Origin of the sequence: Bradyrhizobium guangzhouense (assembly GCF_004114955.1) — a bacterium.
Taxonomy (GTDB): Bacteria; Pseudomonadota; Alphaproteobacteria; order Rhizobiales; family Xanthobacteraceae; genus Bradyrhizobium; species Bradyrhizobium guangzhouense.
Window position 1 is genome coordinate 5,215,774 of the sequence record NZ_CP030053.1, and the last position, 57,153, is coordinate 5,272,926.

Consider the following 57,153-nt stretch of genomic DNA (forward strand, 5'->3'; position numbering starts at 1 on the left):
GCAGGGCCGCATCGCCGGCGGCGAACACCACCTGCCGCAGCGGCGCGCGCGGCTTGCGCAGGCCCGAGGGGCCGAAGAAGTAGCAATAGATCATCAGCCCGAAGCCGATCATCAGGCCGGGCACGACACCGGCCATGAACAGCCCGGCGATCGAGACGTTGCCGACCGCGCCGTAGACCACCGCCGTGATGCTCGGCGGCACCAGCGCGGCAATGGTCGAGGCGGACGCAATGATCGCGGCGATGAAGGCGGGCTCGTAGCCCTCGCGCTTCATCGGGCCGCCGAGCGCGCGGCTCATCACGGCGACGTCGGCGGTGGTCGAGCCGGACATTTCCGAGAAGAACATGCTGAAGACGACCACGACCTGCGACAGGCCGCCCCTGATATGCCCGACCAGCGACACCGAGAGATTGGCTATTCGCACCACCACATTGGCCGAGCTCATGAGCTCGCCGACCAAGAGGAAGAACGGGATCGCCAGCAGCGCCTCGGAATCGACGCCGTCAAAGATCTTCTGGATGATGGCGGCGAGCGAGACGTCGGACAGGACAGCGCCGATGAAGACGCCCGCCATCAGCGAGAACGGCACGGGTACGCCGAGATAGCCGAACGACAGGAAGCAGATCGACATCAACGCCAGGACGACGGGTGCGCTCACGGCTGCGCCCTCACCTGCGCCTCGGTCACGACAGGTGCGGCGTCCTCATCAGGCGGCTCCGGATGGTCAAAGCCGTGGCGCAGGCCGTTGACGAGCTGCTCGATGGTGAACAGGCCGATCAGGACGCCGGAGAGCGGGATGATCGCGTAGAGCGAGGCGATCGGCGTGCCCGACGGCAGGCGGAAGCTGCCGAAGCCGCGAAGATAGTTCTGGTAGCCGTACCAGACCAGGCAGAAGGCAACGCCGAGCACGATGATGCGAATGATAACCTCGACGATGATCCTGGGCACGCCATGCATCGCCTCGGAGATCGCCGTGAGATAGAGGTGATCGTTGCGACGCGTCGCCGCCGCCGTCCCGATGAAGATCGCGTAGATGAACAGCGTCGAGGTGACTTCCTGAAGCCATAGCCAGGGATGGCCGATGGTCCGGGTGACGATGTCGGCGGTAACCGACAGCGAGAAGCCGAAACACAGCACGCCGCACAGGATCATCAGCGCGAGCTCGAGCCAGTCGAGCCAGCGCCATTTCAGATGGCGCTGACGTTGGAGTACGAGCCTGTCGGCGATGGCCATCAATGTCGTCCCGGCGAAGGCCGGGACCCATAGCCCCAGGCCGTTATGATTAAGCGCGCTGACAGCTACCGTGCCCCAAGCACCGCCGCGGAGTATGGGTCCCGGCCTTCGCCGGGACGAATCGTGGAGGCGCCGGCGCGGTCGACCTAATTGATCGACCGGATCAGATCCTTGATCTTCTCGGCATGCGGGCCGAGCTCCTTGGCGAGCTTGTCGAGATAGGGATCGGCGATCGCGGTAAAACTCTTCTTGTCGACGTTATCGACGATCTTGACGCCCATCTTCTTGAGCTTCTCGGCCGCGCTGCGCTCGAGGTCGAACGCCTTCGCCGGCTCCTTGGTGCTGATCTCGTTCGCCGCGGTCTGCACCCAGCCCTTCTGCTCGGCCGAGAGACTCTGCCAGAGCTTGTCGGAGACGAACACGAGCGCGTTGTTGGCCTCGTGCTCGGTGATGTTCAGCACCGGTGCCACCTCGTAATGCTTGTTGACGAGGTAGACGTTGATGCTGTTCTCGGCGACGTCGACGACGCCGGTTTGCAGGCTCGTATAGACGCTGCCGAACGGCATGTGCACGGTCTGGGCGCCGTAGGCCGGGAACATGGTGTCCTCGGTGGCGGTCGCCTGCACGCGGACTTTCAGGCCCTTGATGTCAGCCACATTGTGGATCTCCTTCTTGGAGTACATGTGGCGCACGCCCTGCGAACCCGTGCCGATGAGATGCAGGCCCTGCGTTGTCTCCTCGATCATGGTCTTGAGCGCTTCGAACACGCGGGGGTCGGCGAGCCCCTTGATCACGTGCTGCTCGTCGCGGAACAGATAGTGCAACGACATCACGCCGGCCTGCGGCGAGATCGTCGCGGTGTTGGCCGACGAGACGATGGAGAATTCGACGTCGCCGGCTTTCACGAGCTGGAGCACCTGCGGCTCCTGCCCGAGCTGTGCGCCCGGATACTGGTCGATGATCATGGTGCCTTTGCTCAATTCCTTGAGCTTGTCGGCAAAGAGGTCGCCGGCGATGGAATAGCCGGTGTTGCGGGGCTGGTCGTAGGCGAAGCGATAATGCTTCACCTCCTGTGCCCCAGCACTCGTGACGAACAGCATGGCGGCCGTAGCCACCAATGCACGCATGGATCGTGCAATCATCGTCTCCCCCTATGTTTTTATCGCCCGCCGCTTTCAGCGGTCTGGGCGGGTTGGTTGTCAGCCCTTACTCAGTCTTCTTCCCAGTCCTCTGCATGAAGTCGAAGTCGCAGCCCTCGTCGGCCTGCATGATGGTCTCGTTGAACAGCCAGGCATAGCCACGGCGCGCTTGATCGGTCGCAGCAGCCGGCTTCAAGGCCGCGCGCCGGCGCTCCAGCTCGGCCGCATCGACCAGCAATTCGATGCTGCGCTTGGCCACGTCGAGACTGATCATGTCGCCGTTCTTCACCAGCGCCAGCGGGCCGCCGACGGCAGATTCCGGCGTGATGTGGAGCACGATGGTGCCGAACGCAGTTCCGCTCATGCGCGCGTCCGAAATGCGCACCATGTCCTTGGTACCACCGCGCGCAAGCTTCTTCGGGATCGGCAGATAGCCGGCCTCGGGCATGCCCGGCGCGCCCTTCGGGCCGGCATTGCGCAGCACCAGCACGTCGTCAGAATTTACGTCGAGCTCGGGATCGTCGACCCGCAAGGTCATATCCTCGACGGATTCGAACACTACGGCGCGCCCGGTATGTTTCAGCAGCTTCGGGCTCGCAGCCGACTGCTTGATCACGGCGCCGCGCGGCGCGAGGTTGCCGTGCAGCACGGCAAGGCCGCCTTCCTTCTTGATCGGATTATCGCGCGAGCGGATCGCGTCCTGGCCCGGCACGTCCTCCGCATTGGCGACGACATCGCGCAGCGTCTGGCCCGAGATGGTCTTCGCATCGAGATCGACGAGATCGCCGAGCTGCGCCAGCAATTTCGGCACGCCGCCGGCGTGGTGGAAATGCTCCATGTAATGCTCGCCTGACGGCTTGAGGTCGACCAGAACAGGCACCTCGCGGCCGATCTGGTCGAACGCCGAAAGATCGAGCCGATGGGGCGAGCGATGCGCCATCGCGGTCAGATGGATCAGGCCGTTGGTCGAGCCGCCGATCGCCTGGAGCACGACCTGCGCGTTCCTGAACGAGGCCGGCGTCAGGATTTCGCTGGGCTTCGGACCCTTGGTCTTGGCCATCTCGGCGGCCACCCGGCCGCTGGCCTCGGCGAGACGGAAGCGCTCGGCATGCGGCGCCGGGATCGTCGCGCTCATCGGCAGCGACAGGCCCATCGCCTCGATCATGCAGGCCATGGTCGAGGCCGTGCCCATCACCATGCAGGTGCCGACCGACGGCGCGAGGCGGCCGTTCACCGCCTCGATCTCGGCATCGTCGATCTCGCCGGCGCGATACTTGCCCCAGAGACGGCGGCAATCGGTGCAGGCGCCCAGCACCTCGCCCTTGTGATGGCCGACCACCATCGGCCCCACGGGAATGACCACGGTCGGCAGGTCGGCGCTGATCGCCGCCATCACCTGCGCGGGCAGCGTCTTGTCGCAGCCGCCGATCACGATCACCGAATCCATCGGCTGGGCCCGGATCATCTCCTCGGTGTCCATCGCCATCAGATTGCGCAGATACATCGAGGTTGGATGCGCAAAACTCTCGGCGATCGAGATGGTCGGGAACACGAACGGCATCGCGCCCGACAGCATCACGCCGCGCTTGGCCGCTTCGATGATCTGCGGAACGTTGCCGTGGCAGGGATTGTAGTCGCTGTAGGTATTGGTGATGCCGACGATCGGGCGCTCCAGCGCGTCGTCGGAATAGCCCATGGCCTTGATGAACGCCTTGCGCAGGAACAGCGAGAAGCCGGCATCGCCATAGCTCGTCAAACCCTTGCGCAAACCACCCGTCATCCTACCGCTCCTTCTCGCCCATCATTGTGCTACAGCCTGCCCCCTGATTGTCAATAAGACAGGCGTCCATCTCGCGATTTCTGGACTGTCGCACCGCAAAACAGTCAGATTATTGACAATCTGCCCCTTCCCTGCTCCCTAGGGACGGACCGGCAGACGCCGGAGGCCGAGGGTATGTCCGACATTCGCACCGCAGATGCCATGCCCGTCAGGCGCGACGATCCTGACGACGTGGTCGCGCGGCTGGAGGAAGACATCATCTTCGGCCGCCTCGGGCCGGGCGCACGGCTGACCGAGGACGCGCTGATGTCTCGATACGGCACCTCGCGCCACTTCGTGCGGCAGGCGCTGGTCGATGCGGAGCGCCGCGGCATCGTCCGCCGGGAGAAGAATGTCGGCGCGACCGTGCGGTTCTATTCGGCCGAGGAAGTCCGGCAGATCTACGAAGTCCGGGAGATGCTGACGCGACAGGCCGCGCTGATGATTCCCCTGCCCGCGCCGCAGGCCCTGATCGACGAACTGACCGCGCTCCAACGCGACTATTGCGCGAGGGCGGATGGGCGCGACCTGCGCGGCATCCACGAAGCCAATGACGCCTTCCACGTCGCGTTGTTCACCGCCTGCGGCAATCCGTACCTGGTGCGCTCACTCCAGGACTACATGAACCTGACGCTGCCGATGCGCGCGAAAAACCTCGCCGACCGCGAGGGGCTGGCGCAGTCGCGCCGCCAGCACGAGCTGATGATCGAGCTGTTGAGGGGCCGCGACAGCTGGGCGCTGGCGCAACTGTGTGTGGATCACATGCAGTTCAGCAAGGAGGATTATCTGGCGCGGATTGCGGTTGAGGGTCGCTAGCGATCGAGCTCGCCGGGCCAGAACGTGTCCTCGCAAATCCGGTACTTGCGCGAAGCTGGCCACGGGAAAAGACCTAGCTTTTGCGCCTCGGAAAGCTATGGACACGATCAACGCCGTGAGGGACAACGCGCCCTGATGCCAATTTCAGGATGCCGCAACATGGAATTTGACGACGTCATTCTCGGCCGGCGAAGCATTCGCGGTTACAAGCCGGACCCTGTCCCGGCGGAATTGATCAAGGAAATCCTGGGGCTGGCGATGCGCGCGCCATCGTCGATGAATACCCAGCCGTGGAATTTCTATGTGATCACCGGTGCACCGCTGGATCGCATCCGGAGGGGCAATACCGAGCGCAATCTGGCGGGTGTGCCGCACTCGCGCGAGTTTCGAACCGGCCAGGCGTTCGAGGGCGTGCATCGCGAACGCCAGATTGGCGTTGCCAAGCAATTGTTCAGCGCCATGGGAATTGCGCGGGATGACAAGCAGCAGCGGCAGGACTGGGTGCTGCGCGGCTTTCGCCAGTTCGACGCGCCCGTGTGCGTGATCATCACCTACGATCGCGAATTGGCTTCCAGCGACGATACCGCCTTCGACTGCGGCGCCGTGGCAACCGCGCTCGTCAACGCGGCCTGGTCGCGGGGGCTTGGCGCCGTGATCAACAGCCAGGGCATCATGCAATCCCCCGTCGTACGCGAGCATGCCGGGATCGCGGATGATCAGGTGATCATGAAAAGCATCGCGCTCGGCTGGCCGGATCACAGCTTTCCTGCCAATGCCGTCATATCCGAACGCAAGTCGGTCGATGAAGCGACGACATTCGTGGGATTTGGAGCCTAGGAGCAGCTAGCTCATCGGAGCCCGTTCAGTAGCGCTTCAGCAGGCCACGATCCACACTGGCATCGCCATACTCGGTGCAGGCCCCTTTTGGATCCCTGTCCAAATCGGCGAGGACGCGCTTGATCGTCTTGCTGGCCGCTTCGAACACCTCGGGGCGGAACTTGCCGGGATCGTAGCTCTCACCATCGTGAGCCTTGATCGCCGCCGAGAAGGCGTCGATCATGGCCATCGCCGCCTTGGGGCTGCCGAGCAGCCGGGCGCCGAGCTGAACGCCACCCGCGCCGTCAGCCTCGAAGCCGATACATCGTTGCCCCACCACGGCGGCTGCGGTGACGAGCTGATCGAGGAATGTCGCCTCGGCATCGCTGAGTGGTGCGGTACGCGCCGGTGCTGTCGCGATCAGCGCGAGCGGTACGACGACGGACCATTTGAATTTCATTGTCATGACTCTCGAATTGCGATCGCACAAATCGAGAGCCAGACGATATCAGGGGCGGTGTTGACCTAGATCAATGGGGCGTCGCGAGTCGTCTGCCCGCTGGCGAGCCCTGCTGCATCAACGCGTCATTGCGAGCGTAGCGAAGCAATCCAGATTCTTTCCGCGGGAGGATTCTGGATTGCTTCGCTGCGCTCGCAATGACATGTGGTGAGCCGTTGAGCACGCGTTACCGCTTATTCCAGTCGATGATACGGCTCGCATCGCCGTCGAATTCGTTGCTGCAGAAGGCGCCGCCCTGGAAGTGGTCGCCGATCGGATCGGGCTTCAGCTTGGCCTGCTCGGCCATCGCGTGCGCGACGTGATCCTCGGAGCGGCCGATGGGGCGATAGCCGAATTCGTAGGCGCGGTGGTTGTCCCACCAGGCACGCTCGTTCAGCGACACGCCATAGAAGATCTCGAAATGAATGTCGGGATGCTCGAGCCCGATCCGGCAGAGCTGCACCAGGTCTTCCGGCATCAGCCACATCGCAATGCGGCGGTGGTCGAGCGGCTTCTCATCGCAATTGCCGATGCGGATGCAGGTGACCTTCAGCCCGTGCTTGTCGGCGTAGAGCGCGCCGACCGCTTCGCCGAACACCTTGCTGACGCCGTAGCGTCCGTCGGGACGAACGGTGACGTCGGTGTCGATCCGGCGATGGCGCGGGTAGAAGCCGACGGCGTGGTTGGACGAGGCGAACACCACGCGCTTGACGCCCTTGCGATAGGCGGCCTCGAACAGATTGTAGCCGCCGATGATGTTGGCCTGGAGAATGTCGTTCCAGGGACCTTCCACCGAATAGCCGCCGAAATGGATGATGCCGTCGACGCCCTCGCAGATGGCCTCGCATTGCGCGAGGTCCGACAGGTCCGCCGCCTTGAACTGCTCGTTCGGCGCGAGATCCTTGGGCGGCCGGATATCGGAGAGCAGGAGGTCCGGATAGATCGGCGGCAGCAATTTGCGCAGGCGCGTTCCGATCCCGCCCGAAGCTCCCGTCATCAAGATGCGCGACATGTCTTTCCTCGTCTTTGGCGACCGATTTGCGGTCACGTGTCTCTAATGATAGCTGGTTTGTCCAGAGGGAACGAAACGAGAGAACCGACATGAATGAGGCATCGTCCCACACCCAGGAGCGGCCAGGCTGGCGGCCGGCGAGCTATTATCCGGATCCGGCGATCCGTGCGCTCGATCCCCGCTTCGAAAAGTACTGGCTGAAATTGTCCGCCGTCGAGCGGCTGGCGACCGGCCTGCGCTGGGCCGAGGGCCCGGTCTGGTTCGGCGACGGGCGATATCTCTTGTGCAGCGACATTCCGAACCAGCGCATCATCAAGTGGGAGGAAGAGACCGGCGCAGTCTCGAACTTCCGAAAACCGTCGAATTTCGCCAATGGAAACACCAGGGATCGCCAGGGCCGTCTGGTGACCTGCGAGCACGGCGGCCGTCGCGTGACCCGCACCGAGCATGACGGCGAGATCACCGTGCTGATGGATCAATTCAACGGCAAGCGGTTGAACTCGCCGAACGATGTCGTTGTTAAATCGGACGGCTCGATCTGGTTCACCGATCCGATCTTCGGCATCCTTGGCAATTACGAGGGCTACAAGTCCGAGCCCGAGATCGACATGAACGTCTACAGGCTCGATCCCGTCACCCGCACAGCCGCCGTCGTCGCCGAGGGTGTGCTCGGGCCGAACGGGCTCGCCTTCTCGCCGGACGAGAAAATCCTCTACCTCATCGAATCCCGCGGCGTGCCGACCCGCAAAATTCTCGCCTATGACGTCTCGCCTTCCGGTGACAAGCTTTCGAACAAGCGCGTCTTCGTCGATGCCGGCCCCGGCACGCCGGACGGTTTCCGCGTCGACATCGACGGCAATCTCTGGTGCGGCTGGGGCATGGGCGATCCCGAGCTCGACGGCGTCGTGGTGTTCGCACCCGACGGCGTCATGATCGGGCGTATCGCATTGCCAGAACGATGTGCCAATCTCTGCTTCGGCGGCGTCAAGCGCAACCGCCTGTTCATGGCGGCAAGCCAGTCGATCTACGCGTTGTATGTGAATACGCAGGGGGCGGTGGGGGGATAGGCGCTCCACCGTCATTGCGAGGAGCCCTCGCGACGAAGCAATCCAGGCTGCACCCGCGGAAAGATTCTGGATTGCTTCGCTTCGCTCGCAATGACGGAGCAAAACAAAAAACGCCGGAGCAGTTTCCGCTCCGGCGTCCTGTTCGTTCAACCGCTAAAACTTACGCCGCGTTGAAGCCGGCGACGGCCTTCACTTCGAGGAAATCCTCGAGACCGTACTTGCCCCACTCGCGGCCGTTGCCGGACTGCTTGTAGCCGCCGAACGGCGCGGTGCGGTCGTTGGGCACGCCCTGCAGGTTGACGTTGCCGGCGCGGATCTGGCGGCCGACCCGCTTGGCGTCCTCCACCGAAGCACCGGTGACGTAGCCCGCGAGGCCGTAGGGCGTGTCGTTGGCGATCTGCACCGCCTCGGACTCGTCCTTGGCGCCGATGATGGTCAGCACCGGTCCGAAGATTTCTTCGCGCGCAATCGTCATGTCGGGGGTGACGTCGGCGAAGATGGTCGGGCGGACATAGAAGCCCTTGTTGACGCCTTCGGGCAGGCCCGGACCGCCGGCGACGAGCGTCGCGCCCTCGTCGATGCCCTTCTTGATCAGGCCCTGGATCTTGTCCCACTGGCCGCGGTTGACGACCGGACCGATGGTGGTGCCATCGGCGCGCGGATCGCCCGCCTTGGTCTTGTCGGCGACGGCCTTCGCGATCGCGGCGACTTCCTTCATCTTGGACAGCGGCACGATCATGCGCGAGGGCGCGTTGCAGGACTGGCCGGAGTTGTTGAACATGTGCATCACGCCGCCGGTCACCGCCTTGGTGAGGTCGGCACCTTCCAGGATGACGTTCGGCGACTTGCCGCCGAGCTCCTGGCTGACGCGCTTCACGGTGGGAGCTGCGCGCTTGGCCACGTCGATGCCGGCGCGGGTCGAGCCGGTGAAGGAGATCATGTCGATGTCGGGGTGCTCGCTCATGGCCGCGCCGACCTCGGGGCCGAGGCCGTTGACGAGGTTGAACACGCCCTTCGGCACGCCGGCTTCATGAAGGATTTCCGCAAAGATCAACGCCGAGGTCGGCGTGAACTCCGACGGCTTCAAAATCATGGTGCAGCCGGCGGCGAGCGCGGGCGCGACCTTGCAGGCGATCTGGTTGAGCGGCCAGTTCCAGGGCGTGATCATGCCGACCACGCCGATCGGCTCGCGCAGCACCATGGCGGTGCCGACGGGCTCCTCGAAATGATAGTTCTTGAGCACGTCGAGCGTGGTCATGAGATGGCCAAGGCCCGCGCCAGCCTGCAGCTTCTCGGCCATCGGCAGCGGCGCGCCCATCTCGTCGGAGACCGCGGCGCCGATCTCCTTGATGCGGGTCTTGTAGACCTCGATCACTTTGCTGAGCAGCGCGACGCGCTCCTCGCGGCTGGTCTGGGAGAAGGTCGCGAAGGCGCGCTTGGCGGCGGCGACCGCCTTGTCGACATCGGCCTTGGAGCCCAGCGCAACCTCATACATCGCCTCTTCCGTCGCGGGATTGACGACCGGAGTGGACTTCTTGACGGCGGGATCGACCCAGGCGCCGTCGATGTAGAATTGCATGCGATTGACCATCGTTAACCTCTTCTTGGGGGCTTGGGGGGCGTTTCGGCAGGCATCCTTGCACGAAAGCGCCGGCAATTGAACCCGCCATATGCGGGGCCAGCGTTGCGGCGGACGCGCGGAATATGGGACGCGACAGGGAGCGAAGCAAGCGGCTCTGGGTCCCGGCTCGGCGTCGCGACATTTCATGTCGCGCCTTGTCCGGGACACGAAATTGGAACGAGTACAAACACTCGCGTGCCCCGGACGCAGCGCAGCACTTCTTCAGTGATGCGCTGCTGAGCCGGGGCCCATGCCGCCGGTTACGTCGACTACACCGCCATCTTCCGATGCAGCACCGGCGCGCCGGTGGTGAGGCTTTCCGCCGCATCGATGATGGCGTTGGCGTCGATGCCGTAGTGGCGATAGAGGTCGGCGATGGTGCCGGTCTGGCCGAACTGCTCGACGCCGAGCGCCTCGACGCGATGGCCGCGGACACTGCCGAGCCAGCCCAGCGCGGCAGGATGGCCGTCGATCACGGTCACGATGCCGCAGTTGCGCGGCAGCGGCGCCAGCAATTGTTCGATATGGCTGAGATGCTGCACGCCGCGCCGGTCGCGGCGCAATTTCCGCGCGGCGGTCCAGCCTGCGTGGAGGCGGTCGGCCGAAGTGATCGCGAGCAGGCCGATGTCGCGCCTGTCCTCACCGATGAAGCCGGTGGCTTCGATCGCTTCCGGCGCGACCGCGCCGGTATAGGCGATCACGAGCTCGGCATTGGGTCCCGGCTTGCGCAGCCAATAGGCGCCGTCGGTGATGCCTTGCTGCAACTCCGGCGTCATGATGCGCTGGGCCTGCTCGATGCTGCGCGTCGACAGGCGCAAATACACCGAACCGCCCTCACCCGGATCGCGCTGCATGTGCTGGAAACCCCAGCCCATGATGACCGCGAGTTCGTCGACGAAAGCAGGCTCGAACGAGGCAAGGCCGTCCTGCGCCATGCCGATCAGGGGCGTTGCGATCGACTGGTGCGCGCCGCCCTCAGGCGCCAGCGTGATGCCTGATGGCGTCGCCGCCACCATGAAGCGCGCATCCTGGTAGCAGGCATAGTTGAGCGCATCGAGGCCGCGCTCGATGAAGGGATCGTAGAGCGTGCCGACCGGCAGCAGCCGCGCGCCGTTGATCTGATGCGACAGGCCGAGCGCCGAGAGCATGATGAACAGGTTCATCTCGGCGATGCCGAGCTCGAGATGCTGGCCCTTGGGCGAGGCATCCCAATTGTAGGTCGAGGGAATTTTCTCGCTGCGGAATAAGTCGGCCTTCGCGGCATTGGCGAACAGGCCGCGCCGGTTCACCCACGGGCCGAGATTGGTCGAGACGGTGACGTCGGGCGAGGTGGTGACGATGCGCTTGGCGAGTTCGCTGTCGCCGCGCGCGATCTCGTTCAGCACGAGGCCAAAGCCCTGCTGTGTGGACATCTGCGGCGACGGCTTGAACGTAAACTGGGCGGGCACCTCGACCACGGGCGCTGTCAGCCGGCGGCCATCCGTGTTGAACGGCACGCGCGCGAGGAAGGCATCGAGCTCGGCGGCGCTCTGCGTCAGGCCTTCATACTTGTCCCATTCGTGGCCGGGGCGGATGTTCTGGCTCTCGCGGTATTTCTCCATCTGCGCGACGGTCATCAAGCCGGCGTGGTTGTCCTTGTGGCCCTGGAACGGCAGGCCGACGCCCTTGATGGTGTAGGCGATGAAGCAGACCGGGCGGTCGTGGTCGACGGACTCGAACGCCTCGACCATGCTCGCCATGTCGTGGCCGCCGAGGTTAGACATCAGCGCCAAGAGCTCCTCGTCGCTGCGCTTGTCGATCAGCTCGGTGATCGGGCCCTGGTCTCCGATCTCGTCATGCAGATGCTTGCGGAAGGCGGCGCCGCCCTGAAAGCACAGCGCCGCATAGAGCGCGTTCGGGCAATTGTCGATCCAACCCTTCAGCGCCTCGCCACCGGGTTCGGCAAAGGCCTCGCGCATCAGGCGGCCGTACTTCACGATGACCACGTCCCAGCCGAAATTGCGGAACATGGTTTCGAACTTTTCCCACAGACCTTCGCGCACGACGGCGTCGAGCGACTGCCTGTTGTAGTCGACGACCCACCAGGTGTTGCGCAGGCCGTGCTTCCAGCCTTCTGCCAGGGCCTCGAAAATATTGCCCTCGTCCATCTCGGCATCGCCGACGAGGGCAATCATCCGACCTTCGCGGCGATCCTTCATCCAGCCATGCGCCTTGACGTAATCCTGCACCAGCGAGGCGAACAGCGTCTGCGCGACGCCGAGGCCGACCGAGCCGGTGGAGAAATCGACATCGTCGACATCCTTGGTGCGCGAGGGATAGGACTGCGCGCCCTTGAAGCCGCGGAAGTTTTCCAGCTTCTCGCAGCTTTGCCGGCCGAACAGATATTGGATGGCGTGGAACACCGGGCTCGCATGCGGTTTCACCGCGACGCGATCTTCCGGGCGCAGCACATGGAAATACAGCGCCGACATGATGGTGGCGAGCGAGGCGGACGAAGCCTGATGGCCGCCGACCTTCAGCCCATCCGAGTTGGAGCGGACATGGTTGGCGTGATGGATCGTCCATGACGACAGCCACAGCGCCTTGCGGGCCAGTGCAGTCAGGGTTTCGAGACGCGCGGAATCGACGGGCATGGCGATGCTCCGGAAAATAAGCCGGATCATACGCCTGCCGGCGGCGCCAGATTTCTCAATTTTTCGCGTCATACCCGTCGATATTGGGATACTATACCAATAACCCGCCATTATCTGCAGGTTTTGTTCCAATGCCCGAGCTCGACGCCATCGACCGCAAGATCCTCAGCCATCTCCAGAACGACAGCCGCCTGACCATGCAGGAACTCGCCGACAAGGTCGGGCTCTCGGTCTCGCCCTGCCATCGCAGGGTCAAGCTCTTGGAGGAGCGCGGCGTGATCTCACGCTACATCGCGACCGTGGACCAGAAGGCGCTGGGTCTGCATGTCAGCGTGTTCATCTCGATCAAGCTGGCGCGCCAGAAGGAGGAGGACCTCAACCGCTTCGCCCGCGCCATCTCCAAATGGGACGAGGTGCTGGAGTGCTATCTGATGACCGGCAACCGCGACTATCTCCTGCGCGTCGTCGCGGCCGACCTCGCCTCCTACGAGACGTTCCTGAAGACCAAGCTGACCCGGCTCGACGGCATCGCCTCGATCGAATCGAGCTTTGCGCTGAGCCAGGTGAAATATTCGATCGCGCTGCCGGTGTGACGGCCGCGTCTGTCATATGCGCGCAATAAACCCCGCCGATGGTCCCGAGCGACAGATAATTCTGCCGTGAGAAGGACCCATGACTGCATCCGACCGCACCTCCCAGACCGCCAAGCGCGAGCGCATCATCCAGGAGATGGCCGACGATCTGGACGAGGAGCTGGAAATGGAGCTTGACGACAGCAGGCTCGACGAGCTCTTGGACGAGACCGACGTGCTCAACCCGACGGTCGACCGCAAGGTCTATTTCCGGGAGCTGCTCCGCCTCCAGGGCGAGTTGGTCAAGCTCCAGGACTGGGTGCAGATGGAAAAGAAGAAGGTCGTGGTGCTGTTCGAGGGCCGCGACTCCGCCGGCAAGGGCGGCGTCATCAAGCGCATCACCCAGCGCCTCAATCCCCGCATCTGCCGCGTCGCGGCGCTTCCCGCCCCGAGCGAGCGCGAGCGGACGCAATGGTATTTCCAACGCTACGTCTCCCACCTGCCGGCCGGCGGCGAGATCGTGCTGTTCGACCGCAGCTGGTACAATCGCGCCGGCGTCGAGCGCGTGATGGGCTTCTGCACCGAGGAGCAGTACCAGGAGTTCTTCCAATCGGTGCCGGAATTCGAACGGATGCTGATCCGCTCTGGAACCATCCTGATCAAATATTGGTTTTCCATCACGGATGACGAGCAGCAATTCCGCTTCACAATGCGGATCAAGGATCCGCTCAAGCAGTGGAAGCTGAGCCCGATGGATGTCGAGGCGCGCAGCCGCTGGGAGGCCTACACCAAGGCCAAGGAGACCATGCTGGAGCACACGCATCTGCCTGACAGTCCGTGGTGGATCGTCGATGCCGTCGACAAGAAGCGCGCGCGCCTCAACTGCATCTCGCATCTGCTCAGCCAGATCCCCTATCAGGACGTCGCGCATGTGCCGGTGATGCTGCCGGCGCGCGTGCGCAACCCCGACTATCACCGCGGCCCGATTCCGGCGGAGATGTACGTGCCTGCGAAGTATTGATCGCGGTTTCGTAGGGTGGAGTTGCTCGGCGTAACCCACCTCTTCTGCCTCCGCGAAGATCAACAGCGGTGGATTACGCCTTCGGCTAATCCACCCTACGTTCCCCTCATCGCCACGGCTGCACGATGATCTTGGTGTGCGCCTCGGGGTTGGCGAGATCGGCGAAGGCCTTGGCGACGCCGTCGATGCCGACTTCCGCCGTCACCATGGCCGCAGCATCCACCTGCCCTTCCGCGATCAGGCGGAGCGAGGCCGCAAACTCCTCCGGCGTGTAGCCGAGCACGTACTGGACGTTGAGCTCCTTCATGATGCCGAGCATGGGCTCGCTTCTGTCGCTCTCCATGCAGACGCCGACCACGACGATCTTGGCATCGCGCGGGGCGCCCTCGAACACCTGCTGCAGCAGGCCGGGCACGCCGACGCATCGAAGATGACAGCGGGCTTCAGCGCCGGCAGCATGGCCTGGAACGGCGGCCGCGCCGCCTTCTCCGCCTCCGACATCTGCGCGTGCTCGGCCCAGCTCGTGTAGGGCTGCGACACCTTGGGATCGACGACGACGTCGGCACCGAGCTGAGCTGCGAGCGCGCGGCGCGCCGGCGAATAGTCGGCGGCGACGATCGGGTGCAGGCCCTTGATCTTCAGGGCCGCGATCACGGCCAGCCCGACCGGGCCGCAGCCGATCACCAGCGGCACCTCGCCGCCTTGGATATTTGCCTTCGCCACCGCGTGAACGCCGACCGCGAGCGGCTCGGTGAGCGCGGCATGTTCCGGAGCAAGGCCGTTCGGCACCTCGAGCAACAGCGGCTCGCTGAGCAGCATCTGCTCTGCATAGCCTCCGACAAGCTCGTTGGAATAGCCGATGCCCTTGATGCCTTCAGGCGTCAGCAGCGCCGGTAGCGAACACACATGCGTGCCGGGCTTGAGCTTGCGCATCGTGCCGGGGCCGTAGTCGAGGATCTCGCAGCAGAACTCGTGACCGAACACGACATCGCGCGACAGGTCCATCGGCGTGCGGCCGGTCTTCTTGGCCATCTCCACCATCCGCGGCGCGTGCTGGCGCGCGTGCAGGTCGGAGCCGCAGATGCCGCAGGCGAGCGTCTTGACCAACACCTGGCCGGGGCCGGGCTTCGGCTCGGCCATCTGACCAACGACAATCTCACCGTTCCTGAAAATCGCGGCGCGCATCCGGCTCCTCCCACTTCGCTGAAGCCGTTGATAGCACGTATCAGGACGCGCGAACTTGCGTCAGGGGTTCGGCGACCGCGCTGCCTGCACCAAAACCTGGGCGCGGCGGACGCGCTCGCGATGGGCGATGTAGAGCCCGCTGGCGACGATGAAGGCCGCTCCCGTAACGGTCCAGACATCGGGCAGCTCGCCGAAGACGAAGAAGCCCAAGATGCTGACCCACAGCAATTGCGTGTAGGAGAACGGCGCCAGCACCGAGGCATCACCATAGCGATAGGCCAGCACGATGATCCACTGCCCGACGGTGGAGGCCAGGCCGATCACGATGCCGAGCCCGATGCCCGTCCAGGTCGGTGTGACCCAGACGAACGGTACCATGACGGTGAGGATCGCAACGCCCGTGAGCGCCGAATAGGCCATCGTGGTGAGAACGGCCTCACGCCCGCTCATCAGGCGCGTCATGATCAGCGCGGCGGCCCAGCAGAATGCCGAGATGATCGGGAAGAACGCGGCCACGTGAAACGCGGCCGAGCCCGGACGAATGATGATCATCACGCCGAACAGGCCGATCGCGGTCGCGATCCAGCGGCGCATGCCGACCTTCTCGCTGAGGAAGATGATCGAGAGCGCGGTGACGAACAACGGCGAGACGAAGCCGGTGGCAGAGGCTTCCGCGATGGGAAGGAAGCGCAAGCCGGTGATGAAGAAGAGCGAGGAGCCGAGCAGCGCCGTGCCGCGCATGATCTGCAGGCCCAGCCGTTCGGTCCGCATCGCATGCAGCGGCGAGCCCGGCAGCATCACCGGCAGGAACATCAGCGCGAAGGTGACGAAGCGAATCCAGGTGATCTCGATCGACGGCAGGCTCGATGACAAATATTTCGAAGTGACGTCGGAGCAGCCGAGGAAGATCGTCGACAGCAGCACCAGCGCGATACCCTTGAAGGGATGGTCGACGCGCGCAGGCGCGCGGCGAGCCTCCTGCTTCTTCTCTGGCAAGGGCATGGGAACACTGTCGAGCCTTGCGGCTGCGGCGGGCGGCGGTGTCACTGGTCGACCTGGGAAAAATGCGAATCGAGACGGGCTATAAAAAACGACAAATGCGCCGCGTTCACAACTTCCGAAAACAGGAGGCCGATATGCGCTGACGTCCACGCGCGTCAACGCCCCGTTAATATTGCGCGTTTGTGCGCTACAGCATGGGCAGGCTGCGCGGCTTCGGGCCGCGCGGAAACGCCGCATCCAATGCCGAAATCTCCTCTTTCGTCAGCGCGAGATCGCCCGCCGCCGCATTTTCGCCGGCATGTTCCGCCGATGACGCCTTCGGGATCGCGAACACCGTAGTCGCACGGGTGAGGAAGCTCAATGCGACCTGACGCGGTGTCGCACGACGCGCCTCTGCAATGCGCGCCAGCACGGCGCCGCCCTTGCTGCGCGCATCCGGAAAATCATCGTGCCCGAACGGCGAATAGGCAACGACGGCGACACCGTGCCGCTCGCACCACGGGATCACCGCGTGCTCGATCGCGCGTTCCCCGAGATGATAGAGCACCTGATTGCAGGCGATCCTGCCTTCGCCCGAGACCTCGATAATCTCGTCGAGATCGTCGGCGTCGAAATTGGAGACGCCCCAGGATTTGATCTTGCCGGCCTCTACCAGTTCCTCGAACGCGGCCACGGTGTCCTCGAGGTCATACGAGCCGCGCCAGTGCAACAGATAGCAATCGAGACGATCGGTCTTCAGCCGCTTCAGCGAGCGCTCACAGGCCGTGATGGTGCCGCGGCGTGAAGCATTGCTCGGCAGCACCTTCGAAACCAGGAACACGTCGTCACGACGACCCGCAATCGCATCGGCGATGACGAGCTCGGCATCGCCATACATCTCCGCAGTGTCGATATGGGTCATGCCGAGATCGAGCCCGCGCTGAAGCGCCGCGATCGCGCGCTTGCGATCACCATGGTCGAGATACCAGGTGCCCTGCCCGATGACGGAGACGTTGGCGCCTGACTTGCCGAAGGATTTTGTCTTCATGTTTGTCTCCAAACTCCGCTGCCCGCGGCGGCGCCTCCGGGAACATGATTGATTGTGAATGTCGAGAGGCAGCGCGCGACACCATAGGGCACTATCGCGGCGGCGTCGATTATGTGGATTCATGCCTGCGTTGGAGTGTGTTACCGGCTCGCACCACTCTCGTGTCCCGGACGCGCTGCAACGCATCAGCGTTGCTGCGCAGAGCCGGGACCCAGAGAGGCCAAACACTCCGCGGTTATATCGCCCCGGCTCTGCAGCGCACCACTTCGTGATGCGCAGCGTCCGGGGCACGCGACCGTCCTTGAGTTGCGCAGCCCCAACTCAAGCCGCGCGGACCGTCGCAAGGAACTGCTCGACTTCGCTGCCAAGCCGTTTGCTCTCGTCGAGTAGCGCGAGCGCCGCGCCATGCACCTGGCCGGCGGCGGCGCCGGTTTCGGAGGCACCGCGCCTGACGTTCTCGACACTGGTCGAGACTTCGGAGGCGCCTTGCGCGGCCTGCTGAACGTCGCGGGCGATGGCCTGCGCGGCGGCGCCCTGTTGTTGGACTGCGGCGGCGATCGAGGAGGCGATGTCGGCCATGGATTCGATGGTGCCGCCGATCTGCTTGATGGAGTCGACCGACTGCCGCGTGGCCGATTGAATCTGCGCGACCTGGCGGCCGATCTCGTCGGTCGCTTTCGCGGTCTGGCTGGCGAGCGCCTTCACCTCGGAGGCGACGACCGCAAAGCCGCGGCCCGCCTCGCCGGCGCGCGCCGCCTCGATCGTCGCGTTCAGCGCCAGCAGATTGGTCTGCCCCGCCACCGCCGAGATCATCCGCACGACCTCGTCGATGCGGTCCGCCGTCTGCGAGAGCGCATCGATCTGGCTGTTGGTCCGGTTGGCTTGCTCGACGGCTGCAAGTGCAACCTCGTGCGACTGCGCGACCCTGCGGCCGACTTCGCCGACTGACGTGACCAACTCCTGGCATGCGGCAGCCGCCGACTGAACGCTGGCCGAGGATTGCCCCGAGGCGGCAGCAACCGTCGTGGACAACGCGTTGGTCGCCTCCGCCGTACCGGACAATCCGTTCGAGGCCAGCTCGATTTCGGAGGACGCGGAGGTGACGGCATTGACGATATTGCCGACGGCGTCCTCGAAACGGTCGGCGATCTCGAGCATGCCCTGCCTACGCTGGACTTCCGCATCGCGCTTGGCCTGCTCGCGCGCTTCGGACAATTGCCGGTTCTCGAGCAGCTTGTGATGGAAGACGGAGAGCGAGGACGAGATCTTGCCGATCTCGTCCTGGCGATCGATCCGCTCGATCGGACGATCGAGATCGCCATCAGCAAGCTGCTCCATCGCCTTGACCATGCGGGTCAGCGGCGCCGTGAGCCTGCGTCCAAACCAGAACGCAATCGCGATCATCACGGCAACGGTGATGCCGATGGACCAGACCACATAGCGCTGCACGACCACAAGCTCGTCCCTGACGGCATCGAGCCGTGCGCCAGCCGCGTTTCGGACGACCTCGAGATTTGGCCGCAGCCGGTCGTAGATCTGTGCCAGATCCTCCGCCTCGTCGTTCAGCGTGCTCTGGCCGGCCGAGAAGGCGAGGAAGCTGCTCTTGTAAATGTCGATCAGCTTCCTGATCTCGGCCTTGGCGTCATCGGGCAGATCGGCCTTCGCAAGCTCGGGCAGAAATTCGCCGACGCGCTTGACGAGCTCGTCGCTGTATTTGTCCTCGCCGCGCAGCATGAAATCCTTCTCATGCCGCCGCATCATCAGCATCAGGACGGCGAGCCTCGGCTTGTCGAACGCCTTGAGCTTGCTCTCGACCGAATGCACGGCCGCGCGGAGCTTGCCCTGCAAGCCGTCATTCTCGTTGAAGCCGACGAGCTTCTGGGCCGCGACGACGTTGGAGAAGCGGGTGGCATAGCTGCTGATGACAGGTCGAAACGACAGCGCCTTGCGCAGCGGATCGCCTTCGGGCAGTGCACCCGCGATCTCCTCGACTTCCGTCAAATGGGCGGTCGCGGCTCGCAGCGTCTCCTCATGCGCCGCCACCTTCTTGTCGTTGGGTTTCTGAAGAAAGCCGGTCGCGATCTCACGGCCCTGCAGCAGGCTCTCGGACAGGCGGGCCGTCTCTGATTCAAGCTTCGCGAAGCGATCGGCGACGGCGCGGCTCCGGTCCTCGATCTGCCGGCCGGCAAGATAGATCATGCCGACCACGACCACGCCGGTGACACCGAGCAAAAGGACCTGCGTGCGCAGGCCCAAACGAAATTTGCTCGCGCTTGAGCTCAAGCGACGCAACCGAAGTTTGCTCGACATGCGTTCCCGACCCTTTAACAGTATCAATTCGTAAAAATTAATGCACGTTAGCGGGAATTGCTTAAAATTCTTGCAACTGTCGGCCGGGGCCGATGCGGCGCGCCTACCCAAAATGGGCCCCCGGGGAAGACGACCTACCTGGCCGCGCCGACCCGCTTTGTCTCTTGCGCCGCGACCACCTCCGTCGTCGCGATCAGGCGCTTCAGCTCGGGGATGCAGGAGCCGCAATTGGTGCCAGCCTTCAGCTTGGTACCTATCTCGGCAGCCGTGCGGGCACCGCTCGCGATGGTGTCGCAGATGGTGCCGCGGCCGACGCCGAAGCAGGCGCAGACAACAGGGCCGGTCGAAGCTGAGCCTTCGCTGGATTTACCCGACAGCAGCATGCGGCGCTGATCGTCGGTGACGCGATCGGCCGCGAACAGGCTCTTCACCACCTCCCAGTCGCCGGCATCGTGTGCGGGCCCGACGAACAGGCAGGTCTCGATACGGTCGCCGGAAAACGAAGCCGCGCGGAAAACGCCACCGCCGAAATCGCGGTACTCGGCCACGTCCTCGCCGGCGACGCGCTCGAGCCAGGTCGGCCAGCGCGACAGATCCGCGTTGTCGGCGAAGAGATAGCCAAAGCCGCCGCTGACCGTGACGCGTGTCCACAGCAGGTTGGGCGGCAGATTGAACTGTTTTCGCGACAGCGCAAAACCGCGGAAGACGAATTCATACGGCGCGATCGCTGCCGGCGTCGCCTTCGATTCCGGCTGGCCGGAGAACGGATCGGTGAAGGAGTGCACCAGCGCCCCGACGCGCCCATGCGAGGCGTTCATCGCACTCCAATGGATCGGCGCGAACAGGGTGCCGCGCTGCTGCCGATCGCTGACGACGGCCTTCAGGATGCACTGACCGTAGTCGGTGGTGATGCGGGCATAGCCGTCGTGAGCAATGCCGTATTTGCCGGCATCGTCGGGATGGATCTCGACGAAGGGCTCGGGCAGATGCGCGCCCAGCCGCTGGCTGAGGCCGGTACGCGTCATGGTGTGCCACTGGTCGCGAATGCGCCCGGTATTGAGCCTCAGGGGACGGGACGGGCCGGTCTCGGCTCGCAGTGACGGCACTTCCGGCGCGACGAAGCGACCCTTGCCGTCATTGGTGAAGAAGCCACCTTCCGCGAAGAAGCGCTCTCCCGGTTCTGCGCCTGCGCGCGCCGGCCACTGCACCGGCGTCAAGGCGTCGAAATCCTCGTCGGACAGCGACGTCAGGGCGCCGATGTCGAAATCGCGGCTGCCATTGTTCTCGAAGGCCGAGAGCGCGGCGTGCTCGCGGAAAATATCGGCGGCGGATTTGTAATTGAAGCTGTCGCCGAAGCCGAGACGCTTGGCGGTCTCGCTGAGAATCCACCAGTCCGGCCGCGCTTCACCCGGCGCCGGCAGGAACGAACGCTGGCGCGAGATGCGGCGCTCGGAATTGGTCACCGTGCCCGACTTCTCGCCCCACGCCAGCGCCGGCAGCAGCACATGCGGGCCGGCCTCGACCGTGTCGTTGCTGAGCACGTTCTCGGACACCACGAACAGCTCGAGCTTCTTCAGCGCTTCACGCACGAAATCCGCATCGGGCAGCGACACCGCGGGATTGGTGCCCATCACCCACAGCGCCTTGACCTCGCCGCGGTTGATCGCCTCGAACAGCTGCACCGCCTTCAGCCCCTCATGGGTGGCGATGCGCGGCGCCCTCCAGAACCGCCTGACGCGGTCGATATCCGGGGGTGTGAAGCCCATGTGTGCGGCAAGCATGTTGGCGAGCCCGCCGACCTCGCGGCCGCCCATCGCATTCGGCTGGCCGGTGAGCGAGAACGGCGACGCGCCGGGCTTGCCGATGCGGCCCGTGGCGAGATGACAGTTCAGGATCGCGTTGACCTTGTCGGTGCCCTGCGCCGACTGGTTGACGCCCTGGGAGTACAGCGTCACGACGCGGGGCGTCTCGCGGAACATCCTGAAGAAGGTGGCGACGTCCTGCTCGGAGAGGCCGGTCGCAAGCGCAGTCGCGGTGACGCTGCCGGCGATGTTGCGCGCACGCGCCAGCGCGTCGTCGAAGCCCGAGGTGTTACGCGCGACATAGTCCAGATCCAGCGCGCCATTGTCGGCGAGATGCACGAACAGGCCGGAGAACAGCGCGGTGTCGGTGCCCGGCTTGAGGCCAAGGAACAAATCGACGTCGCTTGCGGTATCGGTGCGGCGCGGATCGATCACGATCATCCGCGCGCCGCGCTCGGCGCGGTTCTTCAGCATGCGCTGGAACAGCACCGGATGGCACCAGGCGGCGTTCGAGCCGACGAAAACCAAGAGATCCGCCTGGTCGAGATCCTCATAGCAGCCCGGCACGGTGTCGGCACCGAAGGCGCGGCGGTGGCCGGCGACCGAGGACGACATGCAGAGCCGCGAATTGGTGTCGACATTGGCGGTGCCGACAAAGCCCTTCATCAGCTTGTTGGCGACGTAATAATCCTCGGTGAGGAGCTGACCGGACAGATAGAATGCGACTGCGTCCGCGCCGTCGCGTGCGACGATGTGCTTCATGCGATGCGCGACATGATCGAGCGCGTCACTCCAGGCCACGCGCTCCAGCACGCCCTTGCAGCGGATCATCGGATAGAGCAGCCGGCCCTCCAGCCCGACGGTCTCACCGAGTGCGGAGCCCTTCGAGCACAGCCGGCCGAAATTGGCGGGATGGTCCGGGTCGCCCGCGATCGCTGCGCCGCCCGCGCCATCGGGCGTTGCGAGCACGCCGCAGCCGACGCCGCAATAGGGACAGGTCGTCTTGGTGGTGCGAAGCGTGGGATCGATCGCCGTCATATCAAGCCGCCTCCATCACGCAGCTTTGGAAGGAAGCGCGAGCGCGCGGCCGAACATCATGTCGGCCCGGATGGCAGCAATCTTCTCGCGGGTGCGGATCAATTCGAGATACCAGAGCGCGTCGGCGGTCTCGCCGATCAGCACGGCGCCGGTAAGGCATCCGTCTGAAATGACGAGCTTCTTGTAGGTCCCGCGGCGGCGGTCCGACAGCACGAGGCTCTCGCTGCCCTCACCGCCCATGAAGTCGCCGGCCGAGAACACGCTGACGCCGGACACTTTCAGATTGGTCGAGACCACGCTGCCCTGGTAGGCGGCGGGGCGGCCACCGAGATGCCTGGCCAGCACCCGCGCCTGCTCATAAGCAGGCTCGACCAGGCCATAGCAGGTGCCGCGATGTTCGGCGCATTCGCCGAGCGCGTAGATGTCGGGAGACGCCGTCTGCATCACGTCGTTGACGACGATGCCGCGGTTGACCGCGATGCCGGCATCTTTGGCGAGCGCAATGTTGGGCCGGATGCCGGCGGCGAATATCACGGCGTCCGCTTCGATGCGGCTGCCGTCGGCCAGCTCCACGGCTTCGACGTGGTGCTCGCCGTGGATGCGGGCGGTGGAGGCGTTGAGCATGATGCGAATGCCCTTGCGCTCGACCAGCGTCTTGAGCAAATCGGCGGCCGGACCATCGAGCTGACGCTCCATCAGCCGGTCCATCAGATGCAGCAGGGTGACGGGCGCGCCGGCCTTGGCCAGGCCATAGGCTGCCTCCAGCCCGAGGAGCCCGCCGCCGACCACGACGACGCGCTTCTTCGCTGCCGCCAGCGTCAGAAGCAGATCGACGTCGCGGGTGTCGCGGAAGGTGTGCACGCCGGCGAGATCGGCACCTGCTACGTTGAGCCGCAGCGGCGTCGAGCCGGTGGCGAGCACGAGCTTGGAGTATTCCATGCTCTCTTCGCCCGCGATCTTGAGCTCGCGGCGGCCGGTGTCGATCTCGGTGACGCGATAGCCATAGCGCACGGTGACGCCGCGATGGCGCCACCAGTCCGCCGGCCGGAGCTCGATCTCGTGCGAGCCGGTCTCGCCGGCCAGCACGGATGAGAGCAGCACTCTGTTGTAAGCGAGCCGCGGCTCCTCGCCGATCACAGCGACCGCATAACGGCCGAGTGCGGTCTTGGCGAGCTCGTCGACCAGACGCGCGGCTGCCATACCGTTACCGACGATGACGAGCGGTTCACTCACGAGACATCTCCTATTCGGCGGCCTGCGCCTGTGGGCCGTAGGCCTCGGAAATCATGTAGCCGGACAAGACGCCGTAAGCGTCGGTCCAGGCGGTTGCGAGTTCGGGCGTCCAGGCCTCGCCGAGGCCCTTCTCGAGGGTCCACAGCAAGGTCGCGCCGACCACGGGGTAGTGCTCGGCCTTGGCGCCGTAGCCGACGTGACGCTTGGCGAGCGCCGATGCCGCGGGAAGAATCGTCTCGAGATTGGACAGGCCGCCGACGACGGCGGCGAGCATGCCCATCAGCTTCTTGCGCTGCTCGGTCATGTCTTCGGGAAACATCGCGCGCACGGACGGAGCGACCTCGAACAAGCGATCGTAGAACAGCTGCGAGGCTGCTTCTGAAATCGGTGCGACCTTGGAAAAGCTCTGCTGCACGAGGGCGATCTGCTGTGGCGTCATGATGGTCTCCTGTCTGTTTCGGTCTGCCTTTGTCCGCCTCGTTGCGGAAAAAGTTCATGGGTCAAACGTCATCAGAGCGGCTTCTCCCCGCGTACGGGGAGAAGCGTGTTTCGTACCAGGCTCTAGTCCTTGAGCATGATCTCGTCGGAAAACCGCTTCACACTTTTCCGGATCATGCTCACACGCGCGCTTCGGCAAGGCTTGGCGCGCCTTCGGCCTGCGAGCTGCGACGCAGGTAGAACCACCAGGTCAGCCCCAGGCAGAGGGCGTAGAATGCGAGGAAGATCGCAAGTGCGAGCTGCGGACCGCCGGTCGCAGCGATCGACTTGCCGAAGCTGCTCGGGATCAGATAGCCGCCGACGGCACCGACCGCGCCGATGAAGCCGACCGCCGCACCGCTCTCGATGCTCGCAGTCTTCAATGCCATCGCGCGCGCCGCATCGCCCTTGCCGCGCACCTTGAACAGGTTCTCCTCGCGGAAGATCGAGGGGATCATGCGGTAGGTCGAACCGTTGCCGATGCCAGTCGTCAGGAACAGGATCAGGAACATCGACAGGAAACCGGTGAAGTCCTTCTGCCCGACGAAGTACAGCACGCCGATCGTGGCTGCCGCCATCGCGATGAAGTTCCAGAAGGTGATGATCGAGCCGCCGACCTTGTCGGCGAGCCAGCCGCCGAACGGACGCGACAGCGAGCCGACCAGCGGACCGAGGAACGCGATCGAGATCGTCACCGTCGGAAACTGGGTCTTGATCAGCAGCGGAAACGCGGCGGAGTAGCCGATGAAGGAGCCGAACGTTCCGATGTAGATGAAGGCCATGATCCAGGTGTGCTTGCGCTTGACGATCGCGAGCTGGTTCTTCACCGACGACTTGGCCGAGGTCAGGTTGTTCATGAAGAACACCGCGCCGAACACCGCGAGCGCGATCGGCAGCACCCACATCAGGCCCGCGTTCTGCAGATAGACACCGCCGACCGGCGTCGCCTGGAACAGGTTGATGGCGCCAACGGTCATCAGGATCGGGGTCAGCAACTGCACGCTGGAGACGCCGATGTTGCCGCCGGCGGCATTGAGACCCAGCGCCGAGCCCTTCATCCGGTCCGGGAAGAAGAACGAGATGTTGGTCATGCTGGAGGCGAAATTGCCGCCGCCGAGGCCCGCCGTCGAAGCGATCAGCAGCATCAGCCAGAACGGCGTCTCGGGCTGGCTCACGAAGTAGGCGAGCGACAGCGTCGGAATGAACAGGATCGCAGCGCTGAAGATGGTCCAGTTGCGACCGCCGAACGTCGTCACCGCAAACGTATAGGGGAAGCGCATCAAGGCGCCGATCAGGCCGGGGACGGCCACGAGCTGGAACAGCTCATCGGTCGAGTAGTGGAAACCTGCCTGCGGCAGCTTGGTCGCGACGATGCTCCAGATCAGCCACACGGAGAAGCCGATATGCTCGGCCACGATCGACCAGATCAGGTTACGCCGGGCGATGGTCTTGCCCGTCGCATTCCAGAATGCCTCATCCTCCGGTCTCCAGTCTGAGATCCAGGTCGGATTGTCTTCCCTCATTGGAAAATCCCTTTCACTAGGAAGGCGCGACACCGACAAATCGCGGACGCAAAGAGGCACGCTCGGGGAGAGCCCCGATTGGGCGGTGTCACAGATTGGTTGATTGCTTGTGACGGCGTCGATGGCGTCAGATCCGGTAATTCAAACCTTGTGCCAACGGCAGCAATCGACAAAACTCAATATAAAACAGCGACTTAAATTGACTGATGAATCTTTAGGCGAGCCTATAATTGCATCAAACTTCGGCTTCTCGCTCAATTCTTGAATGCCGATTCGCCTGTTGATTGTGCGTCGCACAAGAGTTGTGCAGGCGCCCGCTTTTTCGCCATAGCCCCGATTTGGCGGCCCCGCGCGAGCAAATTCGCGTGGAGCAATCCCCAGCAAACCTGGCGCTGAACCCCGCCCAGACGGCCGACCCAGGCCACCGCCCCATTGGCACATCGATTGCTTCATGTCGTGCAGGTCAACGATGACTGCAGTGCGCCCGGGGCATCGCGCTTCCGACGGCCATGGGGATAGCGAAGCCTGTTCGCCGGACCGCCGGGGGCGCGGTCATCGTGACGCTATCCCAGTGCATGCCGACATCGCGCAGGTCGCGCGTTCCTGCCCCGCGGGATGCGGTTCATCGGGGTGACCAGGGCGCGATCCGGCAACGGGCGCGCCTCAAGGGTTCACACGCACAAAGGAACTGACGATGTCGTATCTCGCGCCTTCGGAATTCGTCACCAAGATGGTGGACGCTGGGGAATCCAAGATCTTCATGTCCACCCGGGATACGGTCATCCGCGCCTACATGGCCGGCGCCATCCTGGCGCTTGCGGCATGGTTCGCCGTGACCATCAACGTCAATACCGGCCAGCCGATCGTTGGCGCGCTGCTGTTTCCGGTCGGCTTCTGCATGCTCTATCTGCTGGGCTTCGACCTTCTGACCGGCGTCTTCGTGCTCTCCCCGCTCGCCCTGCTCGACAAGCGGCCCGGCGTCACGCTCGGCGGCGTCCTGCGCAACTGGGGTCTCGTCTTCATCGGCAATTTCGGCGGCGCGCTGACCGTGGCCTTCATGATGGCGTTCGTGACGACCTTCGGCTTCACCCAGGACCCGGACAAGGTCGGCACCGCGATCGGCAATATCGGCGAAGGCCGTACCCTTGGCTATGCCGCACACGGCGCCGCCGGCATGGCGACGCTGTTCATCCGCGGCATGCTCTGCAACTGGATGGTCTCGACCGGCGTCGTCGGCGCGATGATCTCGACCACTGTCCCGGGCAAGGTCATCGCGATGTGGATGCCGATCCTGGTGTTCTTCTACATGGTGTTCGAGCACTCGGTGGTGAACATGTTCCTGTTCCCGTCGGGGCTGATGCTGCACGCCAAGTTCTCGATCCTGGATTATTTCATCTGGAACGAGATCCCGACCGTGCTGGGCAACCTCGTCGGCGGCCTCGCCTTCACCGGCCTCACCCTCTACACCACGCATGTGCTGACCAAGCCCAAGCGTGAGGTCGCGGCGAAGAGCCAGCCGCGCGCAGCGGCCTGAGCGATCGCTATTCAAACGAGAGAGTGTCGTCCGACAAGGGAGCTTTGCCTGCTAAGGTGAGGCTCCCTTTGCATTGGTGGCGAGGATGGGCCGGGGCTTGCAAATCTCGATCGGGCAGCACTCCGACAAGGGGCGCAAGCCGGTCAACCAGGACTTCCACGGCGCGCTGATCCCGATCGAGCCGCTGCTGAGCCTGAAGGGCATCGCCGTCGTGCTGGCCGACGGCATCTCGAGCAGCGCGGTGAGCCAGGTGGCGAGCGAGTCGGCGGTCAAGAGCTTCCTGACCGACTATTACTGCACCTCCGAATCCTGGACGGTGAAGAATTCGGCGCGGCGCGTCCTGGAAGCGACCAACTCCTGGCTGCACGCGGAAACGCGGCGCAGCCAATATGCCTACGATCGCGACAAGGGCTACGTCTGCACCTTCACGGCCATGGTCGTCAAATCGACCATGGCCCACATCTTTCACGTCGGCGATTGCCGGATCTACCGCGTCGCCGGCAAGGCCCTCGAGCAGCTCACCGACGATCACCGGATCATCGTCTCGTCCGAGCAGACCTATCTCGGCCGCGCGCTCGGGATCAATCCGCAAATCGAAATCGATTATCAGGCCCTACAGGTCGAACCAGGCGACATTTTCCTGCTGGCAACGGACGGCGCCTACGAATTCGTCGATCATCGATTCGTCACGAGCACCCTCGCGGCCTCCGCCGCCGATCTCGACGCGGCCGCGCAAACCATCGTCGAGGAAGCCTACCGGCGCGGCAGCGACGACAACATCACCGTGCAGATCCTGCGCATCGACGGGGTGCCGCTGGCGGGCTCGGCCGATATTTTCGGTGGCACGGCCGAGCTGCCGCTGCCGCCCCTGCTGGAGCCGCGCGCCTTGTTCGACGGCTACCGCATCGTCCGCGAAGTGCATGCCTCCAGCCGCAGCCACATCTACCTCGCCGTCGACACCGAGACCGGGGAGATGGTCGCGCTGAAGATTCCGTCGATCGATCTGCGCGACGACCCGGCCTATCTGAGGCGCTTCCTGATGGAGGAGTGGATCGCGCGCCGGATCGACAGCCCCCACGTCCTGAAACCGTGCTCCCGGTCCAGGCGGCGCAACTACCTCTACGTCGCAACCGAGTTCATCGAGGGGCAGACGCTGAGGCAGTGGATGCTGGACAATCCGCGACCCGACCTCGAGACCGTGCGCAGCATCGTCGACCAGGTCGCGGCGGGCCTGCGCGCCTTCCATCGCATGGAAATGCTGCATCAGGATTTGAGGCCCGACAACATCCTAATCGACAAGACCGGCACGGCAAAGATCATCGACTTCGGAGCGGTCAAGGTCGCCGGCGTCGTCGAGGCAGCGCCCAATCCTGATGATGCCGAGATCCTCGGCACGGTTCAGTACACCGCACCGGAATATTTTCTCGGTGAAGGCGGCTCGCCGCGATCGGACATGTTCTCGCTGGCAAGCGTCTGCTACCAGATGCTGACCGGAGAGCTACCTTACGGCGCTCAGATCGCGCGGATCAAAGGACGGTCGGATGCCTGGAAGCTCAGGTATCGCCCGGCCAGCCACGACGACCGTGCCGTCCCCGTCTGGATCGACGGTGCGCTGCGCAGGGCGCTGCATCCCGATCCCAACAAGCGCCACGAGGACCTGTTCGAATTCACCTACGAACTCAGGAACCCTAACCCAGCCTATCTCGGCACGCCGACCACGCCCCTGATCGAGCGCAATCCGCTGCTGTTCTGGAAGCTGACAACGGTGACGCTGGCCTGCGCCGTCGTCGCGTTACTCGCCCTGTTGCACGCCCGCTAGCATCGCCGGCGCCGATCAGGCCGGCTCAGCCGCCTTCGTCCCCAGCGGCTTCGGCGCGATGCCTCCGCCCGGCTTGAGGTGGAACTCGTAGCTCATCAGATGCCACTGCCCGTTGGCCTTGCCGCCGTCGGGCATCTCGGGCTCGTTGCGCGGCTCGACCTTGGCGACGAGGTCGTCCTTGACGCCGAACACCACGTCGGAATCGAGATATTTATCGCCCTCCATGAAGACGTGGGTGATCAGCGGCTCGTAGCCCTTGGCATTGACCAGGAAGTGCACGTGCGCCGGGCGCATCGGATGGCGCTTGGTCTGCACGATCATCTCGCCCACCGGCCCGTCCGTCGGGATAGGATAGCTGCACGGCAAGATCGTGCGGAAGAAGAAGCGGCCGTCGCTGTCGGTGATGAAGCGCGCCCGCGCGGAGGCACCGACCTCGTCGTAATTGGCCTTCTGGGAATCGTAGAAGCCGTCATCGTCGGCGTGCCAGACATCGACCGGGACGTTCGCGAGCGGTTTGCCGTGGAGATCGGTGACCCGGCTCTGCACGAACATCCGCTCGCCCGTGAGATTGTTCGGCGAGATGTCGGTGCCGTGGGCGGTAACCTTGTGCTCGCCGACGTAGAACGGGCCGAGCACCGTGGTCTGCGTCGCGCCGTCGCGGTCGCGATGGTTGACCGCGTCGACCAGCATGGAGACGCCGAGCACGTCGGAGAGCAGGATGAACTCCTGGCGGGTGTCGGTGCATTTCTGGCCGGTGCGCGTGAGAAAGTCGATGGCGTATTCCCACTCCTCGAAGGTGAGACCGGTCTTGCTCACGTAATCGTGCAGCGACTTCACCAATTCCTGGAGCAGGAATTTTGCACGCGGATCCGGTGTGTTGTCGAAGCTTTTGACGACGGCTTCGGTGAGTTCGGTCTCGTTGAACTGGGTCATGGTGCGTTGCCCTGGATTTTCTCGTTGGCCCGGCTGGCTTTTTGGCGGCTTTCCAAGCAGAGCCTACACCAATCTCCGGCCTCGCGTTAAGCGCGTCCCGCTTGGAATAAGGTCCTCATTTCGGCTATCAACGTCTGACAAAATTGCCCGGAGGAACTGATGCTCGCCCCTACCCCCGCCTCGCCCGAATCCGTGGGCATGTCCAAGGCCGCGCTCGACCGCGTCGATGCCCATCTGAAGGCCAGGTACATCGATGCCGGCCGATTTCCGGGCACGCATCTCCTGGTCTATCGCCGCGGCAAGGTCGCCCACAGCTCCGTCCAGGGCTTTGCCGATGTCGAGCGCAAGGCGCCGGTCAAGGACGACACCATCTACCGCATCTATTCCATGACCAAGCCGCTCACCAGCATCGCCTTCATGATGCTGGTCGAGCAGGGCCTGGTCGCGATCGACGAGCCGGTCGCAAAGTACATTCCGGAATGGAAGAATCTCGGCGTGTTCGTCGCCGGCACCTGGCCCAACTTCCTGAGCCGGCCGCCGTCCCGGCCGATGCTGATCGTCGACCTGCTCCGGCATACGTCCGGGCTGACCTATGGCTTCCAGCAGCGCTCCAACGTCGATGCCGCCTATCGCGCCGAGAAGATCGGCGAGGTCGAGAAGTCGGGCACGCTCCAGGGCATGATCGAGAGCCTCGCAAAGATCCCGCTCGAGTTCTCGCCGGGCGAGTCCTGGAACTACTCGGTCGCGACCGACGTGCTCGGCTACCTCGTCGGCAAGATCTCAGGCGTGCCTTTCGAGCAGTTTCTGAGGCAACGCATCCTCGATCCGCTCGGCATGACCGACACTGATTTCCACGTCCCGGCCTCGAAGGCGCATCGCTTTGCCGCCTGCTACAACGCCGATCCCGGCGGCGGATTCACCATGCATGCCGGCCAGCGCCGCGAGGGCCTGACGCTCCAGGACGACCCGACCAAAAGCTCGTTCCTGACGCCCCCCTCCTTCATTTCGGGGGGCGGCGGGCTCTGCTCGACCGTGGCGGATTATCTCACCTTCTGCCGTGCGCTGCTCAATGGCGGCGAGCTTGGCGGTGTCAGACTGATCGGTCCGAAGACGCTTGCCCTGATGACGACCAATCACATTCCGGGCGGACAGGCGCTGCCGGAAGTCTCGCGCTCGCTGTTCTCGGAAGCGACCTACAACGGCATCGGCTTTGGTCTCGGTTTTGCGGTGACCATGCGCCCCGCGGAGACGCTGATCGCCGGCAGCCCCGGCGAATACAATTGGGGCGGCGCGGCCACGACCTCGTTCTGGATCGACCCCGCCGAGGAGCTGATCACCATCTTCATGACCCAGGTGCTGCCGTCGAGCGCCTACCCGATCCGGCGCGAACTACGCAGCCTGGTCTACGCCGCAATCACCGAGAGCAATCTCTGACGTTCCCAACATGTGTTGCAACGGGCTTTGCGAGCATCGCAAAGCCCGTTGCCTTTGTGCTCAGCTTAGTGGAAATGGCCGATCAGATAGACGCCGCCGCCGATCACCAGCACGGCCGGCACGGCCCACAAAATCAAGACTGGCATGTGCCTCCTCCTCAGTTTGACGTGCAGACCTTGACGGTCTTCATGCCGCTCTCGGCCTCGGTGCGCGATTTGTAGATCGTGCCCGACGGGCTGACGACGGTCGTGGTCGTGTCGGTCGGCTTCTTGTCGACGACCGTGCATTTCTTGGTCTTGACGTCCTGCACGACGTAGAACTCGTCGGCCGCGAACGCCGGCAAAGAAAACGCGGCGATCATGACTGCCGCTGTTGCGATCCTCAGCTTCATTCTCTCCTCCTCCAATTTCCGGACGTTCCGTGCCCGGTCGATTCACGAACGGGAAAAACTGGCAATTTGTTCCTATCCGACGGGAACGTCGCTTTCGGTGAGATGTTGGTGCGGCGCTTGTTATCGAGGAGGACGACATGAAGAAGCTATTCCTGCTTTCCGCAGCAGCGCTGATGATCTCGACCGGCGCGTTCGCGCAATCGACCGTGGTGACCACGACCGGAACCGGCCATGCGACGGTTCAAATCGAGCCGCAATACCGGACGCGAATCAGAACCTACGTCACCGAGCATCACCTGCGACCGGTGGCGACGAAGGAAAAGATCATCGTCGGCGCACAGGTTCCAAGCGATGTCGAGTTGGAGGCGGTCCCGACAGATTGGGGTCCGTCGCTCACGCAATATCGCTACGTCTACTCCGGCGATCGTGTCATGCTGGTGGATCCCGGCACGCGCATGGTCGTGCAGGAAGTCGATTGAGACCTGACGAACCAGCGGTCGCCGCGACGGGGTCGCCGCGACGGCGGCCGCCATCCCGGAGTTGATCTCATGACACCGCATCGAGAAGCCCGGATCGCTGGGATTAGCTTGGCTGCCGTGTACGCCATGTGCCTGCTGCTCACAGCCATCAGCATGAGCTGAGCCGCGAGCGGCTGCACTGCAAAGTTCCCGAGACGCCTGTCTCCAGGGAAATACGAAAATCGTGGCGCCGGGCAAGTCCTGCCCGTATGGTTTGACAAAATCATAATCTGGCGCAGCTGCGCTGGAATCGGGACGCCCGCGTTTGTCAAAGCTCACCCTGCCGGTCCGGCTCGCTCTCTTGGTCACGGGAACGATGTTGCCGTTGATCGTCTTCGCGGTCGGTCTCGCTTATTCCAACTACCGCCAGGACCGCAGCGAGGCGACGCGACGGGTGCTCGAGACGGTGCGAAGCATGCGCCTCGTGCTCGACTCGGAGGTGCAGCGGATGACGGGCGCGCTGCAAGTTCTCGCGCTCAGCGATTCCCTGCGCAACGGAGACTTCGACGGCTTCCGCCGATTGGCCGTCGGCTTCATCAGCCAATATGGCGAAGACAGCATTCTGCTGCTGGCCGACAGGTCTGGGCGCCAGCTGTTCTCGACGGTCACGACCGAAACGGCAAACCTGCCTCTGCGCAACAACCACGAGATCGTCGAGCGGGTCTTCGCGAGCAAGACCCCGCAATATTCCGATCTGTTCATCGGCTCGACCAAGAAGCGGCCCATTGTGACCGTCGAAGTGCCTGTGCTGCGCAATGGTGAAGTCGTCTATTCGCTTTCGTTCAGTCCGCCCATCGGGACATTCCAGAAACTCGTCGAACAACAGCGGCCGAACGATCGATGGACCGTATCGCTGCTGGACGCTAAAGGCTTCGTGTTTGCCCGGACTCCCAACCCGACCGAGACCTTCGGCAAGAGAGCCTCGGGCGCACTGTACGATAGCATGTCGCGCACCTCGGAAGCTTCCCTCTCGACCGTTTCGCTCGACGGCATCGCCCTGTCCTCCGCCTATACCCGATCGCATCTGACCGGCTGGACGGTCGTCGCCGGCGTCGCCGAGAACTCGCTGATCGCCCCGCTCTGGCGCAACATCGCGATCACGAGCCTGATCGGCGGCGTGCTGTTGCTGATCGGCCTCACCTTCGCCGTCAGGATGGCGACCACGATCGCGCGCGGCGAGATGCTGCACAATCTGTTGATCGATGAGCTCAACCATCGCGTCAAGAACACGCTGGCCCTGATGCAGGCGATCGCGGTGCAGACATTTCGCAGCGCCAGCCGCGACGAACGGACCAAATTCGAGGGACGCCTCAGTGCGCTCGCCGAAGCGCACAATCTGCTCAGTCAGGAGAAATGGGCGGGCTCGGAGCTGCGGGACGTGATCGCGCGCGCGCTCCAGCCGTTCCTGCTGGCCAATCCCGACCGCATCCGCATGACCGGGCCCGCGGTACCGCTGTCGCCGCGGCTTGCCGTCGTGCTGTCGATGATCGTGCACGAGATCGCCACCAACGCCGCGAAGTACGGCGCACTCTCCAACGAGACCGGCCGGGTGACGCTGGACTGGGAGGTCATCGCCGATGCACCGAAGCCGCGGCTGCGGCTGATCTGGACCGAGAGCGGCGGCCCCCCGGTGACGGAGCCGGTGCGGCGCGGCTTCGGCTCGCGCCTGATCGAGCGCAGCGCGCGCGACCAGCTCGGCGGCGAGGCAACCGTCGACTTCCTGCCACGCGGCGTCGTCTGCACGGTGGTCTGCGCGCTGGACGAGACGCGGTGAGCGGGCGCATCGGAAGCGCCGTCGTCGCGGAAGTCCTACCCGATCGTCTGCAGCGCCGGGAACGTCTCCAGCAGCCAGATGCTGACATTCGAGACCGCACCGGTGAGGAAGCCGACGCCGGTGATGATCATCAGCACGCCCATGGCACGCTCGACATTGACGAGGTGGCCCTTCATGCGCGCGAACAGTTTTGAAAACTGCTCGATCATCAGCGCCGCGATCAGGAACGGAATTCCGAGGCCCGCCGAATAGACCGCGAGCAGCCCTGCGCCCTTCGTCACCGTCGTCTCGGTCGCCGCGATCGACAGGATCGCGGCGAGGATCGGACCGATGCACGGCGTCCAGCCGAACGCGAAGGCCAACCCCATGATATAGGCGCCCCAGAGCCCGACCGGCTTCGGGATCGGGAGCCGGCCTTCACGCATCAAGAAGCCGATGCGTGTCAGCCCGAGGAAGTGCAGGCCCATCAGGATGATGACGACGCCGGCAAGGATCGACAATTCCGCCGACCAGGCGCGGATCAGGGAGCCGATCAGCGAGGCGCTGGCGCCGAGCGCCACGAACACCGTGGAGAAGCCGAGCACGAACAGCAGCGCCGACATCATGATCGCGCGCTTCGAAGCGGCAGTCGGTTCGTCGCTCTCGACGTGCTCGATCGTGGCGCCGGTGAGATAGATCAGATAGGGCGGGACCAGGGGCAGGACGCAGGGCGAGAGGAAGCTGACGAGACCGGCAATCATCGCCGCGGGAATCGAAACATTTTGCATGATGCAATCAGAACCATCCGCGACCGCCAAGCTGCGCGCGGGGAATGCGCGCGGGGCCGGCGCCGCACCGGCTCTGGTGTAGCCGATGGCGGGGAATGCGCAACAGAGGCGCGATCAAACCAGGGCTCCTCCCGATGCCCTCTGTGATCACAGATGCGGCATCGGGACGCGCACAAATCTCGCCAAAAAGCGAGATTCGGCGGCGTGGCTACTTCACCACGCGGAGCAGCGGACGCCGGGGCTGGTCCTGCGTCTGCTTGGAGGGGGGCAGCGGCTCGCTGGCAGCGCTCCGCAACATTTCGTCGCACAGGGCCTTGAGGTCGGCGCTGTCAATTCCTTTGAGCTTCATCCTGACATCGAGGATGACGATCGAGAGCAACTCGGCCGACTCACGGCTGTTGCTCTCGTTCAGAACCTTGCGGCACTCCTCGAGCGTTTCGAGCACCGACTGCAATTGTTCGTCTGTATGCGACACCGGCGTTCTTTCCGTTATTTCGGGCTGCGAGACGTGCTTGAAACGATGCCCTCGGCCCCCAAAGCGCGCGAAGGATAGCACGAGGAATCCGAGCCCTCGAATACGATTTCAATGTGTTTCTGCGTCGAAACTGCGGTTCCCGACGGCATTGCTCGGCGGCGCAAGTCTGAACGGCCAAGCAAGTCGGAACGGTCGAAGATGAAACGCTTGGCGAGGTATGATCGATCCATTTCACGGGAACGCGCGTCGGCTCTCACGCCGTCCTGAGGTCCACATGGACCCGGCAATCCCGCAGCCACAGCAAGGCTCGCAACGGAACGCACAACTACCCCTCTTCCGAGCAACAATTTGCCCGATTCCCAACGCTAGCAACACTCCAATACCATATCGGGCGCGGTAAGTATGGCGTTCAAAACTCACCGTTCCCCAACCCGTCGTGGTTGTGGTTTGCGCTAGATTCTGCCAGTTTAGCGGTCCGAAGGGACTTGTATGCACTCCTTGGCGGAAAGGGGCGTTCCTCTGGAGGAACGCCTAAAAACCAATATCAGCGGCCTGTCCGATTGGGACGCGGCCCGCATTTTCCTGGAAGTCGTTCGATGCGGCAGTTTCCGCTCGGCGGCCGAACGCTTGTCGTTGTCGATCAACGCTGTCCGGCGCCGAATCGATGATTTCGAGCGCCAGACCGGCACGACGCTTTTTACCCGTGACGTCCACGGCACCCATCTGACCGATGAAGGCGCGATGGTGGTGTCCGCCGTCGAACGCATGGAGGCGGCGGCCTTCGACGTGCTGCGCACCAGCGATTCCGCCGCCAACGCCCTCACCGGCGAGGTCCGCGTCGCCGTCACCGAAGGATTGGGGACGTTCTGGCTCGCTCCGCGGCTGGTCGAATTCCAGCAGGCCTATCCGAATGTGCTGGTCGATTTGCATTGCGCGATGCGGTCGGCCGACGTCAGCAGGCACGAGGCCGACGTCGCCATCCACCTGTCGCGGCCCTCGGCCCTCGACGTCAAGCTGGTGCGGCTCGGCCGCATGCATCTGATGTTCTGGGCCTCCGAAAAATACCTTGAGAAATACGGCACGCCGCGCTCGGCCCACGAATTGGTCAAGCACCGCCTGGTGCTGCAATTCGCCGACCAGCTCGCCGCCAAGGAAACCTTTGAGAGCTTCTTCCCGGGCGTTCAGGAACGTGACCTCCTGGTCATGAAGACCAACGTCTCAAGCGCCAACTACTGGGCGGTCGCGAACGGCGCCGGGATCGGTGTCTTCCCGAGTTATGCCATTGCGCTTGGCGGGAAGTTGATTCCACTGGAGGTCGAATTGAACCGACCGCTGGATATCTGGTTGTCCTACCATCCCGGTAGCGGCCGGATTCCCCGCGTGCGGCACATGATTGACTGGCTGATCGATGCTTTCAATCCGGCTCGCTTCCCGTGGTTTAAGGAGGAATTCGTGCATCCGCATGAATTCAAGGACTCGTATATGGGCGAACCCCTGACCCAGCTCTTCGGGGGATTTTCAACCGAAGAACAAAGGTGAAAACTAAAATGAAAGCAGCGGCGAAGAGAATGAAGCAGCGCAGTGCCGGCAAGCCGGACATCGAGCTTGGCAAGCGGATTCGCTTGCGGCGCGTCGAGATGAAGATCTCGCAGGCTGAGCTCGGCGAAAAGCTCGGCGTGAGCTTCCAGCAGGTGCAGAAATACGAGAAGGGCGTCAATCGCGTCGGCGCGGCTCGGCTTCAGCAGATCGCCTCCGCCCTCGACGTGCCCGTGACCTTCTTCTATGACGGCGACAACAAGGCTCGCGAAGTCGAAAGCCTCCTGTTCCTGGATTCGGCTTTCAGCCTCCGCCTGCTGCGCGCCTACAGCAAGATCAAGGATCAGACGGTGCAGCGTCAGCTCGTCTCGCTGATGGAATCGATCGCAGCGAACGAAAGCTGAGCCGACCTGCGGTCTGGCCTGCATGGCCGATGTTCAATCCGCCACGTCACGGGGGCGTGGCCGGATTGGACTGGACTGACGGACCCGATCTGACGGGATCGGATCTGGCCTGCGCGCGGTCTGCGTGCGGTCACGGTTTTTCGGGGCGGCCTCGCCGCCCCATTTTTTCTGGCATTTTCATCGGCAATCGGCGGCCATTGATCGCTGATTTCGCGAACCCGTGCCCAGCCTGCTGCGACCAAGTCGAGAGCCCCCGCGCTGAACGCGCGGGGGCCCGATGTGCCGCGCTTAATGGGACCGCAACCCTGATGCCCTAGCGTGCCGCCGATTTCAGCGAATCGGCGCCAGGCCGCGTGGGCTGACGGGACGCGCCGATGCGAGCGCCCGTTGCGGGCCTCGTCCTCATGGGGAAAACCAGACAAATGTCGAAACGCCATGCCGTGATCATTGCCGTGAATCTGTTCGCGACGGGCCTGCTCGCCAGCGCGTCCGCGCAGTCCGAGACCACGGGCCAGGCCGGCCCCAAACCTGCCGCCCCGTCCGGTGCAGTGCCGGCAACCGCCAACCCGGCTCATGCCGCCGCGCCGAAAGCCGCAGTCGCCCCGGCGTCGACCGCCGAGAGCCGCTCCGCCGCGGCGCTCGCGCTGACGCATGAGCCGACCTTTGACGAGGGCACCGCCCAGCGTATCAAGGACGCGGCGCTGAGCTATTCCGACCTCGCAGTGCGCGGCGGCTGGCCGACGATCCCCGCGGACGCCAAATTCGCGCTCGGCGTCCGGGGCGCCAATGACGATCTCCTGCGCAAACGACTGATCCTCACCGGTGACCTCGCGGCCGACAAGGCGAGCGGCGCCTTCGACCAGGATCTGGCGGACGGCGTGAAACGCTTCCAGGCCCGCCACGGTCTTGCGCCGACCGGCCTGATGACGCCGCGTACGCTCGCGGCGATGAACGTCCCCGTGCAGAAGCGCATCCGCCAGCTCGAGGCCTCGCTCGAGCGGCTCGAGAACACGAATTTCTCCTTCGGCCCGCGCTATGTCGTGGTCAACATTCCCGCTGCCTTTGCCGAAGCGGTCGAGAACGACGTCGTGGTGCGCCGCTATCGCGTCATCGTCGGCAAGACCGAAAAACCCTCGCCGACGCTGACGGCCCAGATCACCGGCGTAGTGCTCAACCCGACCTGGACGGTGCCGTCCTCGATCGCCAAGACCGAGATCTCCGCGCATATGCGCAAGGACCCGACCTACCTGTCGCGCATGCACATGGAGGTGCTCGACGCCCACGACAATCCGATCGATCCGCATTCGGTCGACTGGTCGGGCACGCACACGCCGAACTTCACGGTGCGCCAGCAGAACGGCAGCTTCAACGCGCTCGGCGCGGTGAAGATCGACATGCCGAACTCCTATTCGGTCTACATGCACGACACCAACCAGCGCAGCCTGTTCAGCGACGACTACCGCTTCGATTCCCACGGCTGCTCCCGCGTCGACAATGTGCGCGATCTCGCCGCCTGGCTGCTCAAGGACCAGCCGACATGGACCCGCGCCGCGATTGACGCGGAGATCGCCACCGGCCAGCACCAGGAAGTCGCCATGGCCAGGAAGGTGCCGGTGGCCTGGGTCTATCTCACGGCCTGGATGACGAAGGACCAGACCATCCAGTTCCGCAGCGACGTCTATAACCAGGACGAGCAGCTGCTGGAAGCGACCGCGGAAGAGGCGGCGTTCTTCAGCAATGCCGGCAACCATCCGCTGACCGCGCATATGGCGCAGTAGGCATGCAATCGCAGCACGGGCGGATGCGGATTCCCCTGCCCTGCTGCGATTGACCCGGGCCTCGGCCTGACAGCACATTGCGCCTCGCCAAACGACAAGCGAGCGCGCGATGCCTGATCTGTCCCAACACACTCCCTACGCCGACGGCAAGATCCTCAAGCAGGTGACCGACGGCGTCGGAATCATCACCTTCAACAATCCCGATAAGCGCAACGCGATGTCGCTGGAGATGTGGGAGGGATTTGGCGAGGCGCTGACGGCGTTGCGCGACGACGATACGGTGCGCGTCGTGATCCTGCGCGGAGCCGGCGGCAAGGCGTTCGTGTCGGGTGCCGACATCAGCCAGTTCGAGAAGGTCAGGCACAATGCGGCGGCGTCCGAGGAATACGGCAAACGCAGCGCCGCCCAGCGCGCGCTGCTCGCCGACTACCCCAAGCCGACGATTGCCTGCATCCAGGGCTTCTGCCTCGGCGGCGGCATGCAGGTCGCGATGCTCGCCGACATCCGCATCGCCGCGCCTATGGCTATGACGGCTTGAAGCACCTGGTGTCGCTGGTTGGCCCGTCCTGGGCGCGGCTTTTGATGTACACCGGCATGCGCATCGATTCCACCGAGGCGCTGCGCATCGGCCTCGTCGAACGCGTGATCCCTGACGACCAGCTCTGGGGCGAGACCATGGCCATCGCGCTGACGATTTCGCAGAACGCGCCGCTTGCGATCAAGGCCGCCAAGATCACCATCGCCGAGGTGCTGAAAGACGAAAGCGCACGCGACATCGGCGCGATCAAGGCGATCGGCGCCGCCTGCATGGACAGCGCCGATTTCCGCGAAGGCCGCCAGGCCTTCATGGAAAAGCGCAAGCCACAGTTCCAGGGGAAGTGATCGCTCGGGTCGTTAAGAGCGCACCATTCTCGCCTCCGTCATTGCGAGGAGCCCTTGCGACGAAGCAATCCAGAACCCTTCCGCAGAGAAGATCCTGGATTGCTTCGCTGCGCTCGCAATGACGAGGTGGAGAGATCATGCGCACAAGGAACTCCAACCAACCTGAACTTTCATTCAGGAAGATTAAATTCCTCGGCCGGTTGGCCGCGATAGCAACCAGTCGATCCACCAAAAGTTCTCCCGCCACCAACGAGGGAGATCGCGATGAAACTCAAACTTGCCGTTCTTGGTCTGGCTGCGCTCGGCAGCGTCGCGCTGGCGTCGGGACAAGCGCTGGCGGCGATGCCGAACGGCATTCCGCAGGCCGATCAGGTCGCCGGCGGTCCGGCCGCGCATGTCGATCAGGTACGCATGGTCTGCAACGCCTGGGGCCGCTGCTGGTGGCGTCCGAACTATTACGGCGCCTATGGCTATTACGGCCCGCGCCGGTTTTACGGTGCGCGTCCGTGGGGCTGGGGCCATCGCCACTGGCGCCGCTGGTAAATGACGAAGGGGCCGCAAGGCCCCTTTTTCCGATCGCCCTTGCTATAGCGCGCCCAGCACCGCCTTCGTGATATCAGCCGTGCCGTTGCTGCCGCCGAACTCCATCGGCTTGAGACCGCCGGCATAGACCTGATCCACCGCGCGCTCGATTCGTTCGCCGGCTTCCACCGCGCTCTCGATACCGTGCTTGTCGGCGAGCCAGTCCAGCATCATCGCCGCCGACAGGATCATGCCGGTGGGATTGGCCTTGCCCTGCCCCATGATGTCGGGCGCCGTGCCGTGGCAGGGCTGGAATACCGCGTATTTGTCGCCGATGTCGGCCGACGGCGCCATGCCGAGGCCGCCGATCAGGCTCGCGGTGATGTCGGAGACGATGTCGCCGAACATGTTCTCCATCACCATCACGTCGAAATCCCAGGGACGCTTGACCAGCATCGCCGCACAGGCATCGACATAGAGCCGATCGGTCGTCACGTCAGGATGCTTCTTGGCGATCTCGTCGAAGATACCGCGGAAGAACGCAAAGGCCTTGAACACGTTCGCCTTGTCGACACAGGCGAGGCTTCCCGGCCTGCCACGCGCCTTGCGCCGCTCGGCCAGCCGAAACGAGAACTCGAACAGCCGCTCGGACGTCCGGCGCGTGATCACCATGGTCTCGCGCGCATCGTCATGCGTAACGACGCCCTTGCCCATCGAGGCGAACAGACCCTCGGTGGACTCGCGGATCACGACGAGATCGATGCCCCGCTTGTCGGCACCGACGATCGGGCTCGGCACGCCCGGGATCAGGCGTGCGGGCCGCACGCCGGCATAGAGATCGAAGATGAAGCGCAGCTCGATCTGCGGCGCGATCTCGGTATTGTCAGGATAGCGCACCGACGGCAGGCCGCAGGCCCCGAGCAGGATGGCGTCGGCCTCCTCGCACAGCTTGATGGTCGTATCGGGCATCGACTTGCCGGTGGCGAGATAATTGTTGGCGCCGGCGGGCGCCTCGGTGAAGCGGAAGCTGAGGCCCGACTTCGTCTCGATCTTGCGCAGCACCTCGAGTGCGGGCGCCATGACTTCGGGACCGATGCCGTCACCGGCGAGCACGGCAATGTGGAAGGCGTTGTTTGCGGACATTCAGAAGCCTCAAGGAAGGGAGTCAGCCACGTCGTCGTTGCGAGCGCAGCAAAGCAATCCAGAACTATTTGCGGAGACAATCTGGATTGCTTCGCTGCGCTCGCAATGACGGTTGAGAGAGTCGTTACTATGGCGTCAGCACCGTGCGCCCGACCACCGCGCCCTGCTGCAACTGCACCAGCGCGTCGTTGGCCTTGCTGAGCGGCGCCGTCGTTACCGGGATCGGCGGGATCTTCTTGGCCCGCACGAGGTCGAGCAGCTCCTGCGTCTCGCGCAGGTTGCCGACATAGCTGCCCTGGATCGTCACGGCCTTGATCGGAATCAGCGGCAGCGCCCAGGTCGCGCCGCCGCCGAACAGACCGACGATGACGAGCTTGCCGCCCTTGGTGAGGCAGTCGAAGCCGAGCTGAGTCGTTGCGGCATTGCCGACGAGGTCGATCACGGCGCGGATCGGGCCGCCCGCCTTCTTGGCCAACTGCTCCAGCGCATCCGGGGCCTTGGGATCGACCGTTGCGAGCGCGCCGGCCTTCTCGGCGGCTTCGCGTTTCCTGGCGTCGATGTCGACCATGATCGCGCCCTTGCCGCCCATCGCCTTCAGCAGCGACAGCGCCATCAGGCCAAGGCCGCCGGCGCCGAACATCACGATCGGTGTGTCAAAATGCTGCTCGACCTTCTTCAGCGCGCTGAAGGTGGTGACGCCCGAGCAGGCATAGGGCGCAGCCGAAGCAGGATCGAGCCCCTTCAGGTTGAGCAGATAGCGCGGATGCGGCACCAGCATGTGATCGGAATAGCCGCCGTCGCAATAGACGCCGAGCGAGCGCGGCGTCAGGCACATGTTCTCGTCGCCGGCGAGGCACGTCGCACACTTGCCGCAGCCGATCCAGGGATAGACCAGGCCGACATCGCCAAGCCTGAGATCGCCCTGGTCGGTCGGCTTCACGTCGGGGCCGAACGCCAGGACTTCGCCGACGGTCTCGTGGCCCATGGTCAGCGGCAGATTGATGCCGCGGTCTTTCAGCGACAGCGGCTTGCGGCCATGGCCGAGATCGTAGCCGCCCTCCCAGATGTGGAGGTCGCTGTGGCAGACGCCGGCGGCCTTGACCTTGATCAGCACCTGCGTGCCCGTGGGCTGCGGCGTCGCCTCGTCGAACTCCTGCAGCGGCGCCTTGAAATCGGCGACCTTGAAACTCTTCATGGCGTTCTCCCGGCATGCTTGTTGCCACGCCACCATGCCATGGGCGGCGGGGCGAGACAAACGCGAGACCGGCCTTCAGCCTTGCGCAACGGTTCTGCCTGACGGAATTGTCGCATCATTGGGGATGCCAATCTCGTTGCGAAGTTCGTCCGTATGCTCGCCAAGCGCCGCGATCGTCTTGCTCGGCCTCGTGTCGGCGCCCGTCATCCGGAAGGGCAGATTAAGGACCTTGAACGAGCCGCCGCCATCCTCCACGGACGAAAGCGCCTGCCGGTGCGCGAGCTGCGGATCATCGAGGGCTTCCTTGATGCTGCGATAGGCCGAGGCCGGCACGCCGGCGGCGCTCAAGGCCACGAGGCATGCATCCGTCGTAAGCCGCTTCGACCAGGTCTCAACGGCATCCATCATGTCGGCCCAATGCTCGCGCCGCGGGGCATAAGACGAGAAGCGCGGATCGGATATCCATTCGGGGCGGCCGATCACGCCCATCAAAGCCTGAAAGATCTTCTCGCTGGCCACCGTGATCATGACGTAACCATTGGCCGTCTCGGTCGGGCCGAACATCGGCCGCGGCGGCGCCTTGATCGAAAATTGCGAGCTCTGCAATTCGATGACCGTCAGCGTGAGCATCGACTCCAGCATGGAGACATCGATGTGCTGGCCGAGCCCGGTCACGCTGCGCTGATAGAGCGCAGATGCGATCGCGCCGAAACCGTAGGTGCCGGTGACGACATCGGCATGGTAGATGCCGCAATAGTCCGGCCTGTTGCGGCCGGGCTGGTAGGCAAGATGCGCCATGTCGTAGCCGGAGGCCGCATGGATCACCGGTGCGTAGGCCGGCAGCTCGGCGGAGGGACCGGTCTGGCCGTAACCCGAGATCGAGCAGTAGATCAGCCTGGGATTGACCGGGCGGAGGCTGTCATCGTCAAGCCGCAGCCGGCGCATCACGCCCGGACGAAAATTCTCGACCAGGATGTCTGCGGTCGCGACCAGACGCCGCACCGCCTCCCGTCCGTCCTCGGATTTGAGGTCGAGCACCACGCTCTTCTTGCCGACATTGAGCTGGCCGAACACGGTGCTGTGGCCGTTGCGCAGCGGCGGCCGCGTCCGCATCGTCTCGCCCTCGTCGGTCTCGATCTTGATGACCTCGGCACCCATGTCGGCCAGCATCCGCGCGCAATGGGGACCGGCGATGGTGGTCGAAAAATCCAGGACCCTGAGCCCTGCGAAGGCCTTTGTCGTCGTCCCCTCATGCTTATCTGCTAGCTGCATGCGTGCCCCTGCCGAGTCCTCGAGTCCATTAGGAACTATCGTTCTTCTCTCTTGTTGGTGCGCCGACCCTAGATGGCGGCGCCTGAGTAGGAAAGTCTTTACCGAACAGGTGCGTCTCGCGGGGGGCTTGAGATTACCAGGGGTAACTGGACCCGATCTTGCATAGCAGCAATCGGGATCGGAAGAGGGCATCAGTTCTTGAGGGTCTTATTCGTTACGACAGAGATGGACGACTTTGTCCGCGTCGGCGGGCTTGGTGCCGTTTCCGCTGCACTTCCGAGAGCGCTCCGGCCCTTCGCCGATATCCGGATCATGCTGCCCGGCTATCGCGACATCATCGAGCAACTCACGCATATTCAGATCGTTGGACGCTGCCCGGCATTTGCGGAGATGCCGGCTTGCTCGCTTGGACGGGCCGCGACCAAGGACGGAATGCCGGTCTATGTGCTGTTGTGCTCACAGCTCTACGATCGTCCCGGCAACCCCTATGGTGACGAGTCGGGGCGCGACTGGCCCGATAACGACATCCGCTTCGCGCGCTTTGCTTCGGCTGCCGCTGAGCTTGCCATGGGCAAGCTGGACAAGAATTGGGCAGCAGACCTGATCCATGCCAATGACTGGCAGGCCGCGCTCGTGCCGGCCTACCTCGCCTGGCAGGGCGCCAAGCTGCCGTCGATCCTGACCATCCACAACCTCGCCTATCAGGGTCTCTTCCCAAAGGAGGCGCTGCGGCGGATCGGCGTCCCCGAAAGCTCCTTCCACATCGACGGCGTCGAGTTCTACGACCAGCTCTCCTTTCTCAAGGCAGGCCTGGTCTACGCCTCGCACCTCACCACCGTCAGCGGCACCTATGCGCGCGAGATCACGACCGAGGAATTCGGCTGCGGCCTCGAAGGCCTCTTGCGCGTCCGTTCGGATGCGTCCGAGCTCACCGGCATCCTCAACGGCATCGACGAGAGCTGGGACCCGCGCTCCTGCGCCCAGCTCGCCCAACAATTCGGCGCCGGCGACTGGGTCGGCAAGAAGGCCAATGCGGACTACGTGCGCAAGCAGTTCGGCCTGGCGGTCTCGCGCGGGCCGATGTTCGGCATCGTCGCGCGCCTCGTGCACCAGAAGGGCATCGACCTCGTGCTGTCGGCCGCCGACGAGATCATCGACGCCGGCGGACAGATCGTTGTCACCGGCTCCGGTGAGCCGGCACTCGAGCAGGCGCTGATCGACGCGCATCGCCGCCGCCCCGACGCCATCGGCGTTGCGATCGGCTTCAACGACGCGCAGGCCCGCCGCATCTTCGCCGGCAGCGATTTCACCTTGATGCCGTCACGGTTCGAGCCGTGCGGCCTCAGCCAGATGTACGCCCAGCGCTTCGGCTCGCTGCCGATCGGCCACCAGACCGGCGGCCTCGCCGAGACCATCACCGACGGCGAGACCGGCTTCCTGTTCTCACGCCCCTCGCACGAGTCCTTCCTCGGCGGCGTGCGCCGCGCCTTCGAGGCGTTCATGGCCCAGGACCAGCTCGACACCATGCGCCGCAGTGCCATGGGCCGGTCGTTCTCGTGGAGCATCTCGGCGGGAAGCTACAGCAAGCTGTATCGGAAGCTGGCGACGGCGTGAGGCCGCCCATTCTCTCGTGCCCCGGACGCAGCGCAACGTCTCTTCGACGGTGCGCTGCTGAGTCGGGGCCCATGACGCGACGGAGTTCGTGGCTCCTGGGTCCCGGCTCTGCGCAGCAGCGCTACGCGCTGCAGCTTGTCCGGGACACGGCGATCACCCCTTCCCGCGCACATCCATCTGCGGCCGTCCGATCCAGAGCCGGTTGAGACCGCGGATCATCCAATCTGGCTGCAGCTCGCCACGTAACCGGGCCTGCGCTTCCTGATAGGGGCTGGCATAGCGCAGCCGATCCGGCAGTTTCGGATAGATGCGCCTTATCCAGCTCAGCGCATCATCGGCGGCCTTCATGTCGCGCGCGTCGAGCGCGAGCCCAAAACCCTCGCGCAAGCGCTCCGGCAGCATCTTCGCCGTGAGCGCGCGATACCATCGCGGCGGCCGCAACCAGGGGCGCGCGCCTGCGAAGATCTGCGTCGCGATCTCGCGCGCCGCATCGCTGACGGTCAGCGTCTCCGACTGCGCCATCGAAGCCGTGTAGGCCGCAAAGGCCGACCAATCCGCCGGCAGGTCATCGCCGGTCAATCCGAACAAGGCGCCAAACGTCCGGCTCTCGGTCCAGTAAAGCTCGCGCTCCTCCGCCGCGAGCTTCGGCAGAACCTGATCATGCGCCATCAACGCCGACTCGACCAGCGTTGCATGAACCCAGCGCAGCGACGGGATGTCGTTGGCGCAGTAGCGCGAGCCCGCCGCGAACGGACCGACGGCCTCGGGCATCTCGCCGACGATCATGGTGTGGCGCCGATGCAATTGCCGGGACGCGAGCAGCGCCCGATCGAGCGACCCGAACACCATCGCAAAGACGATGTCGAAGGTGCGATGAAAACGGCCGATCGGATCGGCAAAGGTCGTCGAGTGCTCGGCGATGGCGGCCGCGACCCAGGGATGAGCCAGTTGCAGCAGCAACGCGCGGCCGGCGCCGAGAAAGACGGCCGCCTCCCGGTCAATCCGCCAGGTCATCGAGCCCGGTCCGAACACGCCCGCGATCGGCCCTGCGGCTTCAGCCCGCACCTTGTCGAGAGCAGACTCCAGATCGTCTTCCGAGACCACCTTTGCGACACCCTGCGAGCGGAAGCGAGAACGATCCACAAGGCCTGTGGCAATTCGATGAAGCGAACCGCTATTCCGCCGCCAACGGCATCTCGTCGACGGGCTCGTGCAACACCACGCCCGACAACGGATCGAACTCGCCGATCCACGGCGCGCGCGTCAGCACCGACCTTGTGTGCGCATAGCCGGCGTCCCAGCGCTGCTTGATGCCTGAGGGGCTGAAGTCGATGTCCTTGGTATGGGTCTCGCGATCGAGCTGCGGCGCCAGCAGGCGCACCACATGCATGCGCGTCGAGCAGCCATAGCCGATCAACTCCCTGACCGCGGGATCGTCGCGCTCGCCTTCGGGCAATCGCGCCGCCAGCTGGTTGATGACGTGGCGCAGGCGATGGGCCTGCTGCTGACGCTCGATCTGGCTCGCGATCCGGCTGGAATATTGCACGTCCTTGTGCCGGGTCAGCACCTCACCCATCGTCGTCGGCTCGGTGCCAACGGGATTCCACAGATGCACGGAGAAGATCAGCGAATTCCGGCGCGGATTGTCGTCGAACACGGCTTCCGTCGGTGAGTTCGAGAGGATGCCGCCGTCCCAGTAAAGCTCGCCGTCGATACGCACCGCCGGAAAGGCCGGCGGCAGCGCGCCCGAAGCCATCACATGCTTCACCGTCAGCTCGCAGTCGCGGCTGTCGAAATAGCGCATCTGGCTGGAGCCGACATGCGCGGCGCCAACCGTGAGGCGCGGCGCACCGCAATTAGCGAGGCTGAAATCGACGAGCCCAGCCAGCGTGCTCTCCAGCGGCGCAGTCGAATAATAGCCGGCGCGATCGGCGCCCAGCGGAAAGGACTCGCCGGCATGCGCCAGCGGATTGGGCTGGAAGAAGCCGGCAATGCCGCCGGCGATGGTCGACCAATAGGCAAGCGTGTCGTCGAAGCCGGGAATGCCGATCGAGAGAGGCCAGGCCGGCTTCTGCTCCATCCGCTTCCAGAACTCCTTGAGGCGGGCGAGCCTGACCTCCGGTGAATTGCCGGCGATCAGGCTCGCATTGATCGCGCCGATCGAGGTGCCGATCACCCAGTCCGGCTCGATGCCGGCCTCGTGCAGGGCCTGGTAGACGCCCGCCTGATAGGCGCCGAGCGCACCGCCGCCTTGCAGCACCAGCACGATCTGTCCCGGCAGGTCGTTCGGCCTGCACACCCCGGCATTTCCCTGCATGCCCGTCGCACTCCTGCTCCGAAAGAGCCTTACGCAAAATCCTCCTTCCTTGTTACGCCCGACGACCATCGGCCGTCCAGCAACCATCGTTGGGGAGGGAGTGCAGAAGGCTATGGGAACCAAGGATGCGTCAACGCTTTGCCGGCGCCTCTTGCGGCGGCGGGTCGTCGTCCGAGATCGCCCGCCAGGCTGCGCCGTCAAGATCGTCGTATTGCCCGCTGCGGAGCGACCAGAGGAAGGCGGCGAGGCCCGCACCTCCAAGCATTAGCGCCAGCGGCACCAGGATGACCAGTATTTCCATCACATGATCTCCCGCGAGGCGCTGCGGGCCCGCAGCGCATTCAGCATGACCAGGATCGAGGATCCGCTCATGGCGGCCGCGGCAATCAAGGGCGTCACCACGCCGCTGATCGCGACCGGCACGGCCAGCACGTTATAGCCGATCGCAAGCCAGAGGTTTTGCCGCATCAGATGCAGCGCCTTGCGCGCGGAATCGATGGCCGCGACGACCGGGGCCAGCGGCCGGCCGAGGAAGACCAGATCGGCGGTGGCCTGGCTCAGATGCGCCGCCGAAATCGGCGACATCGAGACATGGGCTGCCGCCAGCGACGGCGCATCGTTCATGCCGTCGCCGACCATCAGCACCTTTGCGCCGCACCGCTTCAGCTCCTCGATCCGCGCGATCTTGTCGGCCGGGGTCACGCCGGCGCGCCATTCGACGATGCCGAGCGCATGGGCCGCCGCGATCACCGCGGCTTCGCGGTCGCCCGAGAGGATCTCGACGCCAATATTGCGCGCCTTCAGTGCCGCGATCACGGCCTGTGCGTCCGGACGCAGACCCTGGCGCACGGTGAGGATGAATTTTTCGGGTCCCTTGCTGAAAGCCACGACGGACGCTTCGGGATCGAGTGTCGCGCCGACGACCAGCGCCTCGGCGCCGCAGAAGGACGGACGGCCGAGCCGGAGCTCGACACCATCCACCACGGCGCGGACGCCCTGCCCGGCTTCCTCGGCCGCACTCAGTATCGGGGACTTCGCGCCTGCGGCCTGGGCGACCGCGGCGGCCACCGGATGATGGCTCGACAGCGCGAGGCGGCCGGCAAGTTCGAACACGCCGGCGGGGATATCGGCTGCGTTCGTGACCTCGAGATCCGGCAGCGTCAACGTGCCGGTCTTGTCGAAGATGACGTGATCCGCCTCGGCAAGACGCTCGATGGCGTCGCCGGAATTGAGCAGCACGCCGGCCTTGAACATCGCGCCTGAGGTCACCGTCTGCACGGTCGGAATAGCCAGCCCGAGCGCGCAGGGACAGGTGATGATCAGCACCGCAACGCCCGTCACGATCGCATCGTGCCAGCCGGCGCCCGCGATGGCCCAGCCCAGAATGGTGATCAACGCAGTGGCATGCACCACCGGCGCATAGAGACGCGAGGCGCGATCGGCGAGCCGCATATAGCGCGAGCGCGCGGCAAGCGCGTTGTCGAGCAGGCGGGTGATCTCGGCAAGCAGCGTTGCTTCCGATGCGGCCGAAACGCGCACTCGCAAGCTTCCGGAGATGTTCATGGAGCCGGCATACACAGGCGTGCCGTGCTCGGCCGTGACATAGAGCGTCTCGCCGGTGATCAGGCTCTGGTCGATCTCGGAGCGTCCCTCGATCACGGTGCCGTCGACGGCGCAGCGCTCGCCGGGTCGCAGCAGCACGATGTCGCCGGGGTGGATGGCGGCGACCGGCACCTGGGTTATCTCGTCGGCCCCGACGAACTTCGCCGCGGTCTCCGCCTTCAGCGCGGCGAGATTGCCGGCGACCGCGCGGGTCCGCCGCCGCATGTTCTGATCGAGGACGCGACCGACCAGCAGGAACGTCAGCAGCATGATCGCCGCGTCGAAATAGGCATGCTCGGCGTGGTTGATGGTCTCGACCACGGACATGCCGAGCGCAAGGCACACGCCGATGGAGATCGGCACGTCCATATTGGTGGTCTTGTTCGACAGCGCCCGCCAGGCCGAGCGGAAGAACGGCTGGCCGGCATAGGCGGCCGCCGGCAGTGCGATCAGCGCCGACAGCCAGTGGAAGAAGTCGCGCTGCTCGGGCAGCATGTCCGAGACGTTGCCTGACCACACCGGGATCGACAGCATCATCACATTCATGGTGGCAAAGGCGGCAACGCCGAGACAGCGCAGCAGGAAACGCGATTCGGCGACCTCGCCCGCCTCCGCGCTCTCGGTCTCGTAGGGATAGGCCTTGTAGCCGAGCTCCTCGAGCCGATCGATGAAGCGGGCAGGATCCAGCGTGCCCGCCTTCCATTCCAGCGCAACGCGCCGGTCGGTGAGGTTCACCCGTGCCAGCGTGACATCGGGGATCGCGGACAGGCCTCGCTCGATCTTGGCCATGCAGCCGGCGCAGTGAACGCCTTCGACGGCGAGGTCGATGTGCTGAACGCCCGCGCCCGCGGCGCGGACATAGTGGGAGAAATCGCGTGTCACCTGCATGGCGCGGCCGTCAGTTCAGGATCACGCGGTTGCGCGACAGGAACACGCGCTCACCTTTCGCATCGCCCTCGATGACGAGATCCCACAGGCCGGGCGCGACGGCGGCGGCATTGCCGCGATAGATGCCGATACCGGCCTCCGCGAGGTCGACCGCGAGATCGGCGCGCTTGTCGGTCGGCCGTTCCAGGCGCCCGCCGAATTTCAACCCGCTCAGCGGCCGGCCCGCCGCATCGCGCGCCTCGACCTGAAGCACGGCATTGCCGTCGGCGCGCCGCTCGATATGGGCGTTGACCTGCCATTTGCGCGCGGTCTGGTCCTGCGCCGCCGTGATTTCGCGCTCATAGGCGAGGCCCGCTGCATAGGGGCTGTCGACATCGGTGCCGGGCAGCGTCGCAATCGCGAGCTTCATCATGGTGACGTTGACACCGATCACGACGCCGAAGAAGGCGACGAGCATCAGGAAGACCTTCGTTCCGGTCAGAGGCTTGGTTGCCATTTCAGTCTCCTGGTCTTACGGCGCGACGAAATTGTCTGTGGTGGATGCAGCCTCGCCGAGTCCGATGTCCGTGACGCGGAAGCGAACCGGGATCGACTTCTCCGGATTGCCCTCGGCCGGCGCGGTGACGAGCAGGCGCAGCTCACTGGTGGAGTCGCGGGGGATCACGATCATCGGGCGATCCGGCGTCACGGAATCAGCGCCGACGACATGGATCGTCGAATTGACCGGGCCATCGATATCGATCGCGATCACGCGATCATGTCCGCTCTTGTTCAGAAGCCGGGCGGTGTAGGCATTGCGGATCGATCCGTCGCTGAGCCGGACCGCAACCGGGTTGCGGTCGTGCAGCACGTTGATGTCGAGCAGGGTGCGGGTCGCCAGCACGTAGACCATGATGCCGCCGACCGCCGCGATGATCGCGCTGTAGGCCATGGTGCGCGGACGGACGATGCGATAGATCGGCGCCTTGCCTTCCTGGCGTCGCTGGATGTTGATGTCGTTGTCATAACCGATCAGCCGCTTCGGCCGGCCGATCTTGGTCATGACGTTGTCGCAGGCGTCGATGCAGAGCCCGCACTGGATGCATTCGAGCTGCGGCCCGTTGCGGATGTCGATGCCGGTCGGGCAGACCGCGACGCATTGATAGCAGTCGACGCAATCGCCGACGTGCTCGCCGAGCGCGCGCAGCTCGGCGGCCTTCTTCACGGACGTGCGCTTCTCGCCGCGGTCGTAGCGATAGGTGACGTTGAGCGCCCATTCGTCGGTGAGTGCGGCCTGGATGCGCGGCCACGGGCACATATAGGTGCAGACCTGCTCGCGCATGAAGCCGGCGAGTACATAGGTCGTTGCGGTCAGGATGCCGATCCAGATATAGGCGATGACAGGCGCCTGAAAGGTCAGGAGCTGCTTCACCAGCGTCGGGGCGTCGTTGAAATAGAGCACCCAGGCGCCGCCGGTCCACCAGGCGATCATCAGCCAGGTCGCATGCTTGAGCACGATCTCGGAGAGGCGCTTGGGCGTCAGCGCGCCGGCCGATTTGTCCTTCCGCATCCGCTCGCGGCGATCGCCTTCGAAGAAGCGTTCGACCGCATAGAACAGATCGGTCCAGACCGTTTGCGGACAGAGATAGCCACACCAGATGCGACCGCCGACCGAGTTCATCAGGAACAGCGCGACCGCGGCGACGATCAACAGGCCGGTGAAATAATAGACTTCCTGCGGCCAGAGCTCGATGAAGAAGAAGTAGAAGCGGCTGTTGGGCAGATCGATCAGCACCGCCTGGCTGGGAGCGCCCAAGCCTCTGTTCCAGCGCACGAAGGGAAGGAAGTAGTAGACGCCCAGGCAAAAGGCCATCAGGCCCCATTTGATCCGGCGGAAGGTGCCCTGGACGCTCTGGGGATAGACCTTCTTGCGGGCTACGTAGAGCGGCCCGTTGTCATCATCCGATGTGAGATCTTTCGGGTTCACGGTCTTGTTCATCGCTCAAGTCGCCTCAGAAGGTGCGATTAAACCTAGACCCGACGTCACTGGGTCAGTTGATCCAGCGCAAACGGGGGCGAATTTGTTCGCCCCCGTCAGCCGCCGATCGTGACTTTTCAGGCTATTTTCCGCCACCCAGCGAGTGGACGTAGACCGCCATCGCCTTGATGGTGGCGGGATCGAGCCGCCCTTCCCAGGACGGCATGACGCCGGCACGGCCATTCGCGATCGTCTCGATCAGGGTTGCCTCGTCGGAGCCATAGAGCCAGATCTTGTCGGTCAGGTTCGGCGCGCCGAGCTCCTGGTTGCCCTTGCCGCCGTCGCCGTGGCAGGCGACGCAATTGTCAGTAAAAATCTTCTCGCCTTTGGCAGCGTCGTAGCCATTCCGGGTCGGAAGGCCCGACAGCGAGCGGACATAATTGGCAACCGTGACGATCTCGTCCGGCTTCAGCACGCCGTCCTTGCCGAAGGCGAGCATCTGGCCCTCATGGGTCTTGGCATGACCCGAGCGTGCGCCGAACTGGATGGTCTGCATGATCTGGTCGAGCGTGCCGCCCCACAGCCAGTCGTCGTCGTTCAGGTTTGGAAAGCCCTTGGCGCCGGCCGCACCAGAGCCGTGGCACGGCGCGCAATTGTCGCCGAACACGGTCTTGCCCTTGGCACGGGCGAGCGCCAGCAGGGCCGGATCCTTTTCGATGTCGGCGAGGGAGGCCGCGCCCAACGCCACCATCTTGTCGCCCCTGATCCTGTCGAGGTTGGCGAGCTCGACTGCGACGTCGGCGCGCGACGAGTAGCCGAGCACGCCGCGCGTGTTGCTGGAGATCAGCGGCCAGGCCGGATAGACGATCCAGTAGCCGATCGCCCAGACGATGGTGAGATAGAACGTAATCACCCACCAGCGCGGCAGCGGCGTGTTGAGCTCCTTGATGCCATCCCACTCATGTCCGGTCGTGGACCTGCCCGTGACGGAATCGAATTCACCTTGATGATCGGTCATGATCTCTTACTCCTCCCGCAACGGCAGACTGGCTGCTTCGTCGAAGGCGGCCTTGTTGCGGGGCCAGAATGCGTAGGCAATGATCGCGAGAAAGATCGCGACGAAGACCGGCGTCCAGATCGTGGTCACGAGACTGGAGGCGAGATTGTCGAGTGTCAGAATGGCTTTCATCGGTGATGCCTTCTCAGCGAAGATTGGCTTTCTCGTTGTAGAGCTTGAAGTCGACCAGCGTGCCGAGCATCTGCAAATAGGCGATCAGCGCGTCCATCTCGGTCGGCGTTCCAGGCTTGCCGTCGAAGTTGCGCACGACGGCCTTGGCGTAGCGCTTGGTGAAGGCATCGGCGCCGGCATTGTCCGGATCCGCCTGGGCCCTCATGTCGGCGGCCGCGTTGGCGATCTGGTCGTCGGTGTAGGGAACGCCGACGGTCCGCAGCGTACGCATATGATCGGCGATGGTGTCCGGATCGACCTCGGTCGAGGCGAGGAACGGATAACCCGGCATCACCGATTGCGGCACGATCGCGCGCGGGTTGGTCAAATGGGTGACGTGCCAATCGTCGGAATATTTGGCGCCGACGCGGGCAAGATCGGGACCGGTGCGCTTCGAGCCCCACTGGAACGGATGGTCGAACATGCTCTCGGCGGCGAGCGAGAAGTGGCCGTAGCGCTCGACCTCGTCGCGCAGGGGCCGGATCATCTGCGAATGGCAGAGATAGCAGCCCTCGCGGACATAGATGTTGCGCCCCGCAAGCTCGAGCGGCGTGTAGGGCCTGATGCCATCGACCACCTCGATCGTGCTCTTGAGGTAGAACAACGGGGTGATCTCGACGAGACCACCGATCGCGATCACGAGCAGGATGCCGACGACCAGGACGATCGAGTTCTTTTCGAAGACTTGGTGACGTGTCCAGAACGACATTGGAAGCTCCTCATTCCGCCGGCTGAAGAGCGACGGGCATCTGGACTTCCTGCTCGCCGACGCGAACGGTCATCCAGAGATTGTAGGCCATGATCAGCGCGCCGATCAGGAACAGCGCACCGCCGGCGGCGCGGATGATGTAGAAGGGATGCATCGCCTCGACAGTCTCGATGAAGGAATATTCGAGGAAGCCGAGCGGAGTATAAGCGCGCCACATCAGGCCCTGGAGGATGCCGGACACCCACATCGCCGAGATGTAGAGGACGATGCCGAGGGTCGCGATCCAGAAGTGCCAGTTGACGAGCTTCAGGCTGTAAAGGCCCTTGCGATTCCACACCCACGGCACCAGGCAGTAAAGCGCGCCGAAGGAGACGAAGCCGACCCAGCCGAGCGCGCCGGAATGCACGTGGCCGATGGTCCAGTCGGTGTAATGGCTGAGCGAGTTGACCACCTTGATCGACATCATCGGTCCCTCGAAGGTCGACATGCCGTAGAAGGCGACCGAGACCACCAGCATGCGCAGCACGGGATCGGTCCGCAGCTTGTCCCAGGCACCCGAGAGCGTCATCAGGCCGTTGATCATGCCGCCCCAGGAGGGCATCCACAGCATGATCGAGAAGGTCATGCCGAGCGTCTGCGTCCAGTCCGGCAGCGCGGTGTAGTGCAGATGGTGCGGGCCGGCCCAGATGTAGAGGAAGATCAGCGCCCAGAAATGGATGATCGAGAGCCGGTAGGAATAGATCGGCCGCTCCGCGCGCTTCGGAATGAAATAGTACATGATGGCGAGGAAGCCGGCGGTGAGGAAGAAGCCGACCGCGTTGTGGCCGTACCACCACTGGAACATGGCATCCTGGATGCCGCCCCAGGCGATGTAGGATTTCGAGCCCAGGAACGACACCGGCAGCGCGGGGTTGTTGCCGAGATGCAGAACCGCGATGGTGACGATGAAGGCGAGATAGAACCAGTTCGCGACGAAGATGTGCGGTTCCTTGCGCTTGAGGATCGTGCCGAGGAAGACCAGCAGATAGGTGACCCAGACGATCGTCAGCCAGAGATCGGCATACCATTCCGGCTCGGCATATTCCTTCGACTGCGTGACCCCGAGCAGATAGCCCGTGCCGGCGATCAGGATGAAGTAGTTGTAGCCGAGCACGACGAACCAGGGCGCGATATCGCCGGCAAGCCGGGCGCGGCACGATTTCTGGACGACGTAGAACGACGTCGCGATCAGCACGTTGCCGCCGAAGGCGAAGATCACGGCCGAAGTGTGCAACGGCCGTAGCCGGCCGAACTGGATCCACTGCAGGTCGAAGTTCAAAGCGGGCCAGGCCAATTGCGAAGCGATGATCAGCCCGACCAGAAATCCCGCGATGCCCCAGAACATCGCCATGAAGGAGGAGAACTTGATGGGGCCCATGTTGTAGTTGGGGCGACCATTGATCTCCGCGGGCGGCAGCGCCGCGGGGCGATCGTAGTAGCGGTTGATGATGAAGAACACCGCGGCCAGGCTCGCCGCTGCGCTCAGCCCGGCATGGAAGGCGAAGGGCGCATCGAGCGCCTTGGCCGAGGCGATCACGCAGAGGAACGCGGTGACTGCGAACACGACAGCCAAGCCGCTTTCACCGATGGTCATTGATTTGGAGATGGAGGGCTGGGGCATCGCGGATTCTCTCTGAAAGAACACGCCGCCAGAAACCACATCCATCCTCGCGGGGAATTGATTGAAATCAAGATAGATGGATTTCTGTTCATGTCGGACCGATGCCGATCGGCACGCGATATCAACCGCTTGGGCATCGCGCTAAGCCCCTCGCGCGGCGCCGGCTCCGGAACATCACGGAGCCCGAAATCGCAGGATTTCCGGATCGATCCTCAGTCGGTCGCCGTCGCCTTCAGCGCCGCGATGACGTCCTCGCGCGCGATGATCCCGACCAGCTTCTGGGCGCCGTCGAGCACGATGATGCTGCGGATGCGGTGCTCGACCATGATCTGGAGAACGCGCGTCAGCCGCGTGTCGGGGCTGACATAGATGAACTCCGGCGTCATGACGTCGCCGACCTTGCGGCTCATCAGGTCATGATAGCGCGGCAGCATCTGGCTCGGCGTGAAGGCAAAGCATTTCAGGATATCGAACTTGGTGACAATGCCGACGACCTGTCCGTCGTCCTCCACGGGGTAGGAATTGAAATCGTCCTGCTCGAACATCTCGCTGAGCGCGAGCAGATTGTGGTCGCGCTGCACCGTCTTGACGTTGCGCGTCATGTAGCCGCTGGCGGTCTGCTCAAGGAATTTGTACACGGCACGTCCTCATCGGTTGGTCAGTACGGCCTGGCCGTCAATGCGAAAGCAGCACGCAGCGCGCGGATTGCGTGACCAGATATTCCGTGACGCCGCCGAGAATCAGCTCGCTGAAGCGGGAATGGCCATAGGCACCGGCGACGATCAGGCCGGCTCCGACATCGCCGGCGATCCTCTCCAATTGCACGGCGGCGGCTTCGTTCCCCGCCTCCACGACCCGCGCCGTCGCCGTGACGCCGTGGCGGGCGAGCCAGGCGGCGACGTCGCTGACACGCTCCGCGACGACCGCACGGTCTTCGTCCGCCTCCGAAATCTCGA

At 64.2% G+C, this 57,153-nt stretch carries 51 protein-coding genes and 1 pseudogene (2 of these 52 cut by a window edge); 16 read left to right on the plus strand and 36 right to left on the minus strand.

Features of this window, described 5'->3' with window-relative positions:
• From XH91_RS24960 to XH91_RS24975, 4 genes are all read right to left on the minus strand, one after another.
• A protein-coding gene (locus XH91_RS24960) for a TRAP transporter large permease (RefSeq protein ID WP_128953045.1) crosses the window boundary here: on the minus strand, positions 1-658 show its 5' portion. 683 nt of this gene lie to the left of the window's left edge; 658 of the gene's 1,341 nt are visible here — the first part of the coding sequence; its start codon is at positions 656-658; the stop codon falls past the left edge of the window.
• A complete protein-coding gene (locus tag XH91_RS24965; protein WP_128953046.1) occupies positions 655-1,233 on the minus strand; it encodes a TRAP transporter small permease in 579 nt (192 codons plus the stop codon). Before XH91_RS24965 ends, XH91_RS24960 begins: the two co-directional genes overlap by 4 nt.
• Before the next feature lie 146 nt (positions 1,234-1,379).
• On the minus strand, positions 1,380-2,375 hold the full coding sequence (locus XH91_RS24970) for a TRAP transporter substrate-binding protein (protein WP_128953047.1): 996 nt from the start codon (positions 2,373-2,375) through the stop codon (positions 1,380-1,382).
• Between the two features lie 64 nt (positions 2,376-2,439).
• The gene (locus XH91_RS24975; protein ID WP_128953048.1) at positions 2,440-4,152 is read right to left on the minus strand and encodes an IlvD/Edd family dehydratase; all 1,713 of its coding nucleotides are present in this window, start codon (positions 4,150-4,152) and stop codon (positions 2,440-2,442) included.
• Between the two features lie 174 nt (positions 4,153-4,326).
• On the opposite strand from XH91_RS24975, the gene XH91_RS24980 reads away from it, so the two are divergent.
• Positions 4,327-5,007: a GntR family transcriptional regulator gene (locus tag XH91_RS24980; protein ID WP_128953049.1), complete on the plus strand. Its 681-nt coding sequence runs from the start codon at positions 4,327-4,329 to the stop codon at positions 5,005-5,007.
• A 159-nt stretch (positions 5,008-5,166) separates the two neighbouring features.
• The gene (locus XH91_RS24985; protein WP_128954984.1) at positions 5,167-5,844 is read left to right on the plus strand and encodes a nitroreductase; all 678 of its coding nucleotides are present in this window, start codon (positions 5,167-5,169) and stop codon (positions 5,842-5,844) included.
• A 25-nt stretch (positions 5,845-5,869) separates the two neighbouring features.
• On the opposite strand, the gene XH91_RS24990 is transcribed toward XH91_RS24985, so the two are convergent.
• Both XH91_RS24990 and XH91_RS24995 read right to left on the minus strand, forming a co-directional pair.
• Entirely contained in the window at positions 5,870-6,283 is a 414-nt protein-coding gene (locus XH91_RS24990) for a hypothetical protein (RefSeq protein ID WP_128953050.1), read from the minus strand.
• A 226-nt stretch (positions 6,284-6,509) separates the two neighbouring features.
• Complete coding sequence (locus XH91_RS24995; protein ID WP_128953051.1) at positions 6,510-7,334, minus strand: NAD-dependent epimerase/dehydratase family protein; 825 nt, start codon at positions 7,332-7,334, stop codon at positions 6,510-6,512.
• A gap of 89 nt (positions 7,335-7,423) precedes the next feature.
• On the opposite strand from XH91_RS24995, the gene XH91_RS25000 reads away from it, so the two are divergent.
• The gene (locus XH91_RS25000) at positions 7,424-8,401 is read left to right on the plus strand and encodes an SMP-30/gluconolactonase/LRE family protein (protein ID WP_128953052.1); all 978 of its coding nucleotides are present in this window, start codon (positions 7,424-7,426) and stop codon (positions 8,399-8,401) included.
• A 160-nt stretch (positions 8,402-8,561) separates the two neighbouring features.
• On the opposite strand, the gene XH91_RS25005 is transcribed toward XH91_RS25000, so the two are convergent.
• Positions 8,562-9,992, minus strand: coding sequence for an aldehyde dehydrogenase family protein (locus tag XH91_RS25005; RefSeq protein WP_128953053.1), 1,431 nt, complete (start codon positions 9,990-9,992; stop codon positions 8,562-8,564).
• Positions 9,993-10,291: 299 nt separating this feature from the next.
• Complete coding sequence (locus XH91_RS25010) at positions 10,292-12,655, minus strand: transketolase (protein ID WP_128953054.1); 2,364 nt, start codon at positions 12,653-12,655, stop codon at positions 10,292-10,294.
• A 131-nt stretch (positions 12,656-12,786) separates the two neighbouring features.
• Here XH91_RS25010 and XH91_RS25015 point away from each other — a divergent pair, with 131 nt between their 5' ends.
• Positions 12,787-13,248, plus strand: a complete 462-nt coding sequence (locus tag XH91_RS25015) for an Lrp/AsnC family transcriptional regulator (RefSeq protein WP_128953055.1) — start codon at positions 12,787-12,789, stop codon at positions 13,246-13,248.
• Between the two features lie 79 nt (positions 13,249-13,327).
• On the plus strand, positions 13,328-14,248 hold the full coding sequence (ppk2, locus tag XH91_RS25020; RefSeq protein ID WP_128953056.1) for a polyphosphate kinase 2: 921 nt from the start codon (positions 13,328-13,330) through the stop codon (positions 14,246-14,248).
• Positions 14,249-14,354: 106 nt separating this feature from the next.
• Here ppk2 and XH91_RS39475 read toward each other — a convergent pair whose 3' ends face one another.
• From XH91_RS39475 to XH91_RS25060, 9 genes are all read right to left on the minus strand, one after another.
• Positions 14,355-14,567, minus strand: coding sequence for a hypothetical protein (locus XH91_RS39475; protein ID WP_245477191.1), 213 nt, complete (start codon positions 14,565-14,567; stop codon positions 14,355-14,357).
• Positions 14,552-15,433 carry an alcohol dehydrogenase catalytic domain-containing protein gene (locus XH91_RS25025; RefSeq protein ID WP_245477192.1) on the minus strand — a complete coding sequence of 294 codons (882 nt, stop codon included), beginning with the start codon at positions 15,431-15,433 and terminating at the stop codon, positions 14,552-14,554. The genes XH91_RS39475 and XH91_RS25025 overlap by 16 nt, the downstream gene beginning before the upstream one ends.
• A 60-nt stretch (positions 15,434-15,493) precedes the next feature.
• On the minus strand, positions 15,494-16,435 hold the full coding sequence (locus XH91_RS25030; protein ID WP_164933786.1) for a DMT family transporter: 942 nt from the start codon (positions 16,433-16,435) through the stop codon (positions 15,494-15,496).
• Positions 16,436-16,622: 187 nt separating this feature from the next.
• Positions 16,623-17,462: an aldo/keto reductase gene (locus XH91_RS25035; RefSeq protein WP_128953058.1), complete on the minus strand. Its 840-nt coding sequence runs from the start codon at positions 17,460-17,462 to the stop codon at positions 16,623-16,625.
• Positions 17,463-17,783: 321 nt separating this feature from the next.
• Positions 17,784-19,718 carry a methyl-accepting chemotaxis protein gene (locus XH91_RS25040; protein WP_164933787.1) on the minus strand — a complete coding sequence of 645 codons (1,935 nt, stop codon included), beginning with the start codon at positions 19,716-19,718 and terminating at the stop codon, positions 17,784-17,786.
• A 188-nt stretch (positions 19,719-19,906) separates the two neighbouring features.
• Positions 19,907-22,612: a nitrate reductase gene (locus tag XH91_RS25045; RefSeq protein ID WP_128953060.1), complete on the minus strand. Its 2,706-nt coding sequence runs from the start codon at positions 22,610-22,612 to the stop codon at positions 19,907-19,909.
• Positions 22,613-22,627: 15 nt separating this feature from the next.
• Positions 22,628-23,845, minus strand: a complete 1,218-nt coding sequence (locus XH91_RS25050) for an NAD(P)/FAD-dependent oxidoreductase (protein WP_128953061.1) — start codon at positions 23,843-23,845, stop codon at positions 22,628-22,630.
• A 10-nt stretch (positions 23,846-23,855) separates the two neighbouring features.
• The gene (locus XH91_RS25055) at positions 23,856-24,284 is read right to left on the minus strand and encodes a globin family protein (protein ID WP_128953062.1); all 429 of its coding nucleotides are present in this window, start codon (positions 24,282-24,284) and stop codon (positions 23,856-23,858) included.
• Between the two features lie 178 nt (positions 24,285-24,462).
• Positions 24,463-25,845, minus strand: coding sequence for an MFS transporter (locus tag XH91_RS25060; RefSeq protein WP_128953063.1), 1,383 nt, complete (start codon positions 25,843-25,845; stop codon positions 24,463-24,465).
• Between the two features lie 694 nt (positions 25,846-26,539).
• On the opposite strand from XH91_RS25060, the gene XH91_RS25065 reads away from it, so the two are divergent.
• Both XH91_RS25065 and XH91_RS25070 read left to right on the plus strand, forming a co-directional pair.
• Complete coding sequence (locus XH91_RS25065; RefSeq protein ID WP_128953064.1) at positions 26,540-27,379, plus strand: formate/nitrite transporter family protein; 840 nt, start codon at positions 26,540-26,542, stop codon at positions 27,377-27,379.
• 85 nt (positions 27,380-27,464) lie between these two features.
• A complete protein-coding gene (locus XH91_RS25070) occupies positions 27,465-29,198 on the plus strand; it encodes a bifunctional protein-serine/threonine kinase/phosphatase (protein WP_164933788.1) in 1,734 nt (577 codons plus the stop codon).
• 15 nt (positions 29,199-29,213) lie between these two features.
• Here the strand turns inward: XH91_RS25070 and XH91_RS25075 are convergent, their stop codons facing one another.
• Complete coding sequence (locus tag XH91_RS25075; RefSeq protein ID WP_128953066.1) at positions 29,214-30,131, minus strand: intradiol ring-cleavage dioxygenase; 918 nt, start codon at positions 30,129-30,131, stop codon at positions 29,214-29,216.
• Between the two features lie 159 nt (positions 30,132-30,290).
• Here XH91_RS25075 and XH91_RS25080 point away from each other — a divergent pair, with 159 nt between their 5' ends.
• Complete coding sequence (locus tag XH91_RS25080; RefSeq protein WP_128953067.1) at positions 30,291-31,565, plus strand: serine hydrolase domain-containing protein; 1,275 nt, start codon at positions 30,291-30,293, stop codon at positions 31,563-31,565.
• 157 nt (positions 31,566-31,722) lie between these two features.
• Here the strand turns inward: XH91_RS25080 and XH91_RS25085 are convergent, their stop codons facing one another.
• Positions 31,723-31,956 carry a hypothetical protein gene (locus XH91_RS25085; RefSeq protein ID WP_128953068.1) on the minus strand — a complete coding sequence of 78 codons (234 nt, stop codon included), beginning with the start codon at positions 31,954-31,956 and terminating at the stop codon, positions 31,723-31,725.
• 137 nt (positions 31,957-32,093) lie between these two features.
• Here XH91_RS25085 and XH91_RS25090 point away from each other — a divergent pair, with 137 nt between their 5' ends.
• Both XH91_RS25090 and XH91_RS25095 read left to right on the plus strand, forming a co-directional pair.
• Positions 32,094-32,435 (plus strand): DUF1236 domain-containing protein, encoded by a 342-nt coding sequence (locus tag XH91_RS25090; RefSeq protein WP_128953069.1) that lies wholly within the window; start codon positions 32,094-32,096, stop codon positions 32,433-32,435.
• Positions 32,436-32,790: 355 nt separating this feature from the next.
• Positions 32,791-34,248, plus strand: a complete 1,458-nt coding sequence (locus XH91_RS25095; protein ID WP_128954985.1) for a sensor histidine kinase — start codon at positions 32,791-32,793, stop codon at positions 34,246-34,248.
• 35 nt (positions 34,249-34,283) lie between these two features.
• Here XH91_RS25095 and XH91_RS25100 read toward each other — a convergent pair whose 3' ends face one another.
• Together XH91_RS25100 and XH91_RS25105 are read right to left on the minus strand one after the other, a co-directional pair.
• Positions 34,284-35,015 carry a cytochrome c biogenesis CcdA family protein gene (locus XH91_RS25100; RefSeq protein WP_128953070.1) on the minus strand — a complete coding sequence of 244 codons (732 nt, stop codon included), beginning with the start codon at positions 35,013-35,015 and terminating at the stop codon, positions 34,284-34,286.
• A gap of 208 nt (positions 35,016-35,223) precedes the next feature.
• On the minus strand, positions 35,224-35,490 hold the full coding sequence (locus XH91_RS25105; protein WP_128953071.1) for a hypothetical protein: 267 nt from the start codon (positions 35,488-35,490) through the stop codon (positions 35,224-35,226).
• A gap of 489 nt (positions 35,491-35,979) precedes the next feature.
• Here XH91_RS25105 and XH91_RS25115 point away from each other — a divergent pair, with 489 nt between their 5' ends.
• The 5 genes and pseudogenes from XH91_RS25115 to XH91_RS25135 all read left to right on the plus strand — a co-directional run bounded on the left by XH91_RS25115 (position 35,980) and on the right by XH91_RS25135 (position 40,633).
• Positions 35,980-37,029, plus strand: a complete 1,050-nt coding sequence (locus tag XH91_RS25115) for a LysR family transcriptional regulator (RefSeq protein ID WP_128953072.1) — start codon at positions 35,980-35,982, stop codon at positions 37,027-37,029.
• A gap of 29 nt (positions 37,030-37,058) precedes the next feature.
• Complete coding sequence (locus XH91_RS25120; RefSeq protein WP_020608151.1) at positions 37,059-37,430, plus strand: helix-turn-helix domain-containing protein; 372 nt, start codon at positions 37,059-37,061, stop codon at positions 37,428-37,430.
• A gap of 422 nt (positions 37,431-37,852) precedes the next feature.
• Positions 37,853-39,208, plus strand: coding sequence for a L,D-transpeptidase family protein (locus tag XH91_RS25125; protein WP_128953073.1), 1,356 nt, complete (start codon positions 37,853-37,855; stop codon positions 39,206-39,208).
• Positions 39,209-39,317: 109 nt separating this feature from the next.
• Positions 39,318-40,090, plus strand: a pseudogene (locus XH91_RS25130) (enoyl-CoA hydratase).
• A 264-nt stretch (positions 40,091-40,354) separates the two neighbouring features.
• On the plus strand, positions 40,355-40,633 hold the full coding sequence (locus XH91_RS25135) for a hypothetical protein (protein ID WP_128953074.1): 279 nt from the start codon (positions 40,355-40,357) through the stop codon (positions 40,631-40,633).
• A 42-nt stretch (positions 40,634-40,675) separates the two neighbouring features.
• Here the strand turns inward: XH91_RS25135 and XH91_RS25140 are convergent, their stop codons facing one another.
• The 3 genes from XH91_RS25140 to XH91_RS25150 all read right to left on the minus strand — a co-directional run bounded on the left by XH91_RS25140 (position 40,676) and on the right by XH91_RS25150 (position 44,222).
• Positions 40,676-41,755 carry an isocitrate/isopropylmalate dehydrogenase family protein gene (locus XH91_RS25140; protein WP_128953075.1) on the minus strand — a complete coding sequence of 360 codons (1,080 nt, stop codon included), beginning with the start codon at positions 41,753-41,755 and terminating at the stop codon, positions 40,676-40,678.
• Positions 41,756-41,882: 127 nt separating this feature from the next.
• Positions 41,883-42,950 (minus strand): alcohol dehydrogenase, encoded by a 1,068-nt coding sequence (locus XH91_RS25145; RefSeq protein WP_128953076.1) that lies wholly within the window; start codon positions 42,948-42,950, stop codon positions 41,883-41,885.
• Between the two features lie 75 nt (positions 42,951-43,025).
• Positions 43,026-44,222, minus strand: coding sequence for a CaiB/BaiF CoA transferase family protein (locus XH91_RS25150; RefSeq protein WP_128953077.1), 1,197 nt, complete (start codon positions 44,220-44,222; stop codon positions 43,026-43,028).
• A gap of 225 nt (positions 44,223-44,447) precedes the next feature.
• Between XH91_RS25150 and glgA the strand changes: the two genes are divergently transcribed.
• On the plus strand, positions 44,448-45,836 hold the full coding sequence (gene glgA, locus XH91_RS25155; RefSeq protein ID WP_245470846.1) for a glycogen synthase GlgA: 1,389 nt from the start codon (positions 44,448-44,450) through the stop codon (positions 45,834-45,836).
• A 153-nt stretch (positions 45,837-45,989) separates the two neighbouring features.
• Here glgA and XH91_RS25160 read toward each other — a convergent pair whose 3' ends face one another.
• From XH91_RS25160 to XH91_RS25215, 12 genes are all read right to left on the minus strand, one after another.
• Entirely contained in the window at positions 45,990-46,940 is a 951-nt protein-coding gene (locus XH91_RS25160) for an oxygenase MpaB family protein (RefSeq protein ID WP_164933789.1), read from the minus strand.
• A 70-nt stretch (positions 46,941-47,010) separates the two neighbouring features.
• Positions 47,011-48,153, minus strand: a complete 1,143-nt coding sequence (locus XH91_RS25165) for a patatin-like phospholipase family protein (protein WP_128953079.1) — start codon at positions 48,151-48,153, stop codon at positions 47,011-47,013.
• A gap of 130 nt (positions 48,154-48,283) precedes the next feature.
• Entirely contained in the window at positions 48,284-48,454 is a 171-nt protein-coding gene (ccoS, locus tag XH91_RS25170) for a cbb3-type cytochrome oxidase assembly protein CcoS (protein WP_128953080.1), read from the minus strand.
• Positions 48,454-50,643 (minus strand): cation-translocating P-type ATPase, encoded by a 2,190-nt coding sequence (locus XH91_RS25175; RefSeq protein ID WP_128953081.1) that lies wholly within the window; start codon positions 50,641-50,643, stop codon positions 48,454-48,456. Before XH91_RS25175 ends, ccoS begins: the two co-directional genes overlap by 1 nt.
• 10 nt (positions 50,644-50,653) lie before the next feature.
• Complete coding sequence (locus XH91_RS25180; protein WP_128953082.1) at positions 50,654-51,139, minus strand: FixH family protein; 486 nt, start codon at positions 51,137-51,139, stop codon at positions 50,654-50,656.
• A gap of 15 nt (positions 51,140-51,154) precedes the next feature.
• A complete protein-coding gene (ccoG, locus tag XH91_RS25185; RefSeq protein WP_128953083.1) occupies positions 51,155-52,621 on the minus strand; it encodes a cytochrome c oxidase accessory protein CcoG in 1,467 nt (488 codons plus the stop codon).
• A gap of 121 nt (positions 52,622-52,742) precedes the next feature.
• A complete protein-coding gene (ccoP, locus tag XH91_RS25190; RefSeq protein ID WP_128953084.1) occupies positions 52,743-53,618 on the minus strand; it encodes a cytochrome-c oxidase, cbb3-type subunit III in 876 nt (291 codons plus the stop codon).
• A gap of 6 nt (positions 53,619-53,624) precedes the next feature.
• Entirely contained in the window at positions 53,625-53,789 is a 165-nt protein-coding gene (locus XH91_RS25195) for a cbb3-type cytochrome c oxidase subunit 3 (RefSeq protein ID WP_128953085.1), read from the minus strand.
• A gap of 13 nt (positions 53,790-53,802) precedes the next feature.
• Positions 53,803-54,537, minus strand: coding sequence for a cytochrome-c oxidase, cbb3-type subunit II (ccoO, locus tag XH91_RS25200; RefSeq protein WP_128953086.1), 735 nt, complete (start codon positions 54,535-54,537; stop codon positions 53,803-53,805).
• Between the two features lie 10 nt (positions 54,538-54,547).
• Positions 54,548-56,197 carry a cytochrome-c oxidase, cbb3-type subunit I gene (gene ccoN / locus XH91_RS25205; protein ID WP_128953087.1) on the minus strand — a complete coding sequence of 550 codons (1,650 nt, stop codon included), beginning with the start codon at positions 56,195-56,197 and terminating at the stop codon, positions 54,548-54,550.
• A gap of 212 nt (positions 56,198-56,409) precedes the next feature.
• The gene (locus XH91_RS25210) at positions 56,410-56,835 is read right to left on the minus strand and encodes a CBS domain-containing protein (RefSeq protein WP_128953088.1); all 426 of its coding nucleotides are present in this window, start codon (positions 56,833-56,835) and stop codon (positions 56,410-56,412) included.
• 37 nt (positions 56,836-56,872) lie between these two features.
• Positions 56,873-57,153, minus strand: the final stretch of a protein-coding gene (locus XH91_RS25215; RefSeq protein WP_128953089.1) for a universal stress protein. The gene runs 550 nt beyond the window's last position; only the last 281 of its 831 coding nucleotides appear in the window; the start codon falls outside the window, past its right edge; its stop codon occupies positions 56,873-56,875.

Excerpts from the sequence above, each read along its gene's own strand:
- XH91_RS25115 (WP_128953072.1), top strand. The coding sequence starts at position 35,980 with ATGCACTCCTTGGCGGAAAGGGGCGTTCCTCTGGAGGAACGCCTAAAA.
- XH91_RS25080 (WP_128953067.1), top strand. The coding sequence starts at position 30,291 with ATGCTCGCCCCTACCCCCGCCTCGCCCGAATCCGTGGGCATGTCCAAG.
- XH91_RS25030 (WP_164933786.1), bottom strand. The coding sequence starts at position 16,435 with ATGCCCTTGCCAGAGAAGAAGCAGGAGGCTCGCCGCGCGCCTGCGCGC.
- XH91_RS24995 (WP_128953051.1), bottom strand. The coding sequence starts at position 7,334 with ATGTCGCGCATCTTGATGACGGGAGCTTCGGGCGGGATCGGAACGCGC.
- XH91_RS25165 (WP_128953079.1), bottom strand. The coding sequence starts at position 48,153 with ATGCAGGGAAATGCCGGGGTGTGCAGGCCGAACGACCTGCCGGGACAG.
- XH91_RS25180 (WP_128953082.1), bottom strand. The coding sequence starts at position 51,139 with ATGGCAACCAAGCCTCTGACCGGAACGAAGGTCTTCCTGATGCTCGTC.
- XH91_RS25120 (WP_020608151.1), top strand. The coding sequence starts at position 37,059 with ATGAAGCAGCGCAGTGCCGGCAAGCCGGACATCGAGCTTGGCAAGCGG.
- XH91_RS25195 (WP_128953085.1), bottom strand. The coding sequence starts at position 53,789 with ATGAAAGCCATTCTGACACTCGACAATCTCGCCTCCAGTCTCGTGACC.
- XH91_RS24985 (WP_128954984.1), top strand. The coding sequence starts at position 5,167 with ATGGAATTTGACGACGTCATTCTCGGCCGGCGAAGCATTCGCGGTTAC.
- XH91_RS25070 (WP_164933788.1), top strand. The coding sequence starts at position 27,465 with ATGGGCCGGGGCTTGCAAATCTCGATCGGGCAGCACTCCGACAAGGGG.
- ccoP (WP_128953084.1), bottom strand. The coding sequence starts at position 53,618 with ATGACCGATCATCAAGGTGAATTCGATTCCGTCACGGGCAGGTCCACG.
- XH91_RS24975 (WP_128953048.1), bottom strand. The coding sequence starts at position 4,152 with ATGACGGGTGGTTTGCGCAAGGGTTTGACGAGCTATGGCGATGCCGGC.
- XH91_RS25045 (WP_128953060.1), bottom strand. The coding sequence starts at position 22,612 with ATGACGGCGATCGATCCCACGCTTCGCACCACCAAGACGACCTGTCCC.
- ccoG (WP_128953083.1), bottom strand. The coding sequence starts at position 52,621 with ATGAACAAGACCGTGAACCCGAAAGATCTCACATCGGATGATGACAAC.
- XH91_RS25090 (WP_128953069.1), top strand. The coding sequence starts at position 32,094 with ATGAAGAAGCTATTCCTGCTTTCCGCAGCAGCGCTGATGATCTCGACC.
- XH91_RS25140 (WP_128953075.1), bottom strand. The coding sequence starts at position 41,755 with ATGTCCGCAAACAACGCCTTCCACATTGCCGTGCTCGCCGGTGACGGC.
- XH91_RS24965 (WP_128953046.1), bottom strand. The coding sequence starts at position 1,233 with ATGGCCATCGCCGACAGGCTCGTACTCCAACGTCAGCGCCATCTGAAA.
- XH91_RS25000 (WP_128953052.1), top strand. The coding sequence starts at position 7,424 with ATGAATGAGGCATCGTCCCACACCCAGGAGCGGCCAGGCTGGCGGCCG.
- XH91_RS25005 (WP_128953053.1), bottom strand. The coding sequence starts at position 9,992 with ATGGTCAATCGCATGCAATTCTACATCGACGGCGCCTGGGTCGATCCC.
- XH91_RS25085 (WP_128953068.1), bottom strand. The coding sequence starts at position 31,956 with ATGAAGCTGAGGATCGCAACAGCGGCAGTCATGATCGCCGCGTTTTCT.
- ccoN (WP_128953087.1), bottom strand. The coding sequence starts at position 56,197 with ATGCCCCAGCCCTCCATCTCCAAATCAATGACCATCGGTGAAAGCGGC.
- XH91_RS24990 (WP_128953050.1), bottom strand. The coding sequence starts at position 6,283 with ATGAAATTCAAATGGTCCGTCGTCGTACCGCTCGCGCTGATCGCGACA.
- XH91_RS25025 (WP_245477192.1), bottom strand. The coding sequence starts at position 15,433 with ATGCGCGCCGCGATTTTCAGGAACGGTGAGATTGTCGTTGGTCAGATG.
- ppk2 (WP_128953056.1), top strand. The coding sequence starts at position 13,328 with ATGACTGCATCCGACCGCACCTCCCAGACCGCCAAGCGCGAGCGCATC.
- ccoS (WP_128953080.1), bottom strand. The coding sequence starts at position 48,454 with ATGGAAATACTGGTCATCCTGGTGCCGCTGGCGCTAATGCTTGGAGGT.
- XH91_RS25035 (WP_128953058.1), bottom strand. The coding sequence starts at position 17,462 with ATGAAGACAAAATCCTTCGGCAAGTCAGGCGCCAACGTCTCCGTCATC.
- XH91_RS25095 (WP_128954985.1), top strand. The coding sequence starts at position 32,791 with ATGTTGCCGTTGATCGTCTTCGCGGTCGGTCTCGCTTATTCCAACTAC.
- XH91_RS25010 (WP_128953054.1), bottom strand. The coding sequence starts at position 12,655 with ATGCCCGTCGATTCCGCGCGTCTCGAAACCCTGACTGCACTGGCCCGC.
- XH91_RS25055 (WP_128953062.1), bottom strand. The coding sequence starts at position 24,284 with ATGACGCCACAGCAGATCGCCCTCGTGCAGCAGAGCTTTTCCAAGGTC.
- XH91_RS24980 (WP_128953049.1), top strand. The coding sequence starts at position 4,327 with ATGTCCGACATTCGCACCGCAGATGCCATGCCCGTCAGGCGCGACGAT.
- XH91_RS39475 (WP_245477191.1), bottom strand. The coding sequence starts at position 14,567 with ATGCTCGGCATCATGAAGGAGCTCAACGTCCAGTACGTGCTCGGCTAC.
- XH91_RS25065 (WP_128953064.1), top strand. The coding sequence starts at position 26,540 with ATGTCGTATCTCGCGCCTTCGGAATTCGTCACCAAGATGGTGGACGCT.
- XH91_RS25100 (WP_128953070.1), bottom strand. The coding sequence starts at position 35,015 with ATGCAAAATGTTTCGATTCCCGCGGCGATGATTGCCGGTCTCGTCAGC.
- glgA (WP_245470846.1), top strand. The coding sequence starts at position 44,448 with ATGGACGACTTTGTCCGCGTCGGCGGGCTTGGTGCCGTTTCCGCTGCA.
- XH91_RS25125 (WP_128953073.1), top strand. The coding sequence starts at position 37,853 with ATGTCGAAACGCCATGCCGTGATCATTGCCGTGAATCTGTTCGCGACG.
- XH91_RS25015 (WP_128953055.1), top strand. The coding sequence starts at position 12,787 with ATGCCCGAGCTCGACGCCATCGACCGCAAGATCCTCAGCCATCTCCAG.
- XH91_RS25145 (WP_128953076.1), bottom strand. The coding sequence starts at position 42,950 with ATGAAGAGTTTCAAGGTCGCCGATTTCAAGGCGCCGCTGCAGGAGTTC.
- XH91_RS24970 (WP_128953047.1), bottom strand. The coding sequence starts at position 2,375 with ATGATTGCACGATCCATGCGTGCATTGGTGGCTACGGCCGCCATGCTG.
- XH91_RS25075 (WP_128953066.1), bottom strand. The coding sequence starts at position 30,131 with ATGACCCAGTTCAACGAGACCGAACTCACCGAAGCCGTCGTCAAAAGC.
- XH91_RS25150 (WP_128953077.1), bottom strand. The coding sequence starts at position 44,222 with ATGCAGCTAGCAGATAAGCATGAGGGGACGACGACAAAGGCCTTCGCA.
- XH91_RS25060 (WP_128953063.1), bottom strand. The coding sequence starts at position 25,845 with ATGAGGGAAGACAATCCGACCTGGATCTCAGACTGGAGACCGGAGGAT.
- XH91_RS25135 (WP_128953074.1), top strand. The coding sequence starts at position 40,355 with ATGAAACTCAAACTTGCCGTTCTTGGTCTGGCTGCGCTCGGCAGCGTC.
- ccoO (WP_128953086.1), bottom strand. The coding sequence starts at position 54,537 with ATGTCGTTCTGGACACGTCACCAAGTCTTCGAAAAGAACTCGATCGTC.
- XH91_RS25175 (WP_128953081.1), bottom strand. The coding sequence starts at position 50,643 with ATGCAGGTGACACGCGATTTCTCCCACTATGTCCGCGCCGCGGGCGCG.